The sequence below is a fragment of the Serratia sp. 22264 genome (assembly GCF_052045345.1).
Classification (GTDB): Bacteria; Pseudomonadota; Gammaproteobacteria; order Enterobacterales; family Enterobacteriaceae; genus Serratia; species Serratia plymuthica.
Window position 1 is genome coordinate 114294 of the sequence record NZ_JBQEOY010000008.1, and the last position, 55490, is coordinate 169783.

Genomic DNA, 55490 nt, shown 5'->3' on the forward strand with positions numbered 1-55490 from the left:
CTGAGGTGGCGCTGCGCTCTGCAGCGTTCTGATATTGCGGCCACTCAGGTTGGCGACCATATCCGGGGTCAGGTTGCCGTTCACCAGCTCAGCGTCCAAAAGGGCCTCGCGCCATTGCAAGCCAGCCAGTGCCAGATCTTGATTATTTGCCAGCACAGCGCCGATCACAGCCGACAGCAGCGGATCGTTAAAATTGTCCCACCAAGCGCCATCGCTACGTAGCGCCCCGACATCCTCGTCGGCAATCCGCCATTGTGACGGCAGTAATAGCTGCCGCTGCGCTTCCCCGCCGGCAGGACTCCCCCCGCAACCACCGAGCAGCGAAACAAAAAGCAACGTTAAAAATTTTCTCATTCGCGCGCCAATGCCTCTACGGGCTGTAGCCGGGCGGCGGTGCGCGCCGGAAAAAAACCAAACCCCACGCCGATCAGCGCCGAAAAACCACAGGCCAACAGCAATGGCGGCCAGGTAAATACCATGGTGACCTGCGGCGTCAACCAGGCCAGCGCCAGGCAAACCAGGGCGGAACAGGCAATGCCCATGGCGCCGCCCAAACTGCAGATGACCACCGCCTCTATCAAAAACTGGCGCATAATGTCTCTTTCCCTGGCGCCAACCGCCAAGCGAATGCCTATCTCATGGGTGCGTTCCGTTACCGACACCAGCATGATGTTCATCACCCCCACTCCGCCAACCAACAATGAAATGCCTGCGATGGCTGTAATCAGCCAGCTCATGGAGGCGGAGGCTTTCTGTAGGGCTTGCGTCATCTGGTCATCGGTCACCGTGAAAAAATCCCGCCGACCATGTTCCAACATCAAGCGCCGCTCCACATCATCTCGAGCCCGGGTCAGCGAAAGCCCTTCCCGCACACGCATCACTATCGACTCCAGCGGCATGTCGCCCGATATGCGGCCGGTCAAAGAGGTGTAAGGCAACCAGGCAAGTGGCTGAGCGCCGGCGTATTTAGCTCCCTTGCGTTCCGCCACGCCTATGACCCGATAAGGAACGCCCGCCAGAGGCAGCACTTCTCCGATCGGATCCCGCAAGGAGGAGAACAGCACCTGCCTAAGCTGCGTATCGATAATCACCACCGGTTCGCGTTGGTCTAAGTCCTGTTGAGTAAAAGTGCTGCCGGAGATCAAACGAGTGCCCTGCGTCCGAAAATAACCGTTACCGACCCCCATTACGGGAAGTTGCACCTGCTTGCCATCCCGAACGGCCAGCACCTGAGCACTGGCTACCGGGGAAACGCTGTCGATATACGGCAATGCAGAGAGCAGTGCGACATCCTGCAAGCTCAGCGAGCGTTCAAAATCCGGACGTTTCTTTTCCCATCCCAACCCCGGGCGGATCTCCAGCGAGCTGGTACCAAGCTGACTGATTTCATTCAGGATGTTTTGCCGGGTCCCCTCGCCGATGGCGATCGAGGAGACAACCGCAGCGATGCCGATGATGATGCCGAGCATCGACAATAACGCCCGAACCCGGTGCCCAAGCAAAGCGCGCCAGGCCATGCTGACGGCCTCCCTGAAAGCCGGCCAGAGATGCGCCCGACGAAGCGGGGCGGAAAGCGCAGGAAAATGCCCGTCAGCCGAGACCCGACGCGTGTCGTTATGACGATCGGTAACGATCTCTCCGTCGCCGATCTCAATGATCCGCTCCGCTTGCTCCGCAATCCGGCGATCGTGCGTGACGATGACGATGGTATGCCCGGCCGCGTGCAACGCATGCAGAATGCCCATCAACTCCTGGCCGCTGACACTGTCCAACGCGCCGGTAGGCTCATCCGCCAGAATGATTTCCGCACCGTTCATCAGGGCGCGAGCAATACTGACCCGCTGCTGCTGCCCGCCGGACAGCTGGGCCGGGCGCCGCCGCCCATGTTGGGACAATCCCAAACGCGCCAGCAGGCCCTGCGCTCGCAGGCGGCGCTCAGCAGCAGGCATAGCGGTATACAACGCCGGGATCGCCACATTTTCACTGGCCGTCAGGTAGGGCATCAGGTGATAGCGTTGAAAAATAAAACCGACATGGCGGCTTCGCAGTTGCGCCAACCGCTCGCCGTCTGCCTGCTGAATCGCCACATCGTTGATGCGGACTACGCCTTGAGAGGGTTTGTCGAGACAGCCGATGATGTTCATCAGTGTCGATTTTCCGGACCCGGAGGCACCGACAATAGCCACCATTTCACCACGCCGAATGCACAACGAGATGTGTTTCAATATCCGTACCCTGTGCTCGCCGGCGTTGAAGTCTCGGGAAACATTTTCCAAAACGATCACTGGGGTGGCCTTAGCGGTCATGATCTTCCTCTGCGTCATTCTGCGGTGCCATTAGCACCCACTCACCTTCCTCCAGCCCTGCCAGAACTTCGGCGTAACCGCGATCGCTAATGCCTGTCCGCACCTGGCGCGACAAAGTCTGTTCCCCCTGGCGCACCCGAACCTGATATAGGCCCACCCCCTGCGGCGCACCGAGCGCAGCCATCGGTACCCGCAGCACGTTCGTCGCCCGGTCGGTAACGATGAACACCTGCGCCGTCATCGAGGTGCGCAACCGGCGCTCGCCGTTAGCGACGGCAAAAACGCCGTTGTAGTACACCGCCGACGACTGCTGGCTCAGATTTCTGCTCATCGGATCGGCCTCCAGTGCCTCGGACGGCGCTTGCTGTATCGTCCCCATCACGCTGTCATAGCGCCATTTGGGATCGGCTGCCGAGTAGAACCACAGCGGTTGCCCCACCCGTACTTTCAGGATGTCGTTTTCCGATATCCGGGTATGCACCATCATGGTATCCACGTTGGCCAGCACCAGCAGGGTCGGCGCACTCTGCGAAGAGACAATGGTTTGCCCTTCCTGAGTAACAATGCCCAACACCTCACCGTCAATGGGGGCAACAATGCGGGTAAAGGCCAAGTTAGCTCTGGCGGTTTCCAACGCCATTTCCGCCTGAACGATTTGCGCCTCATTCACCTTGAGTTGCGCCAGTTGGGCATCCCGCTGCGCCCGAGCCTTTTCCAGATCGCTGAGTACGCCGGCACTATCTCGTCGCAGTACCCTCTGGCGTGTGAGTTCCAGTTGGTATTGCGTCAACAACGCCTCATTCATCAGTTTCTGCGCCTGCGCGCTCTGCAACTCAGCCTGTGATTTGCGCAGTTCGTTTTTCTGCAAGGTCGGATCTATTTCAGCCAACAGTTGCCCCTGGCTCACTCGATCGCCCTGTTTGACATACAGCTTTTTCAACTGCCCGTTTACCTGCGCGCCCACATTGACCTGCAGAGCCGGTTTTAGAATGCCTGTGGCCAAAACGTTTTTCTCGATGTCGCCACGGCCGATGCGCACCGCGTTCGACGGCTCCATTGCGCCCGGACGGTTCAGCAGCGCCAAACTTCCGGCGATCGACAGCACAATGGCAAACAGCACCATCAGGCTGAAAAGCACTTTTTTCCTCATCATGTCACTCAGCCGCCGTAGGGCATCTCACCGCTGCGTGGGGAAAAGCTGCGGTTTCCAAGCGACCTTCCGCCATGTGTAAAACCCGATCAAACAGCGGCAGCAGCCTCTGGTTGTGGGTAACGGTAATCAGTGTCTTACGGTGTTCCCGACAGTGGGCCAATAACGTAGCTATCACCTTACCCGCAGTGTCTTCATCCAGATTCGCCGTCGGCTCATCCAACACCAGTACCGGGCAATCGCTGTACATGGCGCGCGTTAACAACAGGCGCTGGCGCTGCCCCAACGACAAGCCGGCGTGACTTTCCCGCACCAGCGCATTCACCCCTCCCGGTAACTTCGCCACCGCGTCGGCCAGACCCAGTCCGCGCAGCGCCTTTTCGACCCTCGCCCGTTGCCCCGGCACCGGCGACGCAAACAACGTAATATTCTGTAATACCGAGGCATTGAACAAAATATCCTCCTGACTTTGCAGGAAAAACAACCCCTGGGCCGCACCGCCGTCGATCGTTTGGCCGTCCAATTCCAGCACGCCATGTTGAGGCACCAGCAGACAGGCCATGACCTTAAGCAGAGTACTCTTGCCGGCGCCGGAACCGCCGGTAATGGCGATGCACTGCCCCCGAGTCAGGGACAGCGACAGATCCCGCAAAATCGGTTGGCCGGCATCGTAAGCAAACGTCACCGAGCGGTAGCACAAGCGAGCGTTGAAGCCAGACGCCCGGCCGCCGCGTTGCCCGGCAGCAGAAGGCAAAGCGGGGAACAGATCCCGCGCGCGTTCGTCAATCACATGCAGTTGGTTTTTATGCAGGACGGAAAAAAAGATCTTGCTGGTATAAGAAGTGAAAATTTCACGGATGAAACTGTAGGCAAAGAATGCCCCCAGACTGAGCTCGCCGTTCCTCAATAGTGGCAACGCCAGCAGCATGAAAAACACCATCTCCAGGCTGGCGATCAACTGGTAAACGCTGCCCTTCACCTGCTCATAGATTTTTTGTTGTTGCAGGCAGTTAAACAACGAGAGAGCGTGGGCGGCGAAGCCCTGCTGCCGCTGGCCGGTAAGGCCGGCAGATTTGATGGTTGAAAACCCCTGGATGGTCTCCAGAATAAAGTCATTTTGCGCAGCGCCTTTCGCCTGCAACTGCTGGGTATAGTAGCGATCCTGATAAATGGCCCATACGCTGACGGCCCCCATCAGGAACATGCCGATCACCGGCACCAGGGCCAGCATCGGGCTCAGATAACACATCGCCACCAAGGCTATCGCACCGATAATCCAATCGGTGCGCAGGCTGTTATCCAACTCTATTTTTTGCCCGGCGGCCATTTGCCAACTGGTAAAACGACTGAAGATCTCACCCGGCGCACGTTTATTGAAGAAATTCAGCGAATTATCAAGCAAACGGGAAAAGCCGGCTGCACCGTGCAGCAAAACGAAGTGCTTGATAAAACGTTCGGTAATCATGCGAACGGCCAACGCCAGGGCGGTCGAAACGACAAATGCCAACAGGTAATAGAAGTAAGGAAAACCTGCCTCCCCCGCAGTCGAGAATACCTGGTTAATCGCGCTGCCCACCATCACCGGCATAATGAATAACGTCAGCGAGATAAAAAATGTCATGGCCGCCAGGCGATAAATACCGGCAAGGGCGGCGGTATCCTTCATGCTCAGGCTGGCGAACGCGCGCCAACGCCCGTTGCGCTTCTTTCCTGCGGGCATAGGGGATGTAGAGGAACCTTCGCGATCCAACACCAGCGCATAGCCGCTAATTTCTGCTTTCAACGCGCCAAGCGGCAGCAGCTGTTGGCCGAACGCCGGGTTCATTACACAGACGTAGTTCCCTTTACGATAAGCCAACACGACATAATGGCCCGCGCCGTAGTGCAAAATCGCCGGCAAAGGCAGAGCGGCGAGATCTTGATGTTCAAATGCCACCGGATAAGCCGGTAGCGCCAATTCGGACAGTATGGCGCACAGCGTCGCCAGCGAAGTGCCGTGCTGCGACGCCGGATAACGTTCCCGCAGCTCCGTCAAAGACGCCTCGATCCCTTGAGTTTCCGCCAGCATGGCGATACAGGCCAATCCGCATTCATTGATTTCGCTTTGAAAGACCGGCGTTGGAATAATGTGTTCCATGCTTTTTTACATCCCTGACTTATTCATTAATAAAAAACAATGAATGCGAATGCCATAACAACCACTCATCCGCATGCCGAACCATTGTCCTTTCCACTATCCCTGGCAGGACATGACCGATATTTTCTGCAGCAACAGGTTCATCGATATGAATGCGGATCCCGCCGTCGTAAGAGAGTGAGTAAAACACCACCTGAGCCTGTAACGCGCGCGACAACCGGGCAATGCCGCTGTGCAAATGCGCCGGGCGATTGAACAAACGGCAGGCCTGCTTGGCCGAGAGATCCTTATTGCTGTTCAGCGTGTAATCCGGTGTGATATCCGGGAACAAAATAATATTGCGGCGATGTTCTGCGGCTTCCAGCATCGCCTGCGCCAACTTGCCGGCAATCCGCCGTTGATCGTCGTGTATGGAACAAAGGTCAACATTCTGTTGCCACTTTGGAGCCTGTCGCAGATATTCCTGCGCCTCGCCCGAGACAATCACCGTGACCAGCCCCGGATACACCCCAGCCCCCACCAGCGTGGCCAACACGTCGGAAACCGTATGCATCGGCGCCAGGATCACCGGAACTCCAGACCGGTGCAAAGGCTCCACCACCCGGTTAAGCTGGGCGGAACACTGTGCTAATTGGCCCAAAAGCTCGGCGTTATGTGCGTAAACCGCGGCAAAATCCAACAACCGCCGCCGCTGCATCAGCCATGAAAAATCCAGTTCACCCATGCGCCCCAGTAAACTGCGATAATTCGCCATGGCCACCGCGCTCCGGTTGCGCTGCCCAGACGGCAACAGTGACAGGCAATGCAGCCGATGCCGGAGCCCCAAATAAAGGCGGTAATCCATACGCCGCAGCATGGCGCATACCAGCCGATCCCTGAGACCGACGAACTTTGTGGTATAGCGAACCATGCCGTCGAGGCCATTTTTCCATGCCAGATAGACCCATACGGAAAAGAAGCGCATCAGGGCTCCAGCGGCTTATCATGCTGTAAGAGATACAGTAACTGCTCGCTGAAGGCCGGGAAGTCACGGTCCTGCACCGCCAGCCATTTCCTGTTGACGATAAAGCTCGGGGTAGCATTGACCTGGTAATAGCGGCTTACCGACGACATATACGCCAGCAATTCTTTCACCGGAGCAGAAGCACTGGCCCTCTCGTATGCCGCTTCATCAATGCCGTTAGCCTTCAGCCAACCGACAAGGTGCTGCTTATCCGCCAAATTAATCTTTTCTTTTATGATTGCCTGATAGGCGGCCGGACGATGCCGCGCTTCGATCCCCATGACCGTCAGCGTGGCAAACAGTGGTGCAAACGCCGCCATACCGCTTTGATCGTCGTCATTGAGGTGCAGCCGTATCAAACGGGTCCCTGCGGGCAGATTTCTTTCCAACTCGGCGATATTGCTTTCATTTATCTCGCAATAATGGCAGGCATAAGAAAACACTTCGACAATAGCATTAACCTCTGTTAATGGGCTGTCATTCACCTTCTCAGGCGCAATAGCTCTCACGCCCTCACTTTCGGGTTGATTAATAACGTAAACGTGGAAATATACCGAAGTCATAATGGTTGTAATGACAATAATGAAAAATGTATAACTAACGAATAACAACGGACGTTTATACATGGGGCGCATCCTGCGAACGAACCAATATTCAAACCTGTCAGGTAAACATTTATTATGGAAATCCAATACCCTGAGGAACGGTAATATTATGCTATCGATAAAACGCCGGCAGGGCCAAGGCGGGGTGGCACAGAAACCAACCCGCTTGATAACCCTTAACCTAAATGCAGGCGTTCAGCCCATTTGGATTAATTAGGTACGCTGGTACCACAGCTGGCCGAAGGCGCCGGACGGTAGGTTTTTTTCACTCCGCCGAATTTATCCGCGCAGGTGGTTACCAGGTTGCAGGTCCGGTTATTGCCGTTGCCCACCCACTCGAAATTTTTGGCACAGGAGAAAGTGCCGCCAACGATTTTTTCCGCTTCAGACAGATTGATCTTTTTCATTACAATATCCTTATTTATATTAAAATCAGAAATACACTACGCTATTGTTTTTCACCTCAGGCAAAAAACAATTCTGAAAAACCATTGCAGGGACAATTGACTAACGATGAAACCAAGTCGCAAAAATAATAGCCTTCTCAAACAGGCAGATCAATACAATTATTTACATTCAGCCATAGCGTTACTTTACCCGCTAAGTTTTATTGACAAGATAACTCTATTAAAAAATAAATAAAAAACAAGAAAACAAGAAAACCCCAGGAATAATGGGAAGGTAACGGAAAGGATAATTCTTAAATTAGACGCTATTTAAATAAGAAACAATCAGATCTGACCAGTTGAAAAAGCCGGTAAGCCGCGATGAAAAGATTGCTTCCTGACGTGCCGGATTTACACTGATGTATCAAACCGGTCTCTGCGATGACAGGATGCCAATGCTAGCCACACACGAATACGCCAATGACCTGATTCTGTTTGCCCTGATTGTTGACTGCGGCTCATTCAGCAAAGCCGCCGAAACCGCCGGCGTGACCAGCTCAGTGGTCAGCAAGCGCATCGGTCGTTTGGAAAAGTCCCTCGGCGCGCGCTTGCTGTACCGCACTACCCGAAGTCTGACGCTCACGGAAAGCGGCCTGGCGCTCTACCAACAGGCCAAAGACATCGGCATGAAAGTTCAGGATGCGCTATACGCCGTCAGTGAAAAAAGTGAAGAACTGACCGGCACTGTCCGTATGTCGGTGCCAACCATTTCCGGGGAACTGTTGCTCAGCGAAAGCGTGGCGGAATTCTGCGCGCAACATCCAAACCTGAAGGTAGAAATGCGGCTGGAAAACCGCTTTGTCGATTTGGTCGAGGAAGGCGTAGATCTGGCAATTCGCACCGGTACCCTGCCCGATTCCAGCCTTATCGCACGCCCAATTCTGGACTCCCGCTGGGTGATCGTCTGCTCGCCAGGCTATCTTGAGCGCCATCCTCAGCCCCAGTCGGCCGCTGATCTGCTCGAGCATAATTGCCTGACGTATACCTATCAGGAAAGCGGTACCGATAACTGGCTAATGAAGCAACCGGGCGGCAACGACATTTACGAACTGCAGGTCAACGGCAACCTGTCCGCCAATAACGCCCGCGCGATCCGCAAAGCGGTCATCGGCAGCTATGGCATTGCCATGGTGCCGCGCTGCATGGTGTACAAGGATTTGCAGGACGGTAAACTGGTGGAAATTTTAGCCGGCCATTGCGCAAAAGTATTAGGCGTTTACGCCGTCTATCCCTACACCCGCAATTTGCCGTTAAAAACCCGCCTGCTGATCGAACATATCATTACGTCCTACCAAAATATCAGCCACTTTTTTTGAATCGGCTCACATTATCGCCATTTAACTTTCACCGTCGGCAACAGGGATTAGATCACTTTCAGACATAAACTGTGGCAAATTCACGCCTAATGAATGCAATCGCGCATTCCAAAAAAAATATAACCACCTGATTTAAAACACATTTAATTAGAGATTTCATTACCCCAGCCCCATTATTTCTTACCCTTGCCAGACCTGCCCAAAAAACCGGCATAGAATCCCGTCACCTATTGGGCTTAGAATAAACACAGCATAATTATTAACACTTTCGCTACATTTTAGGCCGAGATTACCCCGCACGCCGTAATCGGCGGCCTCCATCGCAGAGAGTAAAAACATGATTATTTCCGCGTCAACCGATTACCGGGCCGCTGCACAGGCCAAGCTTCCCCCTTTTCTGTTCCACTATATTGACGGCGGGGCTTACGCCGAACATACGCTACGGCGTAATACCGAGGATCTGGCTAACGTCGCCCTGCGCCAGCGCGTGCTGCGCAATATGTCGGATCTTAGTCTGGAAACCAGCCTGTTCGGCGAAAAACTGGCGATGCCGGTGATACTGGGGCCCGTCGGGTTAACCGGCATGTACGCCCGTCGCGGTGAGGTACAGGCCGCCCAAGCTGCGGCGCAGAAAGGCATTCCTTTTACCCTATCCACCGTATCAGTCTGCCCGATCGAAGAAGTGGCGCCGGCTATCGATCGGCCGATGTGGTTCCAGCTGTATGTCCTGAAGGACCGTGGCTTTATGCATAACGCACTGGAGCGGGCCAAAGCCGCCGGAGTGAAAACGCTGGTGTTCACCGTCGATATGCCGGTGCCAGGCGCGCGCTACCGTGACGCCCATTCCGGTATGAGCGGCCCTAACGCCGCCCTGCGCCGCATGCTGCAGGCATTTACTCATCCGCAATGGGCCTGGGACGTCGGCCTGCGCGGCAAGCCGCACGATCTGGGCAACGTATCGGCCTATCGCGGCCAACCCACCAGCCTGGAGGATTACATTGGCTGGTTGGGGACGAACTTCGATCCTTCCATCTCCTGGAAGGATTTGGAATGGATCCGCGAATTCTGGGAGGGACCGATGATCATCAAAGGCATTCTCGATCCGGAAGACGCCAAGGATGCGGTGCGTTTCGGTGCCGATGGCATTATCGTTTCCAACCACGGCGGCCGCCAGTTGGACGGCGTGCTGTCGACCGCCCGCGCGCTGCCGGCGATCGCCGATGCGGTAAAAGGGGAGATTACGCTGCTGGCCGATTCCGGGATCCGCAGCGGTCTGGATGTAGTGCGCATGATCGCGCTGGGCGCCGACAGCGTGCTGCTGGGGCGCGCCTTCGTCTATGCGCTGGCCGCCGCCGGCGGTGCCGGCGTCAGTAATCTGCTGGAACTGATCGACAAGGAAATGCGCGTCGCCATGACGCTCACCGGCGCGAAAACCATTGCGGAGATCGGCGCCGGATCGCTGGTCGCCGGGCACTGAATCACGGCGGTGCCCCCTTAAGGATCAGCGCAGAAGCTCATCTTGTCGATGAAAGCTACGTATTATCATGTCGTCACCGGCTTTATGGCGTAGCGATGCAGATCCTTATGCAGACTGACCATATACAGCACGATCACCGCCGAGAACGGCAGGCCGCACAGCACTACGGCGGTCTGCATCGCACTGAAGCTGCCTGCATACAACAGGCCAATGCACACCACGGTGGTCACCGCGGCCCAGAAAATGCGCAGCCAGGCCGGTGCATCATCCTGCGCCGAGCCGCCCTGGCAAGACAGGTTGGCGATCATCAGCGTGCCGGAATCGACCGGCGTCAGGAAAAGCACAAAGCTGATCAACACGGTGAAACCGGCTGTGAGTTGGGTATAGGGCAGGTATTCGAACAGCTTGAACACCGCCATCGGCGGATCGCTCACCGCCACCTGGCCGAGGATCGCCTGCCCGCTTTCCAGCACCAGGCTGATGGCGGTGTTACCGAAGATCGACAACCACGCCAGGGTAAAGCCCAGCGGGATCAGCAACACGCCGAAGATCAATTCACGGATAGTGCGCCCTTTGGAGATGCGCGCGATAAACAGGCCGACAAACGGCGCCCACGCCACCCACCAGGCCCAGTAGAACAACGTCCAGGCGCCCTGCCACTGGCGCGCCTTGCCGTACAGATACATGTCAAAGCTTCTGCTGACAATCGAGGTCAGATAGTCCCCCACGTTCTGCAACATGCCGTTGACCAGGTTTAGCGTCGGGCCGGCCAGAAACACGAACAGCAGCAGCAGGCACAAAAAACCGACATTGATATTGGACAGTATCGCGATGCCCTTCTCGACGCCGGTTACCGCCGCCAGCGTGGCTACCACCATCATCACCACGATCAGTATCAACAGCACGCCGTTGCTTTGCGGAATATCGAACAGGTAAAACAGCCCGGAATTAACCAGCAAGGCACCGATCCCCAGATTGGTCACCATCGAGATCACCGTGACCAAAATGCCGAAGCTGTCCACCAGATGACCAACGCCGCCGTGAATGCGCTCGCCGAAAATCGGATACAACGCCGAGCGCAACGCCAGCGGCAAGCCGCGGCAATAGGCGAAATACGCCAGCGCGGTGGCAATCAGCGCATACAGCGCCCAGCCATGCAGCCCCCAGTGCAGAAAAGTGAGCGCCATCGCCTGACGCGCGGCCTGCACGCTGCCGCCGCTGCCTTCCGGCGGCGACAGGAAGTGATCCAGCGGCTCGTAAGCACCGTAATAAACCAGCGCAATGCCGATGCCCGACGAGAACAACATCGCCACCCAAGAGGGATAACTGAACTGCGGTTGCTCGTCGTCCGGCCCAAGGCGGATCTGGCCGAAACGCGACAACGCCAGCCAAAAAACAAACGCCATACAGGCAACCATCAATAACATGTAGTACCAGCCGAACACATCGGCTACCCAGCTCTGAGCCAGGTTAAGCCACTGCTTGCTGCCGGCCGGGAACAGCACAATCAAAACGCCAAGCAGCAGGATCACCGCCGCCGAGCTGAAAAATACCGGTACATTTAACCTAATCGGTTGTTCACCGTGCGATGGGAGACTATTCACTGTCATTGGCAGGATTCCATGATGCAAAAGACAGACGATTTAAACGCAACCTTTAGTTAACATTTAATCACCATTTATTTGACATTTTTGCAGCATATAGAGTATTAATTGACCATTCAATCAATCAAATTAAAACTGTGATTTGCCTATCAGTCGGGGAAAAAATGTACCGTAAAGACATTCCGGAGCAGCGTAAGGAGCAGTTGATTAATGCCGCCTTCGCGGCCATTAACGTCGTCGGCTTGGCCGGCATCACCTTGTCGCAGGTGGCAAAAGAAGCGGGGCTGTCTACCGGCATCGTCAGCCACTACTTTGGCGATAAAGAGGGATTGCTGAGCGCCACCATGCGCAAGATCTTGCGCGATCTGCGCGACGCGGTCGCCGAATGCCGCAGCCAGGCGGCCGCCGACAGCCAATCGCAGCTATTTGCCATTATTCAGGGTAACTTTCATCCCAGCCAAACCAATGCGATCTCGATGCGCGCCTGGCTTGATTTCTGGGCTGCCAGCATGCACCAGCCGCCACTGCGCCGCCTGCAGCGCGCCAACGATCGTCGGCTTTATTCCAATATCTGCAGCCAGTTCCGCCGTGAACTGCCGCAACAACAGGCGCGCGATGCCGCGCGCGGGTTGGCGGCGATGATCGATGGGTTGTGGCTGCGTGGCAGCCTGTCCGGCGGCGAAGCGAATCTCAGCCAGGACTGTCGCATTGCCTGCGACTATGTAGTGCGTATCCTGAACGAAGGTCAACCGGCGGCAAACCCTTCGGCAAAAGCGCCGCGCAAGTAGCTGCTGAACTCCGTTACCGCACGCGACACCTGCGGTGCATAGGGCCGCACTACGTGAAGACTGTCGGCAAAGGCGCCAATCGGGCGCCAGGCCGGCAGTACCTCAATCAACCGCCCGTCCGCCAGCGCCTGTTGCGCGCTGAAATCCGGTAGCAGAGCAATGCCCAGCCCTTCCGCCGCCGCATCGCGTATCGACTCGCTGTTGTTGGTGGCAAACGGTCCGCTGACCGGCACGCGGACCTGGTCCACTTTCCCCTCAGTCGAGTGCCTGGCGACAAAGCTCCAGCCCGGCTGCTCGCTCCCCCGCGGATAGTAAAGGCACTGATGCCGTTGCAGTTCGGCGGGAGATGACGGCATGCCGTGCCGTTTAATATAGTCCGCCGACGCCACCGCCAGCGTTTCCGTCGGGCACAGCCGCCAGGCGACGTGCGTATCCGGCAGGCTATCGCTATGGCGGATCGCCAGATCGAAACCTTCGGTGGTCAACGATACCAGCCGGTCCGACACCTCAAGCTGCACCCGTACCTCCGGGTTGGCGCGCAAAAAGCCGGTAATGCGCGGCACCAACTGCTGGCGGGCAAACGCCACCGGCGCCGTCACCCGGATCGAACCGCGCAGCGGCCCGCTGGAATCGCAAATGCCGGAGAAACTCTGCTTAATCTGCGCGAAAGGCTGACGCAGTTCCTCAACCAGCCTCAACCCGGCATCGGTCAGCCGAACGCTGCGGGTAGTTCGCTGCACCAGCGGCACCCCGGCCAGCATTTCGATCTCTTTTATTTTCTGACTCATGGCCGCTTTACTGACGTCCAGCCGCTCCGCCGCACGGGTGAAACTGCTCTGTTCGGCCAGTACGGTAAGCCAGTGCAAATGGGTCCACAGGGTTTCTATTTTTGGATTTTTCATCGCCAACTGTTCATTTATATAAACAATGAGTTCAAGTATAGCGCTTCTTCCCCCGCTGCGGCTTGGCTAAGATGGGTTATCGGAAGCGATGCAAAAACGCTGCCCTACGTATCTAAAATTTCATTAACTCACTGACAGGATTATACAAATGCCATTACTTATCTTCGAAGTCATTGAGGGCCGCAGCGAAGCCGAACTGAAAACCCTGCTCGATGCCGCCCACCGTGCCGTGCTCAGTGCCTTTGAGGTGCCGCAGCGCGATCGCTATCAGATTGTTCATGAAAACAAGGCTCACCATATGGTGATCGAAGACACCGGCCTTAACCTGACGCGCACCCGCGATCTGGTGGTGGTGCGAGTGATCACCAGCCCGCGCGCCGAAGAGCAGAAACAGCGGTTTTACGCCGATCTCAGCCGCGAGCTGAAAGAAAGCTGTGGAATTGAAAGCAGTGACCTGATGGTGTCTATCACTACCAACAGCAAGGGCGATTGGAGTTTTGGCAACGGCGTGGCGCAGTATTTGACCGGTGAATTGTGACGCCTGCGGCTAACGTCCCGCTCGTTAGTGCCCGGACGTTAGCCAGCAAGATTATGACTCCTCGCTGTACTGGTTTTGCCACATCGCGGCGTAACGGCCATCGCTTTGCAACAATTCCTCATGGCGCCCACGCTCGACGATTTCTCCCGCCTCCAGCACGATGATTTCGTCGGCGTCCACCACCGTCGACAGACGGTGGGCAATCACCAGCGTGGTATGGTCGCGGCTCACCTCGCGCAGATGCGCCTGGATCTCGCGTTCGGTTTGGGTATCCAATGCGCTGGTGGCTTCGTCGAACACCAGGATCGCCGGGTTTTTCAGGATGGTACGGGCGATCGCCACCCGCTGCTTCTCCCCCCCGGACAGCTTGAGCCCACGCTCGCCCACCCGGGTTTCATAGCCGTCAGGCAGGCCGACGATAAATTCGTGGATATGCGCCAACTTCGCCGCCCGTTCGATCTCTTCGTTGCTGGATCCGGTTTTGCCGTAGCCGATGTTGTAGCGCAGGGTATCGTTAAACAGCACGGTATCTTGCGGCACAATGCCGATCGCCGCGCGCAAGCTAGCCTGTTTCAGATTGCGGATATCCTGGCCGTCAATAAGTACCGCCCCTCCGTTCACGTCATAGAAGCGGAACAGCAGCCGGGACAACGTAGATTTGCCGGCACCGGAAGCGCCGACCACCGCTACGGTGTTACCAGCCGGAATGGTGAAACTGACGTCGTTCAAAATCGGCCGACGCGCATCATAGCCAAAGCTGACCGCCTCAAAGCGCACTTCGCCACGCGACAACCGAAGGGCCGCGGCGTCAGGACTATCGACGATTTCCTGCTCTTCCTGCAGCAAATCGAACAGATTCTCCATATCGATCAGCGCTTGTCTGACTTCGGCATAAATAAAACCGAAGAAATTCAACGGTTGATACAGCTGAAGCAGATAAGCATTCACCAACACAAAGTCACCGACCGTCATCCGCCCCTGCACAATGCCCTGCGCCGCCATCGCCATCATCACTATCAACCCGATGGAGATAATGGCGGTTTGCCCGAGGTTGATGGCGGTAAAACTGAACTGGTTTTTAATGGCGGCATATTCGTACAGCCGGCGCGACATATTGAAACGCTCGGCCTCGAACTCTTCATTGCCGAAGTACTTTACGGTTTCATAGTTCAGCAGGCTGTCGATGGACTTGCTGTTGGCATCGGCATTGGCCTTGTTGAGTTCACGCCGGAAACGAGTGCGCCAGCTGACCGCGATCACGGTAAACAGGATATAACCACCGACGGTGGCCAGGATCGCCAGCGCGAACCAACCGTTCAGCATATGCCACATGATCACCGCGACCAGGGTGAGTTCGAACAAGATAGGGAAAATAGAGAACAGCAACCGTGAAAACACCGTCGCTACCGCTTGGGTGCCGCGTTCGATCGACAGCGACAACCCGCCAGTCTGACGCTCCAGATGAAAGCGCAGGCTCAGCGCATGCAATTGCCTGAACACCCGAAGCCCCAGCAAGCGGGTGGCATTCTGGCTGAGATGAATGAACATCACGTTGCGCAGCTCTTCAAACAGCGTGGCGCCGACCCGCGCAACGCCGTAGGCGACGATCAGCCCCAGCGGAATGGCCAGCATTTTCGCAGTATCCGCGCTCAGTGCGTCGACCATCTCCTTATACGCCAGCGGCACCAGCGAAGTGCTGACCTTGGCAACCACCATGAAAATACAAGCTATAACCAGATACCACCGCAGTTTGGGGTTATTTTTCGGCCATAGGTAAGGCAGCAGGAAGGTTAATAAACGGGAGCGATCCATAAGGTAATATTTATCTTCTCAGTCAAAGTGGCGACGTCGGCTAGTGATCCATTTTGGCACGGATGACGGCGAAACCCTTATGAAATCCGCTATCGCCGCCTTTTTTGATCGCTGAAGCAAGCCTCCATAGCTCAGCAACTTTGCCGCTTTCCTTCGCCCCATTTATTCTTAAAGTGCGATCTTTCAGGCTCGCCGTTAAAATTTGTTGTTGAGAAGTTACCGCCAAGTTAATATCCGAAAAAATTATTATAAAATGAATTATTGGCTATCGATCAATAATCAAAAGTATCTTTATTTCATCATCTTGTATTCAGTATCTGCCCTACCTTCGCCTACCCAGGCTTTAACACCCGTTGCGAGAAATTCACCATGAGCACTGCATTACCCAGCGAAAATTTGCTTTCGGACAACAATGGAACCGGTTTCAGAAGAAGAGATGTGTTGTTCGGCATGGCTTCCGTCCTTGTCGCCACCTCCCTGCTTGGCTATCCATTTCTGACCCAGGCTGAGCAGCAAACCGCAGCAGCCAACCCGCTTGTCTTTGCACGTTTCTTCACTCTGTCCCGGACTATTACCGAACATCAGGACATCGACCAGGGCATGTCGGCGCGTATATTCACCGCCTTGAGCGACAGCATCCCCAATTTCTCTGCTCAAATTAAGCAGCTAAGCGCCTTGCTGCAGCCGGAGCAAAGTGCCAAACAGCTGCAAACGCTGGCAATCCAGGCCGGCCTGCAGGATCTGCTCACCGCCATTATCAGCGCCTGGTATACCGGCACCGTCGGACATGGCCAGCAAGCAGTGCTGATCGCCTACAAGGATGCGCTGATGTACCGCCCCGCCAGCGATGCGCTGATCGTACCGACCTATTGCGGCAACGGCCCGCTGTGGTGGACCGCCGCTCCGCCGATGACCATGACACCCGTTCGCTGAGATTATCCTGATGAAAAAACCTGAATTTACCGCCAATGGCGACGCATCGGCCGACATCGTGATCGTCGGCTCCGGCATTGTCGGCGGCATCATGGCCGACCAACTGGTCAGCCTCGGCTATTCCGTCCTGGTGTTGGAGGCCGGCCTGCGCATCGATCGCGCCCAAGCGGTGGAAAACTGGCGCAACATGCCGTTCGATAACCGGGCGGGCTCAGATTTCCAGGGGCTGTATCCGCAATCTGAATACGCCACCGCACCGCTCTACTTCCCGGAAAACAACTACGTAGCCCTTAGTGGCCCCAGCGCCGGCAGCTTCAAACAGGGCTATCTGCGCACCGTCGGCGGTACCACCTGGCACTGGGCAGCATCTTGCTGGCGCCATTTGCCGAGCGATTTCCAGATGAAAACCCTGTACGGCGTCGGTCGCGACTGGCCAATTTCGTATAACGATCTCGAACCCTACTACTGCCGTGCGGAAGAGGAAATCGGTGTCGCAGGCCCCAACGATCCGGCGCAGCAATCGCCGGTGGAGCGCAGCAAGCCTTATCCGATGGACATGGTGCCCTGGGCCTATGGCGACACCCGCTTCGCCGAAGTGGTCAACCCGCACGGCTACCGATCGGTGCCAATCCCGCAGGGACGCAGCATCCGCCCGTGGAAAGGCCGCCCGACCTGCTGCGGCAACAACAACTGCCAGCCGATTTGCCCCATTGGCGCCATGTATAACGGCATCCATCATGTCGAACGCGCGGAAATGAAAGGCGCAGTGGTGCTGGCAGAGTCGGTGGTCTACAAAATTGATACCGACGACCAGAATCGCGTTACCGCCGTGCACTGGTTGGATAATCAAAAACGCTCGCATAAAGCCAGCGCCAACGCCTTCGCGCTGGCCTGTAACGGTATCGAAACGCCACGCTTGCTGCTGCTTGCCGCCAATAAACAGAACCCCAACGGCATCGCCAACTCTTCCGATCAGGTTGGGCGCAATATGATGGATCACTCCGGCTTTCACTGCACCTTCCTGGCTAAAGAGCCACTGTGGCTCGGCCGCGGCCCGGCGCAGAGCAGCTGCCTGGTGGGACCGCGCGATGGCGAGTTCCGTAAGGACTATTCTGCCAACAAGATGATACTTAATAATATCAATCAGATAGTTCCCGCAACGCAAAAAGCGCTGGCGCAGGGCCTGGTAGGTAAAGTGCTGGATGAAGAGATCCGCCGGCGCGCGGCCTATGGCGTTGATTTGTCGATTAGCCTGGAACCGTTACCAGACCCGAACAACCGCCTGACGCTGAGCGCCAACCGCAAGGACGCTCACGGCCTGCCGTGTCCCGATATTCATTACGACGTCGGCGATTACGTGCGCAAGGGCGCCGAAGCCGCACATAAACAGCTGGAACATATTGGCCGCCTGTTCGATGCCGATGAATTCAAAATCACCACCAACCTGAACGCCAATAATCACATCATGGGCGGCACCATTATGGGCAGCGATCCGCATGACTCGGTGGTGGACGGCAACTGCCGCACCCACGACCATGCCAACCTCTGGCTGCCGGGTGGCGGTGCCATTCCTTCAGCCAGCGTAGTCAACAGCACGCTAACCATGGCGGCGTTGGGCATCAAGGCCGCCGACGACATCGCCCAATCGCTGGCGGTAAAATCATGAAGATACAACTTGGATTTGCCCTGTTGCTGGGGCTGAGCGGTGCCGCCCTGGCGACCGACGATGGCGCTGCGTTACTTAAACAGGGTGAGCAGCTTGCCATAGCTTCGGACTGCCAGGCCTGCCACACCCAACCGGGCGGCGGCAAGCCCTTTGCCGGCGGTTACGGCATCAACTCGCCGATGGGCGTAATTTACTCCACCAATATCACCCCTTCGGCGCATGACGGCATAGGTGGCTACACGGAACAACAGTTCGCTCGTGCACTGCGCGATGGGGTGCGCGCCGACGGCAGCTATCTCTACCCGGCAATGCCCTATACCTCCTACAGCAAATTGAGTGATGCGGACATCCACGCGCTCTACACCTACTTTATGCAAGGGGTGAAGCCGGTAGAGCAGAAAAATACGCCGACCGCACTGCCCTTCCCGTTCAATATGCGCTTCAGTATGGCCGGCTGGAACTTGCTGTTTCTGGATAAGAACCGCTTTCAGCCCAATGCCGAGAAAAGCGAGCAGTGGAACCGCGGCGCCTATCTGGTCAACGGCCCTGGGCATTGCGATACCTGCCATACGCCACGCAACCTGCTGATGGCGGAAAGCGCCGATAAGCCGCTGGCGGGGGGCATGGTGGGAAGTTGGTATGCGCCGAACATTACGTCGGACGCCGTCAGCGGCATCGGCGGCTGGAGCAATGAAGAACTGGTGCAATATCTCAAAACCGGGCGGGTCGCCGGGAAAAATCAGGCCGCTGGCGGCATGGCAGAGGCGGTGGAAAACAGCCTGCAATACCTGCCTGAACAGGATCTGATGGCCATTGCCGTCTACCTGAAAAGTACCGTACCGATCCGCGATGCTCAGGATAAGCAGGCGGCGGACCGCTTTGGCCAACCGCTGAACGTCGAACCGACGCTACGCGGCCTGCATCCGTCCAATGCCAATAATACCGTCAGCGACGGTGCGGCCTTATTCAGCGGCAACTGCGCCAGTTGCCACCAACCGGACGGCAGCGGCAGCAAAAACCAGGCCTATCCTTCGCTGTTCAACAATACCGCCACCGGTTCCGGCAACCCGGCCAACCTGATCTCCGCCATTTTGTTCGGCGTGCAGCGCAAAGCAGGCAGCGAGGACGTGCTGATGCCGAACTTTGGCCCGCAATCCTACGTCAATCCATTAACCGATCGGCAAATCGCCGCCATCAGCAATTATGTGCTGAAAAACTACGGCAACCCGGCGGTGACGGTAAGCGAGGAGGACGTGGCGATGCTGCGCACCGGCGGCCCGGTACCGTTGCTGGCGAAGCTGCAGCCTTATATGGCTCCGGCCATCGGAGTTGCGGTGGTGGTGCTGTTGGCGTTGATCTGGCTATGTGGAAGGAAGCGGAAATAGCCCGCGACAGGGGCCCGCTCCTTGACGGAACGGGCCGTTATCTCCACGCTTAACAAGATGGCGAAGCGCCTTGCGGCGGCAGATAGCGTTGCGGATCGAGCGCGGTGGCGCGATAGCGGATCTGGAAATGCAGGAACACGGAGTCGGTGCCGGTACTGCCCATGGTGCCAATCTTTTGCCCTGCCTTCACATCCTGGCCGTTGCGGACCAGCGTACTGTCGTTATGCGCATAGGCGGTGATGAAATCTTCGCCGTGCTTAATCATGATCAGGTTGCCGTAGCCGCGCAGTTGATTGCCGACGTACACCACCTTGCCCTTGGCGGAAGCGAAGATCGGCTGGCCGCGCGCACCGGCGATATCGATGCCCTTATTGCCGCCGTCTGCGTTGGAATATTTCTGCACTATCTTGCCGCTGGTCGGCCAGCGCCAGCAGCGTGAAGCCCCAGGCGGCGGCGTCGATTTAGCCAACACCGCGCCGGACGAGGTATTTTTACGCCGGGTTGACGCCGTTTTGGTCGGGGCGCTGCCGCTCAGCCGCAGTTTTTGCCCGACTTCCAGCCCGTAGGGCGGGCGTATCTTGTTGATTCGTGCCAGTTCGCTGACTTCGCTGTCAGTGATCCAGGCGATGTAATACAGCGTATCGCCACGTTTAACGGTATAGGATTTGCCGCTGTAAGTGCCCTTCGGCAGTTTGTCGTAGTCGCGGTTATAGCTGTTTTTGCTCGAACAACCGGCCAACAGCAGGCTCAATGTCAGACACACTGCGGCGCGGCGCCACCACGCAAGTTTGCTTCCTGTGCTCAAATCCTGTCCTCAATCATATTTCCGGGCGCTGATACGCGTCAGGCGTCAATAGTAACATTTGCACCGGGGCAGTCAAAAAGCGCCAAAAGGACTATGCTAAACAAGTAGGGATTACTGAGCACCATACGACAAATGGAGTACTGTCATGTTAAATTTTGACCATAAAAATCTGCCCCTCCTGAGTGAAGAACGCCTCAAAAAGCAACGCACTGCCCTGCTGATTATTGCCTTCCTGCTCTTGGTGGGCGGTATTTTGTGCCTGATTAACCCCCTGGCATCCGGCACAGCGCTGAGCATTCTGGTCGGCGTCTTACTGTTGCTGAGCGGCACGGCGTTGGTGACGGGCATGATAGCCAATCGGGTACAAAACACCTGGCCGATGATCGGCGGCCTATTACTGGGCGCGGCTTATTTGATTATCGGCTACCTGTTCATTACCAGTCCATTGGCCGGCATTCTGACGCTGGCGATATACCTCGCCATATTATTCGCGCTCGGTGGTATTGTGCGGTTAGTTGCCGGTTATAAGCTGCGTGAAGTCAGCGGCAGTTGGTTGCAGTTCGTCATTGGCTTCTTGGATCTGGTGATTGCCTGGATGTTGTTTAGCGCCGATCCGATGACATCGGTCATACTGGTGACCACCCTTGTAGGTATTGAAATGTTGTTCAGCGCCTTCAGCCTGTTCAGGGTCGCCAGGCAGCTAAAGCGCAATTAAGCGCATACATAAGGAGGGTTTATCGCACCGCCTTTTTCGCTCATTAGCCGCCCGGCCGCACAATGATCTCGATGTCCCGGTGGCAAGTGCCCTACCCTGAGTAAGGTTTCATGCAATGCAGGCTCAGCCATTCCCTCAGATGAAAGATTGAAATGAGATGATTACGCTATGGAATTCAAGGACTATTATGCCATTTTAGGGGTTAAGCCATCGGACGATCTCAAGGCTATCAAAACGGCCTATCGTCGTCTGGCGCGAAAATATCACCCCGACGTCAGCACCGAATCGAATGCCGAAGCGCAGTTCAAGGAAGTCGCGGAAGCCTATGAGGTGTTAAAAGACGATGAGCGTCGCGCCGAATACGATCAATTGGTGCAACATCGCAACGACCCTAATTTTGGCCGTCAAACGCAGCACGGCCACGCCAATAACGCCGAAGACTTTTCCGATATTTTTTCCTCGATGTTTGGCGAACATGCGCGTTCGCAACACCGACGCCAAAGCCGTGCCATGCGCGGGCAAGACATCGAGATGGAAGTGGCAGTTTTCCTTGAGGAAACTCTGGCCGAGCAAACCCGGACCATTCGCTATAGCCTGCCGATTTATAACGCTTTCGGCATGGTGGAACAGGAAGTCCCCAAAACCCTTAATGTGAAGATCCCCGTCGGCGTGGGCGATGGCGAACGCATTCGCCTGAAAGGCCAGGGTGCGCCGGGCGCTGAGGGCGGCGCCAACGGTGACCTTTATCTGATCATCCGCATTGCGCCGCACCCGCTGTTCGACATCGTCGGCCATAATCTGGAGATCGTCCTGCCGGTATCACCATGGGAAGCTGCTCTGGGTGCCAAGGTGCCGGTTCCGACCCTGAAAGACCCTATTCTGCTGACTATCCCAGCCGGTAGCCAGACCGGCCAGCGGCTGCGCATCAAGGGGAAAGGCCTAGTCGGCAAGAAAGAAACCGGGGATTTATATGCGGTGATCAAGGTCGTGATGCCACCGAAGCCGGACGAAAAAAATGCGGCGCTGTGGCAACAACTGGCGGAGGCGCAACCCGCTTTTGACCCACGCAAAGAGTGGAGTAAGCAAAATGGCTAACGTAAAAGTAACTTTAACCATTACCGAATTTTGCCTGCATACCGGTGTTTCAGAGGATGAGTTAACGGAAATCGTCGGGCTGGGGGTGATCGAACCGCGTAACCCGACGGCTGCAGACTGGGTATTTGACGATCATGCGCTGACCATTTTTCACCGCGCTCAACAGTTGCATCGCGAATTGGCGCTGGACTGGCCGGGTATCGCGGTCACCTTGACGCTGCTGGAGGAAATTGAGCACTTACGTAAAGAAAACAGTCAATTGCACCAACAACTTGCACGATTCGTCACCAGGCCCTGATACCGTGGGAACAGCCCGTTGCTTCTGCAGCGGGCTACGTCAGGCCCGGATAGCGGTTTCTGCGGCAACATAAATCGCCAGCCTGCCTTCTACGGACAAGATCATATTTTGGTTTTTGGCTTAGCTAATGAAACGCTAATATTACCCAAGCATCAGCCCCGCCATTTCAGAAAAAACTCCGACATAATATCCCCCTCCCAAAAAAGGTAAGCCGATAAAAATAAACGTTCGGCGAGGTTTGAAAGAGATCACGTATAAACACTGTGAATAAAAACATGTTATTAAAAACATGTCATTAAAAACAGTATTGACACCCTTTTAAAAACCCGTAGATTGGTCATCAGCAGCAGCGAAATGGTAGCTAGCTGTTATTACCAAAAGTGTTAATTAAGTTGATTTAAATTTATTTTGCGATAAAGGCCACGAAGTGATTTTTGTATGGGCATCAATGCCGAGGAAAATCCAGTCGCTCGCTTGATGACGCTTTAAGGCCACGTAGTCAGTATCTACAATCGCAGGGTGCGGACCAAAACGCGATGATGTAAGGCCATGATTCAATTGTTTTTTGTTTGCGATTGGTTTTCAAGATAGCCTAGAAAACAGTGCAACAAGATCGCAATGGAAGTGAGGCTACGCATCAAGAGTCTATATCGCGAGGGGAGATGTACTTGTTTAAAATGCCATACCTTGGAATATTCATTCAGGTTGGCGGACAATGTGAACTGGTAAATATAGGGGAGGTTTTAGTTAATATTATCACCCAATATTATCTGTGATAAACGTGTACATTTAAAATTAGTACCTTAGCAGTAAGAAATATTAAGTTCATTAATGTTAAATCTGAAGTCAATAGTACCATAAAAGCCCTGGCTGCAACGGTCAGGGCTTTTATCTTTTATGCGTCAACCACATTGCGGTGAAAAATGCCGGCTCCACGCTCCAAATTCTCGGACAATCATCACACTACGTCAGAGGTGTGACAGCCTACCCACGACATTAATAAAATTAATCCTTGCTTAATAAATCAAACCAAGCCTACTATGACGTCATCGGTTTGGAACACAGACCTTATGAAAGCAGTTTTAGTAAAGCAGTCCTCAGTTCAAGCGTTATCTCTAGATACCCCTTCTTCATGAGCCTCCTCCTAAGTGCCCCATAAGTAAAATTCTGCAAAACAGGCCATGTTCGCCACGATGAGTGGCTCAAAAATGAAAAAGGATGTATCTATGTCTACTAAAATGACTGGTTTAGTAAAATGGTTTAACGCAGATAAAGGCTTCGGTTTTATCACTCCACAAGATGGCAGCAAAGATGTCTTCGTACATTTCTCCGCTATCCAGAGCAGCGATTTTAAAACCTTAGACGAAGGTCAAAAAGTGGAGTTCTCTGTTGAGAGCGGCGCTAAAGGCCCTTCTGCTGTAAACGTTATCGCGCTTTAATCGCCGATAATCTCGCTAAAACTTGCAATCGCGATGAAGGCAACGGCCTGAGCAGTTAAGTATTAGCGATCAAAAACCCGCTTATGGCGGGTTTTTGCATTTCTGTAATGTCGAAAAATGCTTCTAAACCAATAAAATGGAACGCGGTGCTTCACTCTCCCACTAAAAAACGAACCAAAAACCAAAAGTGCAAAGCCGGTCATCGCAGTAAACAACAGACCAATCCCCCACCATAAGTTCACCTGCATTCCTGTCAGGTTGATAATGCTTTATGTTCATTCCAATATGCGGCAGAAACCTGTGGGCAAACCGGCAGCGCAGAGGCTGGCGGGCGCAAAAGCGGGTGCCGGCCACGCTGGCACAGGAAGGAAAATGCCATTCCTCTTTAGATTCCAACCAAAAAACGGCAAAAGATAATAACGCAACAAAACCATATTAAATCCCTTGTTTTTGTTGGTATTTCATAAAGCCCCTCTCATATTCCATTGAGATTTTTACCCAAAAATACGCATTAAATTTAATAACATTAAGATTCATCTTAAAATATGCCCGCAGGAATTTAAGGATGTTAATTTCCAGGGAATGTGATGAAAAGAAAGGATGTCAGACCCGATTATCAGGTTGAATATGGCGAAGAATGGAAGCCGGAAAAAACCTCTAAATGGTTTTGGGTCGTGTTGATCGCAATTATCGGTTTTTTGGTCGCCATTTCATAAAGCTGACCAGCAGGTAAGCGTGATACCACAAAGGGAAGTTTGAAGAAGGTCTTGGAGCGGTGAAGGGAGTAGAACGCCAGCAATTAAAGCCAGTATATATGGCATTCACTGGCTTTATAAAAATGAAACTACACACATTTCTATACACATTTGTTTTCGCTTGCTGTGATTTCGTATAATTTTTAGCCATGCAGGGGAGATTCTACGGGGCAGCAAGTGACGATAACTTAATCAGCAGTAAAGTCGTGTCCGCGTACCGCGAAGGATCTCCGGTGTGCAGTCTGGTACAAACCTCTGACACCGAAATCGGCAAGGGGATAGAAGTTAAACCACGAAAGGCAGAGCAATAAGTAAATAACTGCCATCAAAGCCTCACTCCACCGTGTGGCCCCCTTTTCACCTGATATTTCTCTATATATAAGCAAAAGTATGTTGATTCAATCTGTAAAGATGGTTGTTTTATATGGAAATTAGTTTTCATTTTGAACCAACGCTAAACCAAAAAAATATTGGTTTTTAACCAACAAATTCGCGTCTCTCTTCGCAAGAATAGCACTCCTACCACGCATATTCATGGCTAACAGTTCCCTATAGCCAATAGCTATGAATACGCTGATACCATGAGAAAATCCCTGTATGGGCCTACGCTAAATGAAAAATTTGAGTGTTAGCCAATATTGTTAATTATTCGCCTGTTAATTTTTCACGTCTGGTGGCAGTGGTATCTTGGGAGTTCACGCACAACTAAGAGGATATTACAATGAGCAATGTTAAATTTAAGTGCCCTGGATGCGGAAATAACTTGGTCGTAAGAAGCCCTGTCGAAATCAAGAACACAAACGACATTGAAGGAACCACCTGCACCAAGTGCGGTAGGACTATTCACAAGAGTGATATTGTCAAGCAAGCTAGGGATTATGCCGAGAAAGCTGTCAAGGATATGCTCGGGAAGCACTTCAAGTAAGTTGTTATCTTCTTTTCGATCAAGCAGGCATCTAAGGATAGTGATGCCTGCCACATTACAGTAGCCATAGCCTTCCCCCTTCTCTAAATATTTTGATGATCTGGATCAGCCGCCAGCCGTAAACAAGTCGGCGATACGGGGTGTGCCAGGTGTGTGTCGGATGTTGGCTGGGGTTGAAATGAAAAAGCCCCGGCGATTAGCCAGGGCTTTATTGAGCAGTATTTAATTAAACTTGCGCTTGAGGTGCATGCCACATCATTGTACTTCCATTATGGTTTTCAATGATTTTAACTGCTGAACTGCTTCCAAACGTATGCATATAGCTATGATGGATGGTCAGAACAAGGTCTTGTAGCTTCTGGTCGCCTTCTAACGCAACAATCTTAAGGCCTATATCTCTGGCCTTATCCATGTGGATGTGCCGGGCATGTGCATAAGTCGTCGAGTGATCATTCAGCTTTGAACAGATGTATTCAGCCTTTTGCTGTGCATCAGCATCACCGGCAAACATTCCTGATACTAGCCAGTCAGATACAATCTCAGAAGCCCATTTAATTGCCTTCTCGCATTCACCAATAAAAGTTGGGTGCAGTTTTTGCAGATTGAACTGCCAAAAGGCAAGCAAACGATGGTCTTCCAGTATGTCTTTCTTAGCTTTATCTACTTCTTCAAGAATGCCATGGGCTGGTATACCACCCATTTGGGGGTCGAAGGGACCAATATTCGACTGTTTACCCATGACGATCTCTTTCGCACAGCAGGCCAACATCGTACCTGCTGACATCGCAATCATAGGAACAAAAGCACGGATATTTGTCCCAAACTTGGCCCGTAAATACTGACCGAGAGACTCTAGCGCTGCGATGTCGCCACCAGGTGTGTGGATCAGTAGATCCAACCCCTTGTCAGGATCCATGCCATTTATAGCAGACATAAATCCATTTTTATCATCATCCGTCATTGAGAGCAGGTGGCTGATTGACTGTGTGTTTTTCTGCAAGAATCCAGAGTAATAAGCAATAACATTGCGCCCAGTATGCTTTGACATTTTAGTGATATATTTTTTTCTCACTACATCAAGCGGACTTGTGCGCTGGCCGAGAACAGACATCTCGGCCAGTACTTCATTCCAATTTGGCATATTGTTTTTTTAGTAGCTATACATCACATAATTATTTGCTTGATCATTATTCAAGCCGCTATTGTTTGTACCAGATGAGTAGTTAACGCCTGTTTGCTCAATCAACATTTGATGGGACATCACTACCCTTTTTGCAAACTCAAAAGGCGACTCTGCTGGGTTGTACTCTGCGGGTTGGATCTCAAATTGTGTGTAAAGTTCTGCTGCTGTCATAGCTGCATCCTCTCCATTTACTACATATGGTTTCAAATTTATTAAAAAACACCATATGTAGTGTTCGCTGTAAGCCAGATACGAAAAAACCTCCGTAGGGAGGTCAAGATTGCTTTAGTTATGAGCTAAATATGATCTTAACCTTCATTTTTTGCAACCAATATTGCATAGATTATTATCGATTTTCGGAGATTTCTTGACGTAATGATTGTGCTGGGAGGTTGCCCCTTCCCAACACATGATCATATCTACAGCACTTTGTAAAGGACATCGCTCGGCGCTTTATGAAGCGTCAAACAACAGAACCTCTCTAAAAAAACAAAACCCCGCCGAAGCGAGGTTTTTAAAGTTGATAAGCTACGTGACTGCGTAACCACTCTTATCAGACTAAAACACAATTTGCGGACCGCGTTAGAGGTTTTTCATAAATATTTTCCCGCTCAGTTTCCGGGTCCATCTCAAGCCGTATGTCCAGCATGGACAAGCACCCTTCAATGAAGTCTTCCCCCATCTGCAGCCCTATCCTGATCAGCTTCTCGTCCTTCTTGGATGGCCTGGCGATCGCGCGTTTCTGCATGTTGAAATGTAGTGCAGCACGACCTACTGATACTCATCAGGGCGGCCACTACACCAGTGCGCGGATCCAACAGGTCTTTGCGGTTCAGTTCTAAACCTTGCTGACGGGCTACGCTTCTCTGACACTACTGGCACAGTGACGGCCGCCATAACTTGCCACGCACATTCGTGCCTATACCTGTCTATGTGAGAAAAGTCAGGTATAGGCTAAACATCACTTATGCGGCAGGAATACCAGGTAACCATTCTGGCGCCGGCAGACCGGCAGCCTTCAGTTCGCTATGGATATGCGCCAGCATTTCGGGAGCCTCGGCAAACATAACCAAGAATCCTCGAATCGCGGCAGTGTTGGTTTCGACTGCCGGGTTGGAGCCCATCGCATTGGCCACAGCTTTGATCGCCGTCGCCTCGCTCTCTGTCCAGCGGGTTTTAATCTGGTCTTCACGTACAGCAGCAAATGGCAGGCCGTTCTTGCCGACTTTCTTGCGGGATAACAGCGCTTTTCTGACGCCAACAGCTACCGCAGCCCCTGCCATTGCACACTTATCACAGTTCATAGTAGACATCCTTGATACCTTTTGAGGTTTGTTTGATCCAGTTAGCCGGACATCCCGGCCAAAACATTGAACACCGAACAAACAAACCACACCGAATAAAAAGCGAGCTATTGCATGTTAAAAGATCAGCGGGTTTTTGATCATGAATGGGTTATTGAAGACGTGGAGACGGCAAAAACTGAGCTTTGTGCCAAGCAGATAGATCAATATCGCAGAAGGCATTTATTTGAAGCGGGTATCACCGTGCGGTTTGGTATCACCACCCGAAAATTAACAGACTGATCCGGAACGCATGAGGAGGTTCAATGGCCAGGTGGCAAACACTACACGAATGGGCAACTGAAGAGTTCGGGGATGCCAAACCATCACTGCAGACTTTGCAGAACTATGCCAAATCAAACATGATTTTTCCGCCCGCTAAAAAAATCGGTCGGCGTTGGATGGTTGAAACTGGGGCCAGATATGTAGGGCTTTTGGCTAAGCCACAGATAAAGGTAACAGACCACCCGATATTGAAACGAATCCTAATGGATGGGCAATAGCGTGAAATTACTCACCTTGGAGGAATGGGCAAACAGAACCTACAGCGATAGCTTACCATCCATAAAAACGTTGCGGCGATGGGCGAGGAACGGGAATTTCTACCCAGCGCCCGAGAAGCATGGGCGAACATACCGAATCAGAGAGGATGCCATTTATATCAATCCGAAGAACTATCGACTGTCTAAACAAATAGTTGCTGATAATGCGATGGTGTTGTCTCCGTTGATGGATAGGCTTCTTAATGGCAAGCCCCCAAAGAAAAAATAATGACTAATTTTCGTCGGTAGTTTTTTTCAGCATGATTGCTTCGACCATCGCAAGATTGATGTCGATGGCTACACTGCAAAACTCCCACTCCCGCCCCAGAGCTCCAGTAAAGGGGATAAAGCCATTGTTCTGAACAACAATCTCATCGGCTCGTTTAGCGAAATGAATGATCCGCGAACGGCAGATGCCCAGATCTGAATCCGGCATGCCTGGTAGCAACGGAACAGGTTTCAACAACCGCCGGCTCCGGTTGCCATGCTTCAGGGCATTGAAGTTACCTTTGGGAGCGCCGGGCCGTTGCTGGTCAGCCTGATTTCCTTTGTTGGTCGTGTTTTCACTACTCATTCGCAAGTCTCCGCATTTGCGCATACTTTCCGTTTTTAAAAAATACACTTTTAATATTAATTAGTTAACTTCTTACCCCGAATAAAATTGCGCACTAGTTTTGCGCAATCCGCAGAGCTGCGCAGTTTTTCGCTGCCCTATAAACGCGTCTTCTCTCGAGCCATATATCGACCTTTGCCAATTCGTTTTTATCAATAAAATCAGCGGGCGCAAAATTGCGCCGGGCTGCTGTTTAGAGGGGGTTTTATTGGTTAATCGTTTACCACAAGTGACATCGTTAACCATTTGATTTTTGTTCCAAGGTTTTTTTAGCACCTTGTCATTGGTATCACGCAGGTATGGTCAAAATGACCATACCTCAGCATCCTTGGCACCCAATCATTCCTTCATCCCTTGCAGGGTGGCGGTAAGCACTCGGTTCACAGCATCAGCATCTCGTTCAAACGCACTACTGCCCCTCGGCGTATTGGCCAACTTCAACATCGCGTTACGAACCGCGGTGCTTTCATAGGCACGAGCCATGCCGGCATATGCCAGACCTGCAGTCACTGTTTTAGCTGCGGCCACTGGACCTGCAAAAATGCCAACCAGCCCAGGGCCAATCACTGCAGCCCCCTGGGCAACAACCTGACCGTTGGGCAATGTAAGCGATGATTGGGAAGCACGCTTGGTACTCTCCAGGTACTTTTTCAGTCCTGTGAGGTACTGCCGCTCCTCACCCTTGAAAAGTATCCCGGTTTGGGCAGAGAGCTTGTTCAGCCGCATCAGGAACCGATCGGGAGAAGCTTCGCCATCCATCGCCTTAGCAATCAACCCAGCGCGCGCAGATTGGCGCCCTTTGGTATCCAGCGATTCGTAGAGAATTTTGACATCACTGGGTTTATTACTGAACAGCATGGTATTGACGCTTTCCGGTGTCAGGTGTCCCTTCAACAGAATATTCTTTATCCGGGTGTTTTTAACCTTTTGCGCTTCCTCCGCGTATACCGCTTTCGCGTTGGCCCAGCGCCCTACATCACGACTCCCAAGCCCTTTTCGTACTGCCGCGTTGAGATCGTTGGTCATTCCGTCGTAGACCCGATTGAGCGCAACGGTTGAGCGATCAGGCATCACCATGCGCTCTCCTTTCACATCCGTCCTGAATTGCGTTCGCAGGTCATCCAGCAAGCTGAAGGTGATCTTGCCGTTCGACAGCTCCTCACGATAATCCTTCAGTCGGGCGATCGTGTCGGTATCACTGACCTTACCTAATCTGGAAAGGTGCGAAATTTCACTATCGATGGCAGAAATAGCCTTTTGCGGTTCGATATTGCCTACGCTATCCATTCTGGTGCGGATTTCATTGAAACGCGCGCCGGCAGCCTTTTTAACCGCATCTGTTTTGTTCTTCAGGCTGTTGACCACATCATCGGCGGAATAGGTACCATATCGCTGTGAGAAGTCATCGACCAGGCGAGAACGGGCCTGTTGCTGATTGGCCCGCATTTGCCCCGTCCCAGCCAAGGGGATCTTCTCACCCAACTGCTGGGCAGAGCGTCCCGCGAAGGTTTGCGGCTGCTTAACGTCACTGGTCATCAGCGGTGCATCGTTCTTATCGGCGAAATTGATCGCCGCCTGGGCTTCCGGTGCTATCTGGCCCTTGATTGCTCGATAACCGGCACCGATGGTGCTGGCTGCGGCGCGGGTAACACCACTAACAGCCATAGAGGTACCCATATCCTGAGCCAACTTACCCGCATCATGCTGATTGCTGTTGGCAGCCAGCACACCCACCGCATTCTCAGCAGCCAATCCGGCAATTTTCGCGCCGGCGCCCGTTGCATTCCTCGCCAACGATGAGGCCGGGTTAACCAAGTAAGGAAGCGCTTCAGCAGCGATCTGCCCCTCATTGGTTTGTGGCCGCAGATTTTCAGGCAGCTCAAACCTTGTCGCTGGCGTGTAGGTACCATCACCGATCCCCATCTGCTTGCCTGCCCATGCAGCCGCACTCTGTACGGCATCACCGACTTCGGGAATGATATTCGCCGTATTAACACCGGCTTGAGCAATGGATTTGCCCGCCTCGCTCATCCCGAGAGCAATATCGCCCATTACACCTGGCTGCTGCGGATCCGCCTGCTGTGTAGCAAACCGCGCATAAGGGTTGATCTCAGTCTCACTGTCTTGTTCTTCCGCCTGCCCCGTAATACCTCGAGGGGCAAATTGGGCATACGGATTCTGATCTGCAGGCGATGCAGGAGCTACTATCGAATTATTTGATTGAGGCGCTGGCGCGGACTGCACTTGCGAAAGATTATCCACCACCTGGCGAGTCATCCCCGGAGCATTGAGAAGATATTCACCACTGGGCACCGTAACGTAAATTCGCCCCTGTTCATCCTGCCGCGCGCTCCCACCAAATTTGGCCGTGATCATCCCGGCCACGCGCATTTGATCCGCCGGTGGCAGACGGCGGATATTGGCCTTCATCTCATCCCATGATTCCTGGCCCACTGACGCGAACTCATGGGCGGCACCTAATTCCGGATGCCACCCCGATTGCCTGGCCTGATCCATGACATAAGCACGGTTTGCCGGGGCGGGCACGGAAATCTGGGTACTTTGGGCAGGCAGCCCCGGCGCAGATTGAGGTGCATCACCGATACCAGTACCAACCTTGGCGCTTTGGGCATATTGCTGTGGAGAAGGTGTTTGGGTGGGCTGATCGGTAACAGTCAGCCCTTCAGCTTTTGGGCCTGGCTGCCCTCCAAGGAAATACTCACTCATTCCCTCGCCGAAGGTCTGATCGAATTGCGCTGCAGATGCAGGGTTATTTCTTAACATCTGTACGGCCTCAGGCACAATCGGTACCCCAGCAGAGCCCATCAATTGTCTCGCCTGCAGTGGTTTGTTTTGAGGTGCATCAGGCGTTAAGGCTGACTGCGGAGCTACTGAGGGCTGAATATCACTAAGTGTCGATTGAGTATCTTCGCCGGCTGGTGGCATTCGAATGGCGAAACCACCCTCAACAGCCTCGATCTTAGCACCTGGTGTTTTCCCTGAACGCGATGCCCTGGCCATTTTCTCAGTAGAGAATGGCTTGTCGCCAAACAGCCGCAGTTCACCTGCTGTTGAAGGGGTTTGGCCCATACCCGCAACATCCTGACGCTGTGCGATCGACTGGCTCATCGCATCATAGACACCGCCAGATTGGGCAATAAGTTGATTCAATTGTGCTTGTAGCAGTCCACGCTTAGCTTGTGACGTTTCATCGGTGTCACCGGCCTGTGGAAAATACATTTGCATATACGTCTTAACTTCAGAGTCAGGAATGGCGGCACCAGACTCCTGACGCAATACGGCAGCAATGGCATCTCGTGCCGCTGATTGCCACTGCTGGTTTTTGTTGCCAAGCAGCATCGAAGACACTGCACCACCACCTACGGCGCCAAAAGTAGTGCCAACGGTACGCGGGCTTGCGCCATCGGTCGCTAATTGATCCATCATATTGAGAGAGTTCTGCAATCGATAAGCAAACCCAGCCGTTTTTAGTTGACCTTGATTGGCTCCCTTTAACTCAGCATTCGGATCAGGGTTTTCAAGCTGGCCATTCTTCTTCAGGTCATTGATATATTTCTGCCGTTCCATTCCACTCTTGTTATAAGCGGACATAATCTCATCTGCCGTTTTTCCAGCGTTGATCTGCTGAAAGCGAATATGCTGGGGGACCTGCATAAAATCCTGCACCGGCATGAACGGTTGATTTTCACCCGGGGGCGTATATGTTTCACCACCTTGTGCTCCCGCAGGGTTTAGCATACGGAATGCTGCGGCCCGTTGGGCTAATGTCTGCATTACCTTTTCACTGGAAAGCGAGAGGACCTCATCCTTTGGGTCGGTGGAACGGTTTTTAGTGACTGGCGCAGAGTAGGTAGAACCATCCGCTCGCGTTATCTCAACGCCAAAATGATAATTTCCCGCCTGACCTGCTGGCATGATATGAGTCAAACGCCTGGCTTTCATCGGCTGCCCATCATCGGCAAGCTCCCCGGGCTTAACCGACAGTTCAGGGGCTAGCACTTCATTGGCGGCAGAGATAACTTTCGGATCATCGGGATTTACCTGACCGCTCATCAATGCGGATCCCATACTTGCCAGATAAGCAGAGCCTTGGGCCGCTTTGGGATTCATAATGTAGCCAGGGTTGGCAATGTTATAAAACTGCTGAGCCTCTTTCGGTAACCGCGACCATAAGGCATTAGCTGTCTCAGAATCCCCAGCCCTTACGGCATTCATGATCCCTGAAACTGGACCACCGAAACGCTTTTCCATGATATCCATTTGCTGCTGCCTGGATTGTCTGGCCTCGCCGGCCGCACTGATATTGACCCGTCGTGCATCCAGGGAGAAATTGCGATCGGCATTTTGTTGGCTGAGAGCTTGCTGTTGTTTCAAATTGTCAAAGTCACGGTTATCGGTGTCTTTTTTCCAATCAAAACCTGCTTGCGCTAGGCCATAATTTCGATCTGAGTCTTTAACTTGCTGTTGGAGCATAGCATCACGCAGCCCCAGCTCTTTTTTGCGAGAAATGGCTGCATCGGCAGTATTGAAGCCTGCCAGAAAACCATCCGCTAAACCTTGAACACCCATATCATGCCCCTTAAATCATGTTGTCAGAGAGCAAGGCCAGCGCTGAACTGATCCCACCTTCATGTTCTTTAGCATCACCTTTCTGGAACGCTCTGTTGGCTATAACTGCTGCCCGGCGCTTTGCCTTGGACTGTTTGATGATCCATTCATCAACCTCAGCCTCACGCCATCCGATAGCACCGCGACCGGAAATATCAAAGGGGGCAGGAAACTGATCGCTCTCCAACAGATAGCGGAACAAATCGCGACTTACACTTAGCTTTCTAATCACATCCTTTTCACGCAGAATTTGTTCGCTCATAGGTTTTTCTCCTGACGTTTGAAATGATTGATGAGATAAGTACGCATGTCGGCGGGCGCTGACGGGAGGAGGTACGGATTAATACCGTTCTCTTCGGCTAAATCACGCATCCGGGCACTGGTCATTTTTGCCAGATCAATCTTGTCACTACCGATGCGAACCGTTGTTCGTTGCCGTTCTTCCTGTTGCTGTCGATACTGCTGGGCGGCCAGGCGCTGCGATTCACCGATTAACTCACTGTGTTGCTTAACTTGCCGGCAGCGCTCCAGCTCAACTTTCATCTCGCCAACGATTGAGAATACCCCTTTGAATCCGAGCAGATAGGTAGCAACCGCGGCAGGTACAGATATGGGAGCAAGCCTGAAGAAGGTAAACTTGCCACCTTTATAATTTATTACTTTCTTGGGTTTATCACCGATGTAAACCACATCCTCATCGGCACCGCCAAAAATCCTCTGATACTCATCAGCGAACTCTTCTTCCTGCCTTAAAGACTCCAGCGCTGTTTCGTGTTCTGACATGAAAAATCTCCATAAAAAAGCCCCAACAGGCGAACCTGTCAGGGCTGGATTGCGGGCAATAAAAAACCGGAGCAGCTTTTAGGCTCACTCCGGCATCATTCGGAAATTTAGCGCGTACTAACGTTGGTGGCTAGTTCTTTTTGCTTTTACTGCACTTTATTGGTGTTTATGATTTGTGAGTACAAAATTTGTCGAAATTCAGACAGCCACCTAATTTTTTTGTTGCAACTGGCAAGCCCTAACAAAGTCGCGCCCTAACTCTGTGGGCAATACTTCATAAAAGTAAGCTCCGCTGCCATATGTCGATAAAGGTTCTATACATCCCAATCTAGTTAAATTAGACAAAGACAGAATAATTTCTTTGGGTAACTTTTTTTCATATCTGTTGTTATCATTCGCAATGAAGACCCGTTCCGGCAAGGATGTAGTGGCGATTCTGGTAGCAGAACCCTCATCGAGAGGAATTGAATATATTAAATTTAAAACATGGGCGTCTAGGGAGGATAGATTTTCAAGAATTGATATGTGCACCCTCTTTACTTCTTGTTCGAATTGGCTACTGGAAGCATTAATCAGTAAATTCGCCCACTGATCTTGAAGAAAATCATCTTCCTCCATAGTTGCAGCCTGAAATATCGGTATGGCTATTTTAAGTGGTATCGCTTTATCTGGTGCATGCAGGCCATACTCAACTAACAAGCTCTGAGTTTTTTTCATTAACCGCATTTGTCTTTCAAAACGGATATATTTCAATTTATCCTCAAATATCCCAACCCCTTGTTCTAAAGAGCCTGAAATAAATTTTGCAATGAAAGAGCCTGACTGTTGAGCAGCATCCGTTACTTTCACCACAGCTTTCGATGCTTCTTGTACTGCTTTTGCTTCTTCTTCAAACATCGTTATCTCCTTTATGATCAAATTTCATTCACGTCAGAAATGATAAAATCACAATCAATATTTAGCATCTAAACATCAATAGGGTTGATTAAAACCTCGTACCGAGCATCGGAACGCTTACACTTAAATAACTTAACGTGAGAGTACCTATCATCATTGTTAATCAACTCTTTTACTTTGCTGTCGAACTCATCCCCCGACCTACAGCCTAAAATAATACATTTAATACTGTCACTTGGAAAACTAAAAAGATCATAGACTATATTATTATAAACTTTACTTTCACTAGCCATGTTTACAGGCATTAGCATTCGCCATTCACTCTCATATTTCCACTCCTCACTTTTCAAGATAAAATGCTCAACCGCACTATCTTCTTTTGTTGGATCTATTACATTAATATCCTTCTGATATTTTACCTTCCTGAGAAATCCAAACTCATCCTTTAAGCTTCTACGTTGATTGAAAAAACTATGGGTTTCGTCAAACTCGATGACAAACCCTGTATGTGACTCTGCATAATGCCCCCACATAAGTAGATTATCTGGCTTCTCACTAAGGCAGAGAACCCTTACCACATCAATTAATGACTCATTGAATTTTTTGAATAACTGATTGGCTAAGGCATCAACGTTATCTTTTAGAAGATATGATTGCATCTTAGCTGCCGGTTTTACCAACTCTAAGAATTTAAATTTATCATCATCACTTAAGGAGTTATAAAAAAATCGTTGTTCTTCTGTGAGGTTATCAAGGACACTAACAAAATCTAGCTTATTAATCTCACCTTCAATAAACTCTTGCATTTTACTAAATTCAAATATTGAATGAAACTCAAATGGATCATTGAAGTTAATAGGATTGCTAAAACAAATAAGATTATTTAATAACACATCAAGACGTGACTGCGGGAAATATTTAAACATTACCTCACCCATAAAATATCATTCAAATTAATTTCTTAACGTAATTATTTTAAATTAAACTAATAAAGACATCTTAAAATAAATTTTCAAACTCACCAAAAATAAGGGTTCATCCCTTTCTCCTGACCATCAATTATGTGGAACAGTATAGACACCAGACCCGCCAACTAACAAACTATCCTACATATTGAATTGCCATGAAAAAGTGATTTTCCTTCTATATAAACAAAAGTGCGTCGGGTTGTTCGGGTTAGTCGGGTCATCTACATAATTATTTGATATTTAATAGTTAACTCTGTCTTGCTGACCCGACCTGCAGTTCGGGTCAACCACATCAAAGTCGGGTCAAATCGCCAGCCAGAAAAAACTTCTCAAATCCAAGTCGGGTCAAACCACATAAAGTCGGGTCAAAGTCGGGTCAGTAACCTCATTAAAAACCAATAAAATCATTACAATAAAAAACTGCCCCGACTGACCCTACCGACCCGACCTATTTTTTCTACATGTGAGAGTTATCCCTCTTCATCCTCAGGAAGCATTAAAGCTACAAGGTGAAGCTGCTTACCATCAATCCGTAGATTTTTCTTTGTAATCCCCTTGTTGGGTTTGTCCAACATACCCGCATCTGCTAATACCTGTGCGAATGCGGTCGCATTGGCGCCACTGGCAATCTCATCCCGGAATACTGCTGGGAAAGTGTGAAACACCAGCAAATCATCATTAACTCGCTTTACTCGGTACCCTGCGAGATCTTTGATCGGCAAGTCGCGTGGATCCGTCTGAGGATGAGGTAAGTAACGGCTATAGCCAAAACGCTGCAGAAATGCCTCAGCTTGCTCTACCCATGCTTTAGCCTCACGGTTTCCCAAACCGAACTCATTCACCCAGGCATTGAAACTATGCTGTAACGCGTCTCGGCTTTCCTGCTCTGACCATCCGGTGAGGTGCAGAGAAAGTACAAGGGCGGCCTCAAGAACAGCAAAGCGGGATGCAACGCGCCGTACCTGCTCGCTGGCCTCATCTGGTAGCAAACCAAGCCAACGACGTTCTGCACTGCGTACAGCTTCGGCTGAGGCTTCTTTCTGGCTGGCCAACTGCTTGATCCACTCCCGACCTACTGCGCCATAGTTGTCTTTGCAGGCATCACACATTGCATCAGCATGGGCCTTACCATCGGCATGGCCGTGATACACCGTTGCTTTACTGATCGGCACGTTCAGCAGGCGCACCAGTTGACCCGCATTCACCTTGCCACCATCGGCCCGAATATAGCTTTCCATGTCAATCTCGCCGGTGCTGAATGCCATAGCCCTCCAGCGCTTAATATCACGGTTACCGCCTTCCTTAGCACCTTGGATCTTGCCTACACCGTTAAACAGCGCATAGGCTGCATCGGCCACAGCACGTCGGTTACTCCCTTGCCCGATCTCATCCAGCGGCATAAAGCCATCATTATGAGCTGCTGCCTCATTAACCAGGCCAAGTGCAGTGGAGTACCAGGTGAGTTTTAGCGCCTCCGGCTCGCCATAGACAGTACTGGCAGCGTTGCCGGTAGTGGTCTTACCTGCGGACGAACCGCCAAAGAGATGGACGCCGAAACCATCAGCACCAGCAACACCAATCAAAGGCGCGGCAAGCGCACAGGCGATGCCCAGCATCATTGAGGGATTCCCCTGCGCCAGCATCGCCACACTTTCGCGCCAACTCTCTACCGTACCCTTGACGGTGTAACCTTTCGCCGCTGCCGATCTACCGTTAAACAGAACCGGGGTTTTCGGTTCCCCGATAACCTCACCGTCTGGCATGATGTATGCACCGCACTGCCAGCCGGTAGCCTGTGCCACGCTCCACAGCTCCCCGGTATCACTATCTGTCAGATGGTCGGCAAGGATGGCTCGCAGGCGGGGGTTTGCCGTGACGCGTAATCCCCGGTTATTCAGTCGCGTCCAACCTTCACGATTACCAATATCGCCAGGCGGAATAGCTTCTGTTCGTTCAGGCCGGCCGCCTGTCGGCTGCCAGCGCAGAATCACAAAATCGCTGTTATCCCCCTCACCGATCCCCAGCACTTCTACCGGTCCACACAGCCATTGGCCCGGGCGGATCACTTCTCCAGATTGCTTATCGATTTTGGGCGTAACCCAATACAGGCCGCCAGCGCGGGATTCTATGCGGGGGGCCAGCTCATCTGCTGGCGCACGATTTCCACTCGCTTTGCGCATATCTTCAACCAGGCTTTCCCCCTGTGCAGCCTGCTCTCGCACCCTGGCTAAATACTCTCGCCAGTTCTCCGGCTCCCGGTCGGGAATACCCTTGTAGAGTTTCGCCTCGATCACACCCGCCAGCGCCAACTTTTCGCCAATGGTATTAATCTGGATTTGTTCAATATCACCGGCCAGATACACGCGGGCAGATTGCCGCCCTTTGTCGATAATGCGCAGGTTACCCAATTCAGCCAGTTGCTTGCCGTCCAGATAAACAGGCGGAACATTATCACCGTGCCTTTTTCCCTCGCTCTCTATCCAGTGTTGAGCGTGGGCGTATGCGTCAGCGCCAGCAAAAATAACGGCCTCGGTGAGCTTATCCTTTGGCAGTTGCTTGACGTTCGGAGCATTTCTCATGCTTGAGCCACCTTAATCATGATGAATTTCCCGATCGTCGGGTGATACCAGTACTTGCTGCCGTATTTACGCTTGGCGCTATGGATCACCAGTGAAGCGGCCTCGCGGAATTTAGCTGCGTGGGCAAGATAGCCGTTCCCCTGGCGAACAATCATCACGCCGCAGTTACGCGCTAACTCCTCAGCCTTCCCGGTAGATAAGCCCATTTCAGCCGCCAGAGTGGTTAATGGAGCCATGCCTTCCGGTACAATGTCTTTACGCTGCATAGCTGCTAGTGCCAGCTCAAGCGCTTCTACACGTTTTTCCAGCTCGCTATATTTCATCTGGTCCATCATTGCCCCCTCATCTGGGCTGCTTCGGCCTGACAAAGCACAGAATCAAGGGCTGCCAATTTCTCAGTCATAAGCATGCCCAGCGCTTCAAAGTATTCAGTGTCCGGTTCCATATCGGAGGTAAGCACCCAATTCAAAGCCTTGCATTGGCGTACCAACAGGATCGACGAGGTGAGCGAGTGAGATATGTCATGCATTGCGCACCTCCTGAACGATTGCGATCTTCGCAATCCTTGAAACTACTGGGCGATGTCCTCCACATACCGGTAATCGGGCAGCTAAGGACAAGATGAAATATGGCGCCAGAACGCGGCGGGCTTCACACTCAGAACTGGCGTCAACAGATATGCAGCAAGGTGCAGCTTTCCGATTGACGCGATCAAGTGCCAGGAAGCGGAAGTGATATTTGGGGCGAGTTTGGGTAGACTGGATATCAGCCATAATCGTTACCTCAATTAACGGTTTGGTGAGACGCCTCGGCAGTGGTTGCAAGCACTCCCGGGGCGTTGCTATTTTTACATACACCGTGATAACGTACGTACATAGCAGAATCCATACTATGAGGTTACGTACGTACATGTCAACTATCAAGAGAGATAAAACACCAAAAGGCGAAGGACTATCGCCAACCTTCCAGATCCGTATTACTCCTGAATTACGAGAACAACTAAACCAAGCGGCAATGCGTGAAGGTGTTAGCCTTGGGAGCTGGTTAAAAGAGCTAGCTCGCCGGGAATTGCTTAGGTTGGGGATTGAACCAAAAGGCTGATTATTAAAAGGAGCTATATCGATGGTAAAAAATGCACTTTGTATTTTGGTGGCCGTGTTTGCCTTATACAATGCCAATAAAGCTATAATTTGGATTAAAAGTTTAGTCTCCGGCGAATCCAAGCTCTGCCACGCCCCTAATGACAAAGATCCATTTAAAATGGTGGATTGCTCAAGCATTGAACCAAAGGGCTGATGGAATGCTAATTGTATGCCTGATACATAATTAAAACAGCTGAAGTCAGAAGGCGGAATTCCGCCTTCTGTTAAGTTGACCCGATCAATCGATGTGATAGTCTGACTTTGTTTCGATTCTATGTAATGACACTGGCGGCCCTGCAAGGCCGATTTTCTTTTATGCCCCCTCATTCCAGCCCTCCCAGACGTTTAGCCAGCCAGCGCTGTGACAGGCGCATCAGCTCGGCTTTGCGCTGGTGATATTCCTGCCCAAGCTCGATCAGCGTGATATTGGTGCTTTCCAGATAGGTGAGGTGATCCAGTTGATCCGCGTCCATACCGTCACGTGGATCGCCAGCTACGCCGTTCACCTGAGCCCATTGCTTGCTCGTCAGCCCGCACAGCACAATCTTAGCTATCATGTTGCTTTCGTTGCTGTAGTGGCGCTGTAGCGTCTGCTTACCCTGTTCGGCGCGGGCCGCATCCAGTGCAGCGCACATTGGTTTAAACAGGTTGGCGGCCCCTATGCGGGCCTTGAGCTGGCGGCGATACTGTGCGGCAATTTCCGGCACGCTGCGGTTTAATGCTTCCTCACACTGGATGAAATAGCGGCGAACGGCGCGACCCTGGTCGTTGCGTTCTACCATCGCCAGTTCTTTACTCATTCCCAGCGATAAGCCGTAATCCTTGCTACGCCGATCACCACCACGCTTCGATACCCATCCGCCCTCCTGCTGGTCAATATTTGCGCTTTGATTCCTGAAATCTAAGGAATCAAAAACTGCGTAATCCGTTCCCAATACGAAGCCATATTCATCAATGCGGAGCTTTATCCATGTAGAGAAGTCATTGCCCACACCCAGAGCTTTATGTAACGACTTCGCGCTCACAATATTGCTTTCACGCCCACCGATCTGACCGGAAATAACCGGCACCAAGGTGGCGAAGTCATTGCCGTTAATGGCGCTATGGCTTTCTTTGGGGTGAGTTTGGCCCCGGCCAGTGTTGGCCGTATTTTTCAGTTTCATTTGCTATTCCTCGTTAAAGCTTTTGATTGCTGTTGCGATAGCCAGATGGTGCATTAAAACTTTCGCAACAACACGCAACATATGAACACCCGATATTCTTTATCAAATGATCTACTTGCGGGACTCATCAATGCGTTGATTTATCCAGTCATCAACTTCACTTTCAACGAAGGCAATGGAGCGAGCTCCAATCTTCACTGCGGATGGAAAGCGCCTCAAACTCACAAGTCGATAAAGCCAAGCCTTACTGAAACCAGTTCGTCGTTGCACTTCTGGAAGACGAATTAATATTTTTGGCATTGTATAACTCCTATAGTGGCTCACGGTCTACAGGGCTATATTTATAGATAATTATCTCAAAAAACAGATCTGACGTTACTAAAGCGCTAAGCCATTGAAGATTGAAACAGGTGAGATGTTAGAGATGAATTTGATATGAAAAAACAGCCCTCCGCTAAAAAAACACCTCAAAAATCCAAAAGGGATAAGGGGTTTCTCATCGAAGAGGCTACCTGTTTAACTCAATGATTAAATTGATTTATTTCCTGCCACCACTTTTTAATTCATCTGGCCGCAATACACTATCAATTGATTTTGCAAAAGCGTCTGAGCATCCATGATTTTCCTTCAAAAAATTAACGATATCACTGGATTTTGGCGATGTGCCTCGCTCACCCGGATCATATGTTGACCAGAACTCTTTAAGCACTATTGATATCAGGTCTAATCCTCTCGAGTGATGACCGTTCAAGAAAAAAACATCTTCTTGAAGATTATTATTAGTATTAGAGTTTTCCACTTTATTAGTTAGTCTATAGTCAAGTTCGCAATTATCATCTTGATGAATCGGCAAGGGCCAATTAAATTTATTTTTCAGAATCCACTGCTCCACTTCATTTTTTATCAGGGTGCAATTGACACGACTCTCTTGCCCATAGCTATCATCAACAATGACATTAGTAGACTTTAATTCATTATTGTCAACGGAGTCCCATAATGAATCGACGTAATTATTTAGTACATCCGTAGAATCCCTATCTAAATTTGAGTATGGTTTTATAGATAAAATTAAATATGCAACCTCCTTGAGGGTCAAGTTAGTTCTTGATGTAAATGGCAACATCCAATCAGAAATTTCTTGTCGTATTGCATATTCATGGGCTTCCTGGTTGTCAAATAAATTAACCCCCAATAATTTACTTATATCAACTCTACTAAACCCAAAAAAATCCAAATTATTCATAATGTAACCCCAAATATCTTACAATTTATTCTTTCTTTTAGTTAGAACGGAATGTCATCATCAAAATCCATTGGTGGCTCGGATTTATTAATATTTTTAATTGGTACTTGATATGGAGATTCAAGATTACCCTGCTTTATCAACCAACCCAATAATAATTCACTGGTAACATGTATGTCAGCCCCCCAAGTATTAACTCGCCGTGGAACACCAGCATCTTCCTTAATCAAAAGTTCCGGCACAGCCCCACTTACAGTTTGTATTTTAAGCAGAATCCACTCAGCCACATCACTTACTGACATTTCTGGGTGTAAATCAGTAATTTTGGTAATTAACTCTCGTACGCTAATGAATGCCTGCCTCCTGGCTTGCAATTCATCCAAAGGGTTATCCATACGCCACCTCACGCCCTCTCAGTTCTTGGCGGCTATGCCAACTCGTAGAGGTGTACGAGGTTTCGGGAGCTACCCTAGACATAGCCTTTTCTTTATTTGTCTACACAAGTCTACTGCGGTCTATTAGCACTGTCCATGTATCCAGTCAGGCCTGTTTTACGAACACTCCATGCACCACATTTCCCCCATGCTCTAGACTTTCCATGTAGTCGGCATACCACTGAAGCATTTCCCGGCGACCATCCAAGTATTGGGCATGGTTGTATGTGCCACGGATAGAATTTTTATCGACATGGGCCAACTGAGTTTCAATCCAAGCGGTGTTATAGCCCTGCTCGTGCAGAATGGTGCTCATGGTGTGGCGGAAGCCGTGGCCTGTTACACGGCCGGCATAACCAATGCGTCGAACCAGCACATTCATAGCCATTTCGCTTATTGGCTTGCTGTGATGGATCCTGCCTGGAAACACGTAGCTGTAATGACCGGTCAGCGGTTTTAGCTGTTCCAGAATGCTAATAGCCTGGTCGGATAAAGGTACACAATGAGGACGGCGTTTCTTCATGCGTTCGGGCGGCACTTCCCAGAGCCGGTTATCAAAATCAAACTCCGACCATTCAGCCTTACGAAGTTCTCCTGGCCTTGTCCCTGTGATAATAAGCAAGCGCATAGCCAGCTTAACGATCAGGCTGCCGGTATATGTGTTAAAGATGCGGAAAAACTCGGGCAACTCGGCAACTGACAAGAAGGCGTAGTGTTCTTTTTTATGCGGTGAGAACGCGCTGGCGAGATCCGGAGCTGGGTTATATTCAGCCCTACCGGTGACGATGGCATATTTCCATACCTCCCCACACCGCTGGCGCACCTTGCGTAATTTCTCTGTTGCGCCACGTTCGTCGAGTTTAGAAAGCGTCCCCATAAGCTCCATTGGCTTTATTTCGGCAATTGGCCGATGGCCTATGTATGGGAAAACATCGCTCTCAAACGTTTTCATCATCTCTTCTGCGTAGGACTCTGACCAGCGATCGCGCCGCTTGCCGTACCATTCCCGCGCAATCCCCTCGAAGGTATTGCCAGTCACATCTTGCCGATCTCGTTTCTGCTGCTTCCTGGCTTCGCTGGGGTTAATGCCCGATGCCACCAGCTTTTTAGCCTCATCGCGCTTTTGCCTTGCGTCGGTTAGTGAAACTGTGGGGTATGTGCCGAGGGAAAGCATTTTTGGTTTACCGTCGAAGCGGTAGCGAAAGCGCCAGCCTTTGGAACCGTTCGGCTCAATGAGTATAGAAAGCCCACCGCCATCACTGAGTGTATAGGGCTTGTCTTGCGGCTTAGAGCGCCGTAGCTCAAGGTCTGTGAGGGGCATTGTGTATAGCTCCGAGGTAAATCAAACGTCCTATACTCATTACTATACACATGGATGTATAGATTTGGGTAGATGTGTGTAGACGTTGAGATAACGAGCTTTTACCGAGAAGCTTGTGATTACTGGGTTTAGTGGGCTTTGGTAGACGTTGGGAGAGGTGTGTTTGGAGCGGGTGAAGGGAATCGAACCCTCGTATGCAGCTTGGGAAGCTGCCGTTCTACCATTGAACTACACCCGCATCGGTGTGCGACTGGCATTATAACCGGTTATCCACGCCGGGCAAGCGGAGATAGCGCGTAACTGCCGATGTTTTAAGCAGTTAGCCGCATCGGCCCCCTGTTTCCTTCCAATAAGCGAAAAAAAACCGGCGCAGTCGCCTGCACCGGTTGATGTTCACACCGCAAAAGATTATTTCTGCGGGCGCATTGCCGGGAACAGAATCACATCGCGGATGGTGTGGCTGTTGGTGAACAGCATAACCATGCGATCGATACCGATACCCAAGCCAGCCGTCGGCGGCAGGCCGTGCTCCAGCGCGGTGACGTAGTCTTCGTCGTAGAACATCGCTTCGTCATCGCCTGCGTCTTTCGCATTCACCTGGTCAGCAAAGCGCTGCGCCTGGTCTTCCGCATCGTTCAGCTCGGAGAAGCCGTTACCGATTTCACGCCCGCCAATGAAGAACTCGAAACGGTCGGTGATTTCCGGGTTCTCATCATTACGGCGCGCCAGCGGGGACACTTCCGCCGGGTATTCGGTAATGAAGGTCGGCTGAATCAGGTGGCTTTCCGCCACTTCCTCGAAGATCTCGGTGACTACACGGCCCAGACCCCAGCTCTTCTCAATCTTGATGCCGATGGATTCAGCGATAGCCACCGCCTTACCCATGTCAGCCAGATCGGCCAGATCGGTTTCAGGACGGTATTTTTTGATCGCCTCGGTCATGGTCAGTTTTTCAAACGGCTTGCCGAAATCGAACACTTCGTCACCGTACTGCACCTGAGTTTTGCCCAGCACGTCCTGAGTCAGGGTGCGGAACAGCGACTCTGTCAGCTCGATGAGGTCTTTGTAATCCGCGTAAGCCATATAGAGTTCCATCATGGTGAACTCTGGGTTATGACGCGGAGAAACGCCTTCGTTACGGAAGTTACGGTTGATTTCGAACACCCGCTCGAAGCCCCCGACCACCAGACGCTTCAGGTACAGCTCCGGGGCAATACGCAGGTACATATCGATGTCCAGCGCATTGTGGTGAGTCACGAATGGACGCGCAGAAGCGCCGCCCGGGATCACCTGCATCATTGGGGTTTCGACTTCCATGAAGCCGCGTTCCACCATGAAGTTGCGGATCCCCGCCATCACCTGAGAACGCACCTTGAAGGTGTTGCGCGATTCATCGTTGGCGATCAGGTCCAGATAACGCTGGCGATAACGGGTTTCCTGATCGGCCAGACCGTGGAACTTGTCCGGCAACGGGCGCAGGGCCTTGGTCAGCAGGCGCAGTTCGGTACAGTGAATAGACAGCTCGCCGGTCTTGGTTTTGAACAGCTTGCCGCGAGCGCCAAGGATATCGCCCAGATCCCACTTCTTGAACTGCTCGTTATAAACGCCTTCCGCCAGATCGTCGCGCGCGACGTAAAGCTGAATACGGCCACCGACGTCCTGCAGCGTCACGAATGACGCTTTACCCATGATACGACGAGTCATCATGCGGCCTGCAACGGTAACTTCTACGCCCAGCGCTTCCAGCTCTTCGTTATCTTTATCGCCGTATGCAGCGTGCAGCTTGTCGGACGTGGTGTCGCGACGGAAATCATTCGGGAACGCAATGCCGTTCTCGCGCAGCCCGGCCAGTTTCTCACGGCGTGACTGCAACTCGTTATTGAGTTCCAACGCCTGATCGGCGCCCTGTGGTTGTTGCTCAGACATTTCTGTTCCTCATAACCCGGCTTTCAAACTTGCCTCAATGAATTTATCCAGGTCGCCATCTAATACGGCCTGCGTGTTACGCGTTTCAACGTTGGTGCGCAAATCCTTGATGCGGGAATCATCCAGCACGTAAGAACGGATTTGACTGCCCCAGCCGATGTCGGACTTGTTGTCTTCCATCTGCTGTTTATCAGCATTTTTCTTTTGCATCTCAAACTCGTACAGCTTGGCTCGCAGCTGTTTAAACGCTTGATCCTTGTTCTTATGCTGAGAACGGTCGTTCTGGCACTGCACCACAATGTTGGTCGGCAAGTGGGTAATACGTACCGCCGACTCGGTTTTGTTTACGTGCTGACCACCCGCACCGGAGGCGCGGTAAACGTCAATACGCAGATCTGCCGGGTTGATGTCGATATCGATATCGTCATCCACTTCCGGATAGATAAACACCGAGCTAAACGAGGTATGACGGCGGCCGCCGGAGTCGAACGGGCTCTTGCGCACCAGGCGATGCACGCCGGTTTCAGTGCGCAACCAGCCGAACGCGTAGTCGCCGATAATCTTGATGGTGGCGGATTTCAGCCCCGCGACGTCGCCGTCGGACTCTTCGATCACTTCCGTTTTGAAGCCCTTGGATTCAGCCCAGCGCAGGTACATGCGCAACAGCATGCTGGCCCAATCCTGTGCTTCGGTGCCGCCGGAGCCGGCCTGGATGTCCAGGTAGCAATCCGCGCTGTCATATTCACCGGAGAACATACGGCGGAACTCTAATTGTTCCAGCTTGGCAGACAGTTGATCGAGTTCGGCTACGGCTTCGGTAAAGGTTTCTTCATCGTCGGCTTCAACCGCCAGTTCCAGCAGGCCGGTGACGTCTTCGCCGCCCTGTTCCAGTTGATCGATGGTTTCCACGATGGCTTCAAGCGCCGCGCGCTCTTTACCCAGCGCCTGTGCGCGCTCGGGGTCGTTCCAAACATCAGGCTGTTCCAGCTCGGCGTTGACTTCTTCTAGGCGTTCTTTCTTGGCATCATAGTCAAAGATACCCCCTAAGAACGGCAGTCCGCTCGGACAGGTCCTGAATTCGGTTTTTTACCGGATTAATTTCAAACATGGTTTTTAGCGTTCTTTTACGTTGATGTCGTCGATGGCGAAATGCCATTAGAACCGGTAATTCTATCGGATCCGGGCGTCAGTTTATAGCGAGTTGGTCAGTTTTTGTGGGGGGAAGGATGTGTATCTGAATCAGGCGCGGCATCACCGCGCCCGTTCAGGAAAAATCAACGCGGCCAGAGGTGCTGGATCAATAACTGCACGTTGCGGTTACCACGGAACTCATTGACATCGAGCTTGTAGGCCAGCTCCACTTCACGCACGCTGCTGTCGGGCCACAGGGTGGTGTCCACGTTGAAGGCGATGCCGTCGAGCAACGGGCCGCCACCAAGCGGCTCCACCATCAGCTTCAGGTGTTTCTCGCCCACCAACCGCTGTTGCAGGATACGGAACCTACCGTCGAACGTCGGTTCCGGGAACGCCTGCCCCCAGGGGCCCCCCTCGCGCAACAGCTCCGCCGTTTCCAGCGAAAGCTCCTGCATCGCCAGTTCGCCGTCGGACCAGATAACCCCTTCCAGCATCGCCGGATCGAGCCATTCCCCCACCAGTTCGCCAAAGCGCTGACGAAACTCGTCGAATTTGGCCTCTTCCAACGACAACCCGGCGGCCATCGCATGGCCGCCGAACTTCATCATCAAACCCGGATTCAGCGTATCCAGCCGCTCCAGCGCGTCGCGCATGTGCAGGCCGGCTATCGAACGGCCGGAACCTTTCAGAATGCCCTCGCCCGCCGGCGCAAACGCAATCACCGGGCGGTGAAAACGTTCTTTGATGCGCGAGGCCAGAATGCCCACCACGCCCTGATGCCATTCGGGATGATACATCGCCAGCCCATACGGCAAAGCGGTGCTGCTGCGCTCCAGTTCGTCGCACAACTGCAAGGCCTCGACCTGCATGCCCTGCTCAATCTCACGCCTTGTCAGGTTAAGCGCATCGAGATCGTTGGCCAGCATGCGCGCCTGCGCAATGTCATCGCTCAGCAACAACGCCACGCCAATCGACATGTCGTCCAGCCGCCCGGCGGCATTGAGCCGCGGCCCCAGCGCAAAACCAAGATCGTTGGCCGCCAGTTGGCGCGCGTCACGGTTGGCCACTTCCAGCAGCGCCCGGATGCCCGGCCGACACTTGCCGGCGCGAATGCGATTCAGGCCCTGATACACCAAAATGCGGTTATTGGCGTCAAGCGGCACTACGTCGGCAACCGTGCCGAGAGCGACCAGATCCAACAGTTCTGCCAGGTTCGGCATCGCCAACGCACGTTGTTCAAACCAACCGCTTTCACGCAGCCGGGCACGCAACGCCAGCATCAGATAGAAAGCCACACCGACGCCGGCCAAGGATTTGGAGGGGAACTCACAGCCGCGCAGGTTCGGGTTGACGATCGCTTCCGCCGCCGGCAAGGTTTCCCCCGGCAGGTGGTGGTCGGTGACCAGTACCTGCATACCCTTGGCGTGCGCCACGTCAACGCCCGCATGGGAAGAGATGCCGTTATCCACGGTCAGGATCAACTCTGCACCGCGCGCCGCCGCCTGCTCGACCACTTCCGGGCTCAGACCGTAGCCGTCCTCGAATCGGTTCGGCACCAGGTAGTCAACCGCACTGCCGCCCATGCTGCGCAACGCCAACACCGTCAACGCGGTACTGGTGGCGCCATCGGCGTCGAAGTCCCCCACCACCATGATGCGGCGACTCGCGGCCAACGCCTGTTGCAGAATGCCAACGGCGGTGTCGATGCCGTCCAATTGCTGCCAGGGCAGCATGCCTTTGACGCTGCGCTCCAGTTCCTGTTCAGCCTTAACGCCGCGTAGCGCGTATAAACGGCGCAGTAGCGGATGCAGGCCAGCAGGCAGATGGCTGTCGTCCGTCGCCGCACGGCGGCGTAGTTGTGTTTTGAGGCTCACCGGCGATTAACCACCGGTTTTGGTTGCGGTCTGATGCGCATCCAGCATGGCGGCCATCTCTTTCGGCCCCTGATAGCCCGGGATCATCATGCCGTTTTCCAGAATGATCGCCGGAGTGCCCTGAATGCCGAACTGCACGCCAAGCGCATAGTGTTTGCTGATGTCGGTTTTACAGGTCGCCGGGGACACTGCATCGCCTTTCATGGCGGAATCGAAAGCCTTGGCCTTGTCGGCGGTGCACCAGATTGACTGCATGTCTTTCTCGGCCTGGGAGTTCAGCCCCTGGCGTGGGAACGCCAGATAGCGGACGGTAATGCCCAAGTCGTTATATTCTTTCATCTGCTGGTGCAGCTTGTGGCAATAGCCGCAGGTGATGTCGGTAAACACGGTGATCACGTGTTTTTCTTTTGGCGCTTTGTAGACGATCATCTGATCTTTCAGCGCTTCCAGCTTGCCGGTCAGCAATTGGTTGGTGACGTTAACCGGTTCTTTGCCGCTGACGTCGTACAGCGGGCCTTGCAGAATGTGTTTGCCGTCTTCGGTCACGTACAGCACGCCGTTATCGGTCAGCACGGTTTTCAGGCCGTTAACCGGTGAAGGCTGCACTTCCGCCTGCTGAATGCCCAGGCTGCCGAGCGCTTTTTTGATTGCCGCATCGTCGGCGTGGGCCGCACCGGTCACCGAAGCCACCAGCAGAGAGAGCAGCATTAAACCTTTATTCATTCTTCCAATCCTTTTGAGCCCGGCGTGTCACGCACGCGGGTGATGCTGTTGATGTAGCTGTTTAAGTCGTTCGGTCGCTACATGCGTATAAATTTGCGTGGTCGAGAGGTCGCTGTGCCCCAATAACATCTGTACGACACGGAGATCGGCCCCGTGGTTCAGCAAATGGGTGGCAAATGCGTGGCGCAACACGTGCGGTGACAGCCTCTCGCTATCAATACCCGCTAGGATCGCATAGTGTTTGATGCGATGCCAGAACGTCTGTCGGGTCATTTGCTGGCAGCGGTTGCTTGGGAACAGCACATCCAGCGCCTGGCCGTTGACCATCCACGGGCGGCCGTGCTCCAGATAATTTTCGATCCAGTACACCGCCTCCTCGCCCAGCGGCACCAGCCGTTCCTTGTTGCCTTTACCGATCACCCGCACCACGCCCTGGCGCAGGCTGACGTCGCTGATGGTCAGCCCGACCAGTTCGGACACTCGCAGACCGGTGGCGTACAGCACTTCCAGCATCGCCTTGTCTCGCAACTCCAGCGGCTGATCGACGCATGGTGCCTGCAACAAGGCATCGACTTGCGCTTCGCTCAAATCTTTCGGCAGCCGCTGCGGCAGCTTCGGCGAGGCGAGCAGCGCGGTCGGATCGTCTTCCCGCAGCTTTTCACGGTACAGATACTGGAACAGGCGGCGCATGGCGCTCAGCAAACGCGCAGAGCTGGTCGCCTTGTAGCCCCCCGCCACCCGTTCGGCGAGAAACGCCTGCAAATCCAGCGCCTGCGCCTGTAACAACGAGGTATTTTGATGGTTCAGCCAGGCGCTCAGCGCCTGCAGATCCAGCCGGTAAGAGGCCAGCGTATTTTCTGCCAGATTGCGTTCGAGCCAAAGCGCATCCAGGAATTGCTCAATCAGCGCACTCTCTTGCTGTTGCACGCGGTCCTCTCTTTGTTAGCTTTCCACCTGCGCCATTATGCCTTAAGCCAGTGCAAATCTGGTACACTCGATGCCATTCCACGAACGGTAACATAACGGTTTAAAAATGAAGATTGGTCTGTTTTACGGCTCCAGCACCTGCTACACCGAGATGGCGGCAGAAAAAATCCGTGAGATTCTGGGCGAAGACCTGGTCGACCTGCACAACCTGAAAGACGTCTCCCCGCAACTGATGGAAGAATATTCCATCCTGATCCTCGGCATTCCTACCTGGGATTTCGGTGAATTGCAGGAAGACTGGGAAGCGATTTGGCCGCAACTGACGACGCTGGATCTGAAAGGAAAAATCGTCGCCATGTATGGCATGGGCGATCAACTCGGTTACGGCGAATGGTTCCTCGATGCGCTCGGCATGTTGCACGATCACATCGCCCCGCTCGGCGTGCAGTTTATCGGTTTCTGGCCCATTGAAGGCTTTGAATTCACCAGCCCGAAACCGCTGAGCGCCGATGGCAAACACTTCGTCGGCCTGGCGCTGGATGAAGTGAACCAATACGACATGAGCGAAGACCGCCTGCAACAGTGGTGCGAACAGATCCTGTTGGAGATGGAGCCGCTGCTGTAATGCCAATGGGCGCTATTGCCGCGCCCAACGCCTCTGCCTATTTCCACAACCGGAAGCGGTTTTCGCCGTCACCGGTCGGCGTTTCACCGCTCAACCGCGCCGGATCGGCCACCTGATACCAGTCCAGCTTGCGCGTCAGCAGCATTATCCCCGCCAGAATAGCGAACAGCAGCCCTGCCCCGAGCACCAGCGCATTATCTTCCGACTGCAACAGCAGGTACAACACGCCATAAAGCATCAGCAGGCTACCGGCGAATATCGCCCCGCGCCGCTTACCGCGCAGCACCGCGCTGAGATAAAAGGCAATCAGGCCGCTGCAGGCCACGCTGGCCAACAGGTAGGCGGTGGCGAAACCGAAATGTTCGGAGAACGCCAGCAGGATCAGGTAGAACAGCACCAGCGCGGCACCGACCAGCAGATACTGGATCGGATGCACCCGCAGGCCGGTCAGGGTTTCGAACAGGAAGAACGCCATGAACGTCAGCCCGATGAACAACACGGCATATTTCACCGCACGTTCGGTCAGTTGATAGTGATCTACAGGTTCAATCAGGCTGGCGCTGAAGGCCGGCAACTTGTCTTCGTCAATGATCCCATCGTCATAATGAAACGCACTGTTGATGTTGTTGGCGAACCAGGTGCTGCGCCAGCGGGCGCTGAAGCCTTTTTCCGTCACCTTGCGTTCATCCGGCAGGAAGTTGCCGAGGAAATTGGGGTGCGGCCAGTTGCTTTGCAGCGTTAATTCGCTGCTGCGGCCGAGCGGCACCAGTGACAAGCTGCTGGTACCCGCCAGCGTTAGGGTAAAGTCGGCATCCAGTCCCTCTTTTTGCAACGCGGCAAGCTGCAATGGCGCATGGATGCCCTGCGGCAACGTATCCACGCGAGTGCCCGGTTCAAAGGTGGTTGGCGGCTGGGTGCTGGCAAGTGGCGAGATGCTCTTGATACCCCGTGAGTCGCTGAGCGCAACCAGCAAATATGGCTGCTCAAGAGTCACGTTGCTGCGCTGCAAATCAGCCAAGTCCGGCTGACCGAATTTCACCTGAAACTTTAACGGCCCCTGATATACCTGGGTTTGATAGATACCCAGCTTGCGTACCTCTACATTCGGCTTGCCGCTAACCTGTAAACTCTCCGGCAGCAGATAACGATAATGCCTCACTCTCTGCACTACCGGTTGCCCCTTGTCGTCCTTCTTCTCTTCCCGCTCGATATAAGGGATGACAATCAAGGGCCCCAAAATGCGCTGCGCCCGGCTGGTGCTTTCACTCACCTGCCCAACCACGCTCTGGCGATAGCCACTGCGCTCCTCAATCACGTTCATCAACTGCGTCACCGGGATAATCATTAAAATCATCAATCCCAGCAGAGTGGTTATTTTCCAAAACAGTACCGATTTCATCATCGCTGCGCGCTCCTTGTAGGTAATGGCGCCACGATAAAACCGGCAAGTGAAAACAGGATGTGGTTATGTGAAGGGACGGTGAAGTCAGAGCGATAAAGTGAAAACGGCTACCACGCCGTGCGGTTGGCGGTTGTACAACTGAATGCCGCCCCGGTGCAATCGCGCCACTTCCTGCACAAAGTTCAAGCCCAGCCCGCTGCTTTTGGGTTTATCGGCCCGCGCCAGCGAATAGAAACGCTCGAACACTTTGTCCAGCGCGTAGTCCGGGATGCCGCTGCCGTTGTCGCTGACGGTGATGAGGTAGTGACTCTCCCGGCGCTCGCCGCACACGCTGACGGCACCGCCCGGCGGGGTGAAATCCAGCGCGTTGTCGAGCAGATTGGTCAGCGCCTGGCTAATCAGCAGCCCATCGCCGGTCAGTGTGATCGCCTCCAGCGCATCCACCTGCAACACAACGCCGCGCTGCGCCGCCTGAGCTTCTTTGCCCGCCACCGCCTGGCTCACCAGCGTCGCCATCGCCAGCGGTGCCAATTCCAGGCCGGGCCGGCTCTCGAGCCGCGCCTGCACCAGCAACTTATCCACCAATTGCTGAATACGGGCGCTTTGTTGCTCGATATTGGTCAAAAATCGCCGGGCAGTCGCCGGCGGCGGCAATTCCTGCAGCAACTCGGCTGCGCCGCGGATCGCCGCCAGCGGGCTTTTCAACTCGTGGGTCAGGGTATGTACGTACTGTTCGATATAAGCTTTACCTTCCAGCTTCATCCGCATACTTTCCAGCGCTTGCGCCAGTTGCGTCAGCTCGTGGCTGCCCATTTTTGGCAGCGGCACGCTTTCGCCCTGCGCTACGCCATCGGCATAGTGCACCAATCGGCCAATCGAACGGTTGATCCACCAGACGAAACCCAGCCCGATCAGCAAGGCAATACCCAGCAGCAACGCGCCCGCCCACAGGATCCGCCGCTCGCTGCGCTTGATCACCGGCGCCATGCTGCTGTTCGGTTTACCTACGCTGAGCACGCCGATAATCTTGCCCTGTTCCAGCACCGGCGCGGCGACGTACATCACCGAGCTGCTTTCATCCTGCGGGTTGCTGCGCGTACTGCGTGCGCCATATTGTCCGCGCAGCGTCAGATAAACGTCATTCCAGCGAGAGTAGTTCTGGCCGACCGCCTGGCCGGCAGAGTCAAAAATAACCGTGCCGCGCGCATCGGTGAGGTACACGTGATATTCGCTGCGATCCTTGCGGATACCGGAAATATTAGCGCCAATAGGCCGTTGATTCAGTTGGGTGAATGCCTGCGCCAACTGCCCGTGCGCCACATCGTCGCGCTGCAGGTCCAGACGCGCTATTTGCGCCAGCAGGTTAGCCGTGTCCACCAAGGTGCCTTCGGTCGCACGCCGCACGCCAGGCTTTACTTCCTGTACGAAGATGCTCAGTACGAAATAGCCCGCCACCGCCACAATCAGGAAATACCCCAGCAGCAGGCGCAGGCCGATTCTCATGCTAGGCGGCTCACGCTGTAGCCCATGCCCCGGTGGGTGTGAATAGGCGGTTCACCGGGATCTATCGCTCGCAGCTTGGCGCGCAGCGTTTTGATGTGGGTGTCGACGGTGCGATCCAGGCTTTCTTCCGCTTGCGCCCAAACGCTGTCCATCAGTTGCTGGCGTGAAAACACCCGGCCAGGCGCCAGCAGCAGCGTTTTCAACAGCAGAAATTCGTAGCGGGTCAGCGGCAGCGGTTGCTGATGGTAATAAAGGATCGCTCCGGGTTCATCCAGGTCAAAAGGACCAAAGGTGTACAGCGCCGGCTGTTGCAGGCGCTGCTGTTTTTGCAGGCGACGCAGAATGGTGCGCACGCGAGCGCTGACTTCGCGGGGAGAAAAAGGTTTGGCGACGTAATCGTCCGCGCCTATCTCCAGCCCGATCAGGCGATCGACTT

At 52.9% G+C, this 55490-nt stretch carries 58 protein-coding genes and 1 tRNA gene (2 of these 59 cut by a window edge); 19 read left to right on the top strand and 40 right to left on the bottom strand.

The window, feature by feature from the left end; genetic code table 11:
- From ACTJJ1_RS22170 to ACTJJ1_RS22200, 7 genes are all read right to left on the bottom strand, one after another.
- A protein-coding gene (locus ACTJJ1_RS22170) for an efflux transporter outer membrane subunit (RefSeq protein ID WP_440835314.1) crosses the window boundary here: on the bottom strand, window positions 1-354 show its beginning. It extends 1038 nt beyond the left edge of the window; only the first 354 of its 1392 coding nucleotides appear in the window; its start codon is at window positions 352-354; its stop codon lies off the left edge, out of view.
- Window positions 351-2306, bottom strand: a complete 1956-nt coding sequence (locus ACTJJ1_RS22175) for an ABC transporter permease (protein ID WP_440835316.1) — start codon at window positions 2304-2306, stop codon at window positions 351-353. Before ACTJJ1_RS22175 ends, ACTJJ1_RS22170 begins: the two co-directional genes overlap by 4 nt.
- The gene (locus ACTJJ1_RS22180) at window positions 2296-3459 is read right to left on the bottom strand and encodes an efflux RND transporter periplasmic adaptor subunit (protein ID WP_440835318.1); all 1164 of its coding nucleotides are present in this window, start codon (window positions 3457-3459) and stop codon (window positions 2296-2298) included. Before ACTJJ1_RS22180 ends, ACTJJ1_RS22175 begins: the two co-directional genes overlap by 11 nt.
- Before the next feature lies 1 nt (window position 3460).
- Complete coding sequence (locus tag ACTJJ1_RS22185) at window positions 3461-5593, bottom strand: peptidase domain-containing ABC transporter (protein ID WP_440835320.1); 2133 nt, start codon at window positions 5591-5593, stop codon at window positions 3461-3463.
- A gap of 19 nt (window positions 5594-5612) precedes the next feature.
- Entirely contained in the window at window positions 5613-6557 is a 945-nt protein-coding gene (locus ACTJJ1_RS22190) for an ABC transporter (RefSeq protein ID WP_440835322.1), read from the bottom strand.
- Window positions 6557-7222: a DsbA family protein gene (locus tag ACTJJ1_RS22195; protein WP_440835324.1), complete on the bottom strand. Its 666-nt coding sequence runs from the start codon at window positions 7220-7222 to the stop codon at window positions 6557-6559. The genes ACTJJ1_RS22190 and ACTJJ1_RS22195 overlap by 1 nt, the downstream gene beginning before the upstream one ends.
- Window positions 7223-7410: 188 nt before the next feature.
- A complete protein-coding gene (locus ACTJJ1_RS22200; RefSeq protein ID WP_006327659.1) occupies window positions 7411-7608 on the bottom strand; it encodes a DUF4762 family protein in 198 nt (65 codons plus the stop codon).
- A 434-nt stretch (window positions 7609-8042) separates the two neighbouring features.
- On the opposite strand from ACTJJ1_RS22200, the gene ACTJJ1_RS22205 reads away from it, so the two are divergent.
- Entirely contained in the window at window positions 8043-8963 is a 921-nt protein-coding gene (locus tag ACTJJ1_RS22205; RefSeq protein ID WP_440835326.1) for a LysR family transcriptional regulator, read from the top strand.
- A 337-nt stretch (window positions 8964-9300) separates the two neighbouring features.
- On the top strand, window positions 9301-10440 hold the full coding sequence (lldD, locus tag ACTJJ1_RS22210) for an FMN-dependent L-lactate dehydrogenase LldD (protein WP_440835328.1): 1140 nt from the start codon (window positions 9301-9303) through the stop codon (window positions 10438-10440).
- 65 nt (window positions 10441-10505) lie between these two features.
- Here the strand turns inward: lldD and ACTJJ1_RS22215 are convergent, their stop codons facing one another.
- Window positions 10506-12050, bottom strand: a complete 1545-nt coding sequence (locus tag ACTJJ1_RS22215) for a BCCT family transporter (protein ID WP_004952339.1) — start codon at window positions 12048-12050, stop codon at window positions 10506-10508.
- A 158-nt stretch (window positions 12051-12208) separates the two neighbouring features.
- On the opposite strand from ACTJJ1_RS22215, the gene betI reads away from it, so the two are divergent.
- The gene (gene betI, locus ACTJJ1_RS22220) at window positions 12209-12832 is read left to right on the top strand and encodes a transcriptional regulator BetI (protein WP_004952341.1); all 624 of its coding nucleotides are present in this window, start codon (window positions 12209-12211) and stop codon (window positions 12830-12832) included.
- On the opposite strand, the gene ACTJJ1_RS22225 is transcribed toward betI, so the two are convergent.
- Window positions 12790-13734, bottom strand: coding sequence for a LysR family transcriptional regulator (locus ACTJJ1_RS22225; RefSeq protein WP_440835331.1), 945 nt, complete (start codon window positions 13732-13734; stop codon window positions 12790-12792). The two genes, betI and ACTJJ1_RS22225, sit on opposite strands and share 43 nt — an antisense overlap.
- Before the next feature lie 148 nt (window positions 13735-13882).
- Between ACTJJ1_RS22225 and ACTJJ1_RS22230 the strand changes: the two genes are divergently transcribed.
- Entirely contained in the window at window positions 13883-14272 is a 390-nt protein-coding gene (locus ACTJJ1_RS22230; protein WP_004952346.1) for a tautomerase family protein, read from the top strand.
- A gap of 51 nt (window positions 14273-14323) precedes the next feature.
- Here the strand turns inward: ACTJJ1_RS22230 and ACTJJ1_RS22235 are convergent, their stop codons facing one another.
- A complete protein-coding gene (locus ACTJJ1_RS22235) occupies window positions 14324-16084 on the bottom strand; it encodes an ABCB family ABC transporter ATP-binding protein/permease (RefSeq protein WP_440835333.1) in 1761 nt (586 codons plus the stop codon).
- Between the two features lie 40 nt (window positions 16085-16124).
- Window positions 16125-16310 (bottom strand): hypothetical protein, encoded by a 186-nt coding sequence (locus tag ACTJJ1_RS22240; protein ID WP_183130097.1) that lies wholly within the window; start codon window positions 16308-16310, stop codon window positions 16125-16127.
- A 143-nt stretch (window positions 16311-16453) separates the two neighbouring features.
- Here ACTJJ1_RS22240 and ACTJJ1_RS22245 point away from each other — a divergent pair, with 143 nt between their 5' ends.
- The 3 genes from ACTJJ1_RS22245 to ACTJJ1_RS22255 are packed head-to-tail and all read left to right on the top strand — an operon-like array spanning window position 16454 to window position 20068.
- The gene (locus ACTJJ1_RS22245) at window positions 16454-17017 is read left to right on the top strand and encodes a sorbitol dehydrogenase family protein (RefSeq protein WP_004952352.1); all 564 of its coding nucleotides are present in this window, start codon (window positions 16454-16456) and stop codon (window positions 17015-17017) included.
- A gap of 10 nt (window positions 17018-17027) precedes the next feature.
- Entirely contained in the window at window positions 17028-18683 is a 1656-nt protein-coding gene (locus ACTJJ1_RS22250; RefSeq protein WP_020439697.1) for a GMC family oxidoreductase, read from the top strand.
- Entirely contained in the window at window positions 18680-20068 is a 1389-nt protein-coding gene (locus tag ACTJJ1_RS22255) for a c-type cytochrome (protein WP_440835336.1), read from the top strand. The genes ACTJJ1_RS22250 and ACTJJ1_RS22255 overlap by 4 nt, the downstream gene beginning before the upstream one ends.
- Window positions 20069-20117: 49 nt before the next feature.
- Here the strand turns inward: ACTJJ1_RS22255 and actS are convergent, their stop codons facing one another.
- Window positions 20118-20873, bottom strand: a complete 756-nt coding sequence (gene actS / locus ACTJJ1_RS22260; RefSeq protein ID WP_440835338.1) for an amidase activator ActS — start codon at window positions 20871-20873, stop codon at window positions 20118-20120.
- Between the two features lie 145 nt (window positions 20874-21018).
- Here actS and ACTJJ1_RS22265 point away from each other — a divergent pair, with 145 nt between their 5' ends.
- The 6 genes from ACTJJ1_RS22265 (at window position 21019) to ACTJJ1_RS22290 (ending at window position 26100) form a co-directional block, all read left to right on the top strand.
- On the top strand, window positions 21019-21588 hold the full coding sequence (locus ACTJJ1_RS22265) for an HdeD family acid-resistance protein (RefSeq protein WP_440835340.1): 570 nt from the start codon (window positions 21019-21021) through the stop codon (window positions 21586-21588).
- 168 nt (window positions 21589-21756) lie between these two features.
- Complete coding sequence (cbpA, locus tag ACTJJ1_RS22270) at window positions 21757-22683, top strand: curved DNA-binding protein (RefSeq protein ID WP_004952366.1); 927 nt, start codon at window positions 21757-21759, stop codon at window positions 22681-22683.
- Window positions 22676-22981: a chaperone modulator CbpM gene (gene cbpM / locus ACTJJ1_RS22275; RefSeq protein ID WP_006327698.1), complete on the top strand. Its 306-nt coding sequence runs from the start codon at window positions 22676-22678 to the stop codon at window positions 22979-22981. Before cbpA ends, cbpM begins: the two co-directional genes overlap by 8 nt.
- A gap of 1226 nt (window positions 22982-24207) precedes the next feature.
- Window positions 24208-24420 carry a transcription antiterminator/RNA stability regulator CspE gene (gene cspE / locus ACTJJ1_RS22280; RefSeq protein ID WP_004952373.1) on the top strand — a complete coding sequence of 71 codons (213 nt, stop codon included), beginning with the start codon at window positions 24208-24210 and terminating at the stop codon, window positions 24418-24420.
- Between the two features lie 587 nt (window positions 24421-25007).
- Window positions 25008-25136, top strand: a complete 129-nt coding sequence (locus ACTJJ1_RS22285) for a hypothetical protein (RefSeq protein ID WP_006327704.1) — start codon at window positions 25008-25010, stop codon at window positions 25134-25136.
- A 760-nt stretch (window positions 25137-25896) separates the two neighbouring features.
- Complete coding sequence (locus tag ACTJJ1_RS22290; protein ID WP_440835343.1) at window positions 25897-26100, top strand: ECs_2282 family putative zinc-binding protein; 204 nt, start codon at window positions 25897-25899, stop codon at window positions 26098-26100.
- Between the two features lie 226 nt (window positions 26101-26326).
- Here ACTJJ1_RS22290 and ACTJJ1_RS22295 read toward each other — a convergent pair whose 3' ends face one another.
- From ACTJJ1_RS22295 to ACTJJ1_RS22310, 4 genes are all read right to left on the bottom strand, one after another.
- The gene (locus ACTJJ1_RS22295) at window positions 26327-27241 is read right to left on the bottom strand and encodes an SDH family Clp fold serine proteinase (protein ID WP_440835345.1); all 915 of its coding nucleotides are present in this window, start codon (window positions 27239-27241) and stop codon (window positions 26327-26329) included.
- A gap of 9 nt (window positions 27242-27250) precedes the next feature.
- Window positions 27251-27454, bottom strand: coding sequence for a hypothetical protein (locus tag ACTJJ1_RS22300; RefSeq protein ID WP_238969108.1), 204 nt, complete (start codon window positions 27452-27454; stop codon window positions 27251-27253).
- Window positions 27455-27836: 382 nt separating this feature from the next.
- Window positions 27837-28031: an antiterminator Q family protein gene (locus tag ACTJJ1_RS22305; protein ID WP_440835347.1), complete on the bottom strand. Its 195-nt coding sequence runs from the start codon at window positions 28029-28031 to the stop codon at window positions 27837-27839.
- Window positions 28032-28248: 217 nt separating this feature from the next.
- The gene (locus ACTJJ1_RS22310) at window positions 28249-28596 is read right to left on the bottom strand and encodes a hypothetical protein (protein WP_440835349.1); all 348 of its coding nucleotides are present in this window, start codon (window positions 28594-28596) and stop codon (window positions 28249-28251) included.
- Between the two features lie 105 nt (window positions 28597-28701).
- On the opposite strand from ACTJJ1_RS22310, the gene ACTJJ1_RS22315 reads away from it, so the two are divergent.
- From ACTJJ1_RS22315 to ACTJJ1_RS22325, 3 genes are read left to right on the top strand one after another with little or no spacing between them, the layout of a single operon-like run.
- Window positions 28702-28869, top strand: a complete 168-nt coding sequence (locus ACTJJ1_RS22315) for a hypothetical protein (RefSeq protein ID WP_440835351.1) — start codon at window positions 28702-28704, stop codon at window positions 28867-28869.
- A 23-nt stretch (window positions 28870-28892) separates the two neighbouring features.
- Complete coding sequence (locus ACTJJ1_RS22320; protein ID WP_440835353.1) at window positions 28893-29129, top strand: excisionase; 237 nt, start codon at window positions 28893-28895, stop codon at window positions 29127-29129.
- Window position 29130: 1 nt separating this feature from the next.
- Window positions 29131-29397 carry an excisionase gene (locus ACTJJ1_RS22325; RefSeq protein WP_390901418.1) on the top strand — a complete coding sequence of 89 codons (267 nt, stop codon included), beginning with the start codon at window positions 29131-29133 and terminating at the stop codon, window positions 29395-29397.
- A 3-nt stretch (window positions 29398-29400) separates the two neighbouring features.
- Here ACTJJ1_RS22325 and ACTJJ1_RS22330 read toward each other — a convergent pair whose 3' ends face one another.
- The 10 genes from ACTJJ1_RS22330 to ACTJJ1_RS22375 all read right to left on the bottom strand — a co-directional run bounded on the left by ACTJJ1_RS22330 (window position 29401) and on the right by ACTJJ1_RS22375 (window position 40548).
- The gene (locus ACTJJ1_RS22330; RefSeq protein ID WP_440835356.1) at window positions 29401-29742 is read right to left on the bottom strand and encodes a hypothetical protein; all 342 of its coding nucleotides are present in this window, start codon (window positions 29740-29742) and stop codon (window positions 29401-29403) included.
- A 378-nt stretch (window positions 29743-30120) separates the two neighbouring features.
- A complete protein-coding gene (locus ACTJJ1_RS22335) occupies window positions 30121-34371 on the bottom strand; it encodes a hypothetical protein (protein ID WP_440835358.1) in 4251 nt (1416 codons plus the stop codon).
- A 10-nt stretch (window positions 34372-34381) separates the two neighbouring features.
- Window positions 34382-34672 carry a helix-turn-helix transcriptional regulator gene (locus ACTJJ1_RS22340; RefSeq protein ID WP_013814361.1) on the bottom strand — a complete coding sequence of 97 codons (291 nt, stop codon included), beginning with the start codon at window positions 34670-34672 and terminating at the stop codon, window positions 34382-34384.
- Window positions 34669-35193 carry a hypothetical protein gene (locus tag ACTJJ1_RS22345; RefSeq protein WP_440835360.1) on the bottom strand — a complete coding sequence of 175 codons (525 nt, stop codon included), beginning with the start codon at window positions 35191-35193 and terminating at the stop codon, window positions 34669-34671. Before ACTJJ1_RS22345 ends, ACTJJ1_RS22340 begins: the two co-directional genes overlap by 4 nt.
- 210 nt (window positions 35194-35403) lie before the next feature.
- Entirely contained in the window at window positions 35404-36090 is a 687-nt protein-coding gene (locus ACTJJ1_RS22350; protein WP_440835362.1) for an Abi-alpha family protein, read from the bottom strand.
- Between the two features lie 68 nt (window positions 36091-36158).
- On the bottom strand, window positions 36159-37028 hold the full coding sequence (locus ACTJJ1_RS22355) for a DUF2971 domain-containing protein (RefSeq protein ID WP_440835364.1): 870 nt from the start codon (window positions 37026-37028) through the stop codon (window positions 36159-36161).
- Between the two features lie 500 nt (window positions 37029-37528).
- Window positions 37529-39637 carry a DUF927 domain-containing protein gene (locus ACTJJ1_RS22360; protein WP_440835366.1) on the bottom strand — a complete coding sequence of 703 codons (2109 nt, stop codon included), beginning with the start codon at window positions 39635-39637 and terminating at the stop codon, window positions 37529-37531.
- On the bottom strand, window positions 39634-39972 hold the full coding sequence (locus tag ACTJJ1_RS22365; RefSeq protein ID WP_329909842.1) for a hypothetical protein: 339 nt from the start codon (window positions 39970-39972) through the stop codon (window positions 39634-39636). Before ACTJJ1_RS22365 ends, ACTJJ1_RS22360 begins: the two co-directional genes overlap by 4 nt.
- A complete protein-coding gene (locus tag ACTJJ1_RS22370; RefSeq protein WP_440835368.1) occupies window positions 39969-40166 on the bottom strand; it encodes a hypothetical protein in 198 nt (65 codons plus the stop codon). The genes ACTJJ1_RS22365 and ACTJJ1_RS22370 overlap by 4 nt, the downstream gene beginning before the upstream one ends.
- Complete coding sequence (locus ACTJJ1_RS22375) at window positions 40159-40548, bottom strand: host cell division inhibitor Icd-like protein (protein ID WP_440835370.1); 390 nt, start codon at window positions 40546-40548, stop codon at window positions 40159-40161. Before ACTJJ1_RS22375 ends, ACTJJ1_RS22370 begins: the two co-directional genes overlap by 8 nt.
- Between ACTJJ1_RS22375 and ACTJJ1_RS22380 the strand changes: the two genes are divergently transcribed.
- Both ACTJJ1_RS22380 and ACTJJ1_RS22385 read left to right on the top strand, forming a co-directional pair.
- Window positions 40547-40738, top strand: a complete 192-nt coding sequence (locus tag ACTJJ1_RS22380) for a toxin-antitoxin system HicB family antitoxin (protein ID WP_440835372.1) — start codon at window positions 40547-40549, stop codon at window positions 40736-40738. The two genes, ACTJJ1_RS22375 and ACTJJ1_RS22380, sit on opposite strands and share 2 nt — an antisense overlap.
- Before the next feature lie 21 nt (window positions 40739-40759).
- Window positions 40760-40933 (top strand): hypothetical protein, encoded by a 174-nt coding sequence (locus ACTJJ1_RS22385; RefSeq protein WP_440835374.1) that lies wholly within the window; start codon window positions 40760-40762, stop codon window positions 40931-40933.
- Between the two features lie 169 nt (window positions 40934-41102).
- Here ACTJJ1_RS22385 and ACTJJ1_RS22390 read toward each other — a convergent pair whose 3' ends face one another.
- The 11 genes from ACTJJ1_RS22390 to xerD form a co-directional block, all read right to left on the bottom strand.
- Window positions 41103-41942, bottom strand: coding sequence for an antA/AntB antirepressor family protein (locus ACTJJ1_RS22390; protein ID WP_440835376.1), 840 nt, complete (start codon window positions 41940-41942; stop codon window positions 41103-41105).
- 111 nt (window positions 41943-42053) lie between these two features.
- Window positions 42054-42242: a helix-turn-helix transcriptional regulator gene (locus ACTJJ1_RS22395; RefSeq protein WP_440835378.1), complete on the bottom strand. Its 189-nt coding sequence runs from the start codon at window positions 42240-42242 to the stop codon at window positions 42054-42056.
- Window positions 42243-42480: 238 nt separating this feature from the next.
- Window positions 42481-43185, bottom strand: coding sequence for a hypothetical protein (locus ACTJJ1_RS22400; RefSeq protein ID WP_440835380.1), 705 nt, complete (start codon window positions 43183-43185; stop codon window positions 42481-42483).
- Between the two features lie 41 nt (window positions 43186-43226).
- On the bottom strand, window positions 43227-43580 hold the full coding sequence (locus ACTJJ1_RS22405) for a hypothetical protein (RefSeq protein ID WP_331634265.1): 354 nt from the start codon (window positions 43578-43580) through the stop codon (window positions 43227-43229).
- Window positions 43581-43725: 145 nt separating this feature from the next.
- Window positions 43726-44940 carry a tyrosine-type recombinase/integrase gene (locus ACTJJ1_RS22410; protein ID WP_440835382.1) on the bottom strand — a complete coding sequence of 405 codons (1215 nt, stop codon included), beginning with the start codon at window positions 44938-44940 and terminating at the stop codon, window positions 43726-43728.
- Window positions 44941-45104: 164 nt separating this feature from the next.
- Window positions 45105-45178: transfer RNA gene (locus tag ACTJJ1_RS22415), tRNA-Gly, on the bottom strand.
- A 170-nt stretch (window positions 45179-45348) separates the two neighbouring features.
- Window positions 45349-46866, bottom strand: coding sequence for a lysine--tRNA ligase (lysS, locus tag ACTJJ1_RS22420; protein ID WP_004952400.1), 1518 nt, complete (start codon window positions 46864-46866; stop codon window positions 45349-45351).
- A gap of 9 nt (window positions 46867-46875) precedes the next feature.
- A protein-coding gene (gene prfB, locus ACTJJ1_RS22425; RefSeq protein ID WP_100220763.1) for a peptide chain release factor 2 occupies window positions 46876-47974 on the bottom strand; the annotation gives its coding sequence in 2 pieces (ribosomal slippage) (window positions 46876-47898 and window positions 47900-47974; 1098 coding nt in all).
- A gap of 166 nt (window positions 47975-48140) precedes the next feature.
- The gene (recJ, locus tag ACTJJ1_RS22430; protein ID WP_004952408.1) at window positions 48141-49874 is read right to left on the bottom strand and encodes a single-stranded-DNA-specific exonuclease RecJ; all 1734 of its coding nucleotides are present in this window, start codon (window positions 49872-49874) and stop codon (window positions 48141-48143) included.
- A gap of 6 nt (window positions 49875-49880) precedes the next feature.
- The gene (gene dsbC, locus ACTJJ1_RS22435) at window positions 49881-50597 is read right to left on the bottom strand and encodes a bifunctional protein-disulfide isomerase/oxidoreductase DsbC (RefSeq protein ID WP_004952410.1); all 717 of its coding nucleotides are present in this window, start codon (window positions 50595-50597) and stop codon (window positions 49881-49883) included.
- A gap of 27 nt (window positions 50598-50624) precedes the next feature.
- Entirely contained in the window at window positions 50625-51524 is a 900-nt protein-coding gene (gene xerD / locus ACTJJ1_RS22440) for a site-specific tyrosine recombinase XerD (RefSeq protein ID WP_004952412.1), read from the bottom strand.
- Between the two features lie 106 nt (window positions 51525-51630).
- Between xerD and fldB the strand changes: the two genes are divergently transcribed.
- Window positions 51631-52149, top strand: coding sequence for a flavodoxin FldB (gene fldB / locus ACTJJ1_RS22445; protein WP_004952413.1), 519 nt, complete (start codon window positions 51631-51633; stop codon window positions 52147-52149).
- A 37-nt stretch (window positions 52150-52186) separates the two neighbouring features.
- On the opposite strand, the gene creD is transcribed toward fldB, so the two are convergent.
- From creD to creB, 3 genes are all read right to left on the bottom strand, one after another.
- A complete protein-coding gene (gene creD / locus ACTJJ1_RS22450; RefSeq protein ID WP_004952415.1) occupies window positions 52187-53551 on the bottom strand; it encodes a cell envelope integrity protein CreD in 1365 nt (454 codons plus the stop codon).
- Window positions 53552-53635: 84 nt separating this feature from the next.
- Entirely contained in the window at window positions 53636-55054 is a 1419-nt protein-coding gene (gene creC / locus ACTJJ1_RS22455) for a two-component system sensor histidine kinase CreC (protein ID WP_004952417.1), read from the bottom strand.
- A protein-coding gene (gene creB, locus ACTJJ1_RS22460; protein WP_004952420.1) for a two-component system response regulator CreB crosses the window boundary here: on the bottom strand, window positions 55051-55490 show its 3' portion. The gene runs 256 nt beyond the window's last position; the window shows 440 of its 696 coding nt (coding positions 257-696); its start codon lies off the right edge, out of view — the gene reads right to left on this strand; the stop codon is at window positions 55051-55053. The genes creC and creB overlap by 4 nt, the downstream gene beginning before the upstream one ends.

What these genes read in the sequence shown, in the direction of transcription:
- ACTJJ1_RS22180 (WP_440835318.1), bottom strand. Translation starts at nt 3,459, where the DNA reads ATGATGAGGAAAAAAGTGCTTTTCAGCCTGATGGTGCTGTTTGCCATT.
- cbpA (WP_004952366.1), top strand. Translation starts at nt 21,757, where the DNA reads ATGGAATTCAAGGACTATTATGCCATTTTAGGGGTTAAGCCATCGGAC.
- ACTJJ1_RS22235 (WP_440835333.1), bottom strand. Translation starts at nt 16,084, where the DNA reads ATGGATCGCTCCCGTTTATTAACCTTCCTGCTGCCTTACCTATGGCCG.
- ACTJJ1_RS22360 (WP_440835366.1), bottom strand. Translation starts at nt 39,637, where the DNA reads ATGAGAAATGCTCCGAACGTCAAGCAACTGCCAAAGGATAAGCTCACC.
- ACTJJ1_RS22320 (WP_440835353.1), top strand. Translation starts at nt 28,893, where the DNA reads ATGGCCAGGTGGCAAACACTACACGAATGGGCAACTGAAGAGTTCGGG.
- creD (WP_004952415.1), bottom strand. Translation starts at nt 53,551, where the DNA reads ATGATGAAATCGGTACTGTTTTGGAAAATAACCACTCTGCTGGGATTG.
- ACTJJ1_RS22250 (WP_020439697.1), top strand. Translation starts at nt 17,028, where the DNA reads ATGAAAAAACCTGAATTTACCGCCAATGGCGACGCATCGGCCGACATC.
- ACTJJ1_RS22300 (WP_238969108.1), bottom strand. Translation starts at nt 27,454, where the DNA reads ATGACAGCAGCAGAACTTTACACACAATTTGAGATCCAACCCGCAGAG.
- ACTJJ1_RS22370 (WP_440835368.1), bottom strand. Translation starts at nt 40,166, where the DNA reads ATGCATGACATATCTCACTCGCTCACCTCGTCGATCCTGTTGGTACGC.
- ACTJJ1_RS22175 (WP_440835316.1), bottom strand. Translation starts at nt 2,306, where the DNA reads ATGACCGCTAAGGCCACCCCAGTGATCGTTTTGGAAAATGTTTCCCGA.
- ACTJJ1_RS22285 (WP_006327704.1), top strand. Translation starts at nt 25,008, where the DNA reads ATGAAAAGAAAGGATGTCAGACCCGATTATCAGGTTGAATATGGCGAA.
- ACTJJ1_RS22295 (WP_440835345.1), bottom strand. Translation starts at nt 27,241, where the DNA reads ATGCCAAATTGGAATGAAGTACTGGCCGAGATGTCTGTTCTCGGCCAG.
- cspE (WP_004952373.1), top strand. Translation starts at nt 24,208, where the DNA reads ATGTCTACTAAAATGACTGGTTTAGTAAAATGGTTTAACGCAGATAAA.
- lysS (WP_004952400.1), bottom strand. Translation starts at nt 46,866, where the DNA reads ATGTCTGAGCAACAACCACAGGGCGCCGATCAGGCGTTGGAACTCAAT.
- ACTJJ1_RS22290 (WP_440835343.1), top strand. Translation starts at nt 25,897, where the DNA reads ATGAGCAATGTTAAATTTAAGTGCCCTGGATGCGGAAATAACTTGGTC.
- ACTJJ1_RS22395 (WP_440835378.1), bottom strand. Translation starts at nt 42,242, where the DNA reads ATGCCAAAAATATTAATTCGTCTTCCAGAAGTGCAACGACGAACTGGT.
- ACTJJ1_RS22185 (WP_440835320.1), bottom strand. Translation starts at nt 5,593, where the DNA reads ATGGAACACATTATTCCAACGCCGGTCTTTCAAAGCGAAATCAATGAA.
- lldD (WP_440835328.1), top strand. Translation starts at nt 9,301, where the DNA reads ATGATTATTTCCGCGTCAACCGATTACCGGGCCGCTGCACAGGCCAAG.
- ACTJJ1_RS22245 (WP_004952352.1), top strand. Translation starts at nt 16,454, where the DNA reads ATGAGCACTGCATTACCCAGCGAAAATTTGCTTTCGGACAACAATGGA.
- ACTJJ1_RS22265 (WP_440835340.1), top strand. Translation starts at nt 21,019, where the DNA reads ATGTTAAATTTTGACCATAAAAATCTGCCCCTCCTGAGTGAAGAACGC.
- betI (WP_004952341.1), top strand. Translation starts at nt 12,209, where the DNA reads ATGTACCGTAAAGACATTCCGGAGCAGCGTAAGGAGCAGTTGATTAAT.
- creC (WP_004952417.1), bottom strand. Translation starts at nt 55,054, where the DNA reads ATGAGAATCGGCCTGCGCCTGCTGCTGGGGTATTTCCTGATTGTGGCG.
- cbpM (WP_006327698.1), top strand. Translation starts at nt 22,676, where the DNA reads ATGGCTAACGTAAAAGTAACTTTAACCATTACCGAATTTTGCCTGCAT.
- ACTJJ1_RS22345 (WP_440835360.1), bottom strand. Translation starts at nt 35,193, where the DNA reads ATGTCAGAACACGAAACAGCGCTGGAGTCTTTAAGGCAGGAAGAAGAG.
- ACTJJ1_RS22190 (WP_440835322.1), bottom strand. Translation starts at nt 6,557, where the DNA reads ATGCGCTTCTTTTCCGTATGGGTCTATCTGGCATGGAAAAATGGCCTC.
- ACTJJ1_RS22400 (WP_440835380.1), bottom strand. Translation starts at nt 43,185, where the DNA reads ATGAATAATTTGGATTTTTTTGGGTTTAGTAGAGTTGATATAAGTAAA.
- ACTJJ1_RS22340 (WP_013814361.1), bottom strand. Translation starts at nt 34,672, where the DNA reads ATGAGCGAACAAATTCTGCGTGAAAAGGATGTGATTAGAAAGCTAAGT.
- ACTJJ1_RS22365 (WP_329909842.1), bottom strand. Translation starts at nt 39,972, where the DNA reads ATGATGGACCAGATGAAATATAGCGAGCTGGAAAAACGTGTAGAAGCG.
- ACTJJ1_RS22390 (WP_440835376.1), bottom strand. Translation starts at nt 41,942, where the DNA reads ATGAAACTGAAAAATACGGCCAACACTGGCCGGGGCCAAACTCACCCC.
- ACTJJ1_RS22205 (WP_440835326.1), top strand. Translation starts at nt 8,043, where the DNA reads ATGCTAGCCACACACGAATACGCCAATGACCTGATTCTGTTTGCCCTG.
- ACTJJ1_RS22195 (WP_440835324.1), bottom strand. Translation starts at nt 7,222, where the DNA reads ATGTATAAACGTCCGTTGTTATTCGTTAGTTATACATTTTTCATTATT.
- ACTJJ1_RS22355 (WP_440835364.1), bottom strand. Translation starts at nt 37,028, where the DNA reads ATGGGTGAGGTAATGTTTAAATATTTCCCGCAGTCACGTCTTGATGTG.
- ACTJJ1_RS22385 (WP_440835374.1), top strand. Translation starts at nt 40,760, where the DNA reads ATGGTAAAAAATGCACTTTGTATTTTGGTGGCCGTGTTTGCCTTATAC.
- ACTJJ1_RS22380 (WP_440835372.1), top strand. Translation starts at nt 40,547, where the DNA reads ATGTCAACTATCAAGAGAGATAAAACACCAAAAGGCGAAGGACTATCG.
- ACTJJ1_RS22330 (WP_440835356.1), bottom strand. Translation starts at nt 29,742, where the DNA reads ATGAGTAGTGAAAACACGACCAACAAAGGAAATCAGGCTGACCAGCAA.
- dsbC (WP_004952410.1), bottom strand. Translation starts at nt 50,597, where the DNA reads ATGAATAAAGGTTTAATGCTGCTCTCTCTGCTGGTGGCTTCGGTGACC.
- ACTJJ1_RS22310 (WP_440835349.1), bottom strand. Translation starts at nt 28,596, where the DNA reads ATGTCTACTATGAACTGTGATAAGTGTGCAATGGCAGGGGCTGCGGTA.
- ACTJJ1_RS22410 (WP_440835382.1), bottom strand. Translation starts at nt 44,940, where the DNA reads ATGCCCCTCACAGACCTTGAGCTACGGCGCTCTAAGCCGCAAGACAAG.
- ACTJJ1_RS22335 (WP_440835358.1), bottom strand. Translation starts at nt 34,371, where the DNA reads ATGGGTGTTCAAGGTTTAGCGGATGGTTTTCTGGCAGGCTTCAATACT.
- ACTJJ1_RS22200 (WP_006327659.1), bottom strand. Translation starts at nt 7,608, where the DNA reads ATGAAAAAGATCAATCTGTCTGAAGCGGAAAAAATCGTTGGCGGCACT.
- ACTJJ1_RS22225 (WP_440835331.1), bottom strand. Translation starts at nt 13,734, where the DNA reads ATGAAAAATCCAAAAATAGAAACCCTGTGGACCCATTTGCACTGGCTT.
- ACTJJ1_RS22405 (WP_331634265.1), bottom strand. Translation starts at nt 43,580, where the DNA reads ATGGATAACCCTTTGGATGAATTGCAAGCCAGGAGGCAGGCATTCATT.
- ACTJJ1_RS22305 (WP_440835347.1), bottom strand. Translation starts at nt 28,031, where the DNA reads ATGCAGAAACGCGCGATCGCCAGGCCATCCAAGAAGGACGAGAAGCTG.
- ACTJJ1_RS22230 (WP_004952346.1), top strand. Translation starts at nt 13,883, where the DNA reads ATGCCATTACTTATCTTCGAAGTCATTGAGGGCCGCAGCGAAGCCGAA.
- ACTJJ1_RS22350 (WP_440835362.1), bottom strand. Translation starts at nt 36,090, where the DNA reads ATGTTTGAAGAAGAAGCAAAAGCAGTACAAGAAGCATCGAAAGCTGTG.
- ACTJJ1_RS22255 (WP_440835336.1), top strand. Translation starts at nt 18,680, where the DNA reads ATGAAGATACAACTTGGATTTGCCCTGTTGCTGGGGCTGAGCGGTGCC.
- ACTJJ1_RS22375 (WP_440835370.1), bottom strand. Translation starts at nt 40,548, where the DNA reads ATGTACGTACGTAACCTCATAGTATGGATTCTGCTATGTACGTACGTT.
- fldB (WP_004952413.1), top strand. Translation starts at nt 51,631, where the DNA reads ATGAAGATTGGTCTGTTTTACGGCTCCAGCACCTGCTACACCGAGATG.
- ACTJJ1_RS22215 (WP_004952339.1), bottom strand. Translation starts at nt 12,050, where the DNA reads ATGACAGTGAATAGTCTCCCATCGCACGGTGAACAACCGATTAGGTTA.
- ACTJJ1_RS22315 (WP_440835351.1), top strand. Translation starts at nt 28,702, where the DNA reads ATGTTAAAAGATCAGCGGGTTTTTGATCATGAATGGGTTATTGAAGAC.